The 56,260-nt window shown below is 44.7% G+C and carries 50 protein-coding genes and 2 other annotated features (1 of these 52 only partly in view); of the genes, 1 reads left to right on the top strand and 49 read right to left on the bottom strand.

Annotated elements, in window-relative coordinates:
- Positions 1 to 369 precede the first annotated feature (369 nt).
- The 24 genes from NQ117_RS21370 to NQ117_RS21255 all read right to left on the bottom strand — a co-directional run bounded on the left by NQ117_RS21370 (position 370) and on the right by NQ117_RS21255 (position 23,314).
- On the bottom strand, positions 370 to 2,178 hold the full coding sequence (locus NQ117_RS21370) for a LysM peptidoglycan-binding domain-containing protein (RefSeq protein ID WP_258280035.1): 1,809 nt from the start codon (positions 2,176 to 2,178) through the stop codon (positions 370 to 372).
- A 209-nt stretch (positions 2,179 to 2,387) separates the two neighbouring features.
- Positions 2,388 to 3,269 carry a branched-chain-amino-acid transaminase gene (gene ilvE / locus NQ117_RS21365; protein WP_258280034.1) on the bottom strand — a complete coding sequence of 294 codons (882 nt, stop codon included), beginning with the start codon at positions 3,267 to 3,269 and terminating at the stop codon, positions 2,388 to 2,390.
- A gap of 2 nt (positions 3,270 to 3,271) precedes the next feature.
- Positions 3,272 to 4,153 carry a prephenate dehydratase gene (gene pheA / locus NQ117_RS21360; protein WP_258280033.1) on the bottom strand — a complete coding sequence of 294 codons (882 nt, stop codon included), beginning with the start codon at positions 4,151 to 4,153 and terminating at the stop codon, positions 3,272 to 3,274.
- Between the two features lie 29 nt (positions 4,154 to 4,182).
- Positions 4,183 to 5,163: a homoserine kinase gene (gene thrB / locus NQ117_RS21355; RefSeq protein ID WP_258280032.1), complete on the bottom strand. Its 981-nt coding sequence runs from the start codon at positions 5,161 to 5,163 to the stop codon at positions 4,183 to 4,185.
- Between the two features lie 7 nt (positions 5,164 to 5,170).
- Positions 5,171 to 6,232: a threonine synthase gene (thrC, locus tag NQ117_RS21350; protein ID WP_258280031.1), complete on the bottom strand. Its 1,062-nt coding sequence runs from the start codon at positions 6,230 to 6,232 to the stop codon at positions 5,171 to 5,173.
- Positions 6,233 to 6,274: 42 nt separating this feature from the next.
- Complete coding sequence (locus NQ117_RS21345; protein ID WP_258280030.1) at positions 6,275 to 7,561, bottom strand: homoserine dehydrogenase; 1,287 nt, start codon at positions 7,559 to 7,561, stop codon at positions 6,275 to 6,277.
- A 45-nt stretch (positions 7,562 to 7,606) separates the two neighbouring features.
- Positions 7,607 to 8,044 carry an ACT domain-containing protein gene (locus NQ117_RS21340; protein WP_028595260.1) on the bottom strand — a complete coding sequence of 146 codons (438 nt, stop codon included), beginning with the start codon at positions 8,042 to 8,044 and terminating at the stop codon, positions 7,607 to 7,609.
- 207 nt (positions 8,045 to 8,251) lie between these two features.
- Positions 8,252 to 9,565 carry a GTPase ObgE gene (obgE, locus tag NQ117_RS21335; RefSeq protein ID WP_258280029.1) on the bottom strand — a complete coding sequence of 438 codons (1,314 nt, stop codon included), beginning with the start codon at positions 9,563 to 9,565 and terminating at the stop codon, positions 8,252 to 8,254.
- Positions 9,566 to 9,579: 14 nt separating this feature from the next.
- Positions 9,580 to 10,347: a Spo0B domain-containing protein gene (locus NQ117_RS21330; protein WP_258280028.1), complete on the bottom strand. Its 768-nt coding sequence runs from the start codon at positions 10,345 to 10,347 to the stop codon at positions 9,580 to 9,582.
- 164 nt (positions 10,348 to 10,511) lie between these two features.
- Positions 10,512 to 10,823 carry a 50S ribosomal protein L27 gene (rpmA, locus tag NQ117_RS21325; protein ID WP_028595257.1) on the bottom strand — a complete coding sequence of 104 codons (312 nt, stop codon included), beginning with the start codon at positions 10,821 to 10,823 and terminating at the stop codon, positions 10,512 to 10,514.
- Positions 10,824 to 10,828: 5 nt separating this feature from the next.
- On the bottom strand, positions 10,829 to 11,170 hold the full coding sequence (locus NQ117_RS21320; RefSeq protein ID WP_258280027.1) for a ribosomal-processing cysteine protease Prp: 342 nt from the start codon (positions 11,168 to 11,170) through the stop codon (positions 10,829 to 10,831).
- Between the two features lie 16 nt (positions 11,171 to 11,186).
- Positions 11,187 to 11,498, bottom strand: coding sequence for a 50S ribosomal protein L21 (rplU, locus tag NQ117_RS21315; RefSeq protein WP_258280026.1), 312 nt, complete (start codon positions 11,496 to 11,498; stop codon positions 11,187 to 11,189).
- 13 nt (positions 11,499 to 11,511) lie between these two features.
- Positions 11,512 to 11,589, bottom strand: a sequence feature (ribosomal protein L21 leader region).
- Between the two features lie 97 nt (positions 11,590 to 11,686).
- Positions 11,687 to 12,934 carry an Rne/Rng family ribonuclease gene (locus tag NQ117_RS21310; protein WP_258280047.1) on the bottom strand — a complete coding sequence of 416 codons (1,248 nt, stop codon included), beginning with the start codon at positions 12,932 to 12,934 and terminating at the stop codon, positions 11,687 to 11,689.
- A gap of 158 nt (positions 12,935 to 13,092) precedes the next feature.
- On the bottom strand, positions 13,093 to 13,950 hold the full coding sequence (locus NQ117_RS21305; RefSeq protein WP_258280025.1) for a M50 family metallopeptidase: 858 nt from the start codon (positions 13,948 to 13,950) through the stop codon (positions 13,093 to 13,095).
- Positions 13,943 to 14,833, bottom strand: a complete 891-nt coding sequence (locus tag NQ117_RS21300) for a M23 family metallopeptidase (protein WP_258280024.1) — start codon at positions 14,831 to 14,833, stop codon at positions 13,943 to 13,945. Before NQ117_RS21300 ends, NQ117_RS21305 begins: the two co-directional genes overlap by 8 nt.
- Positions 14,834 to 15,046: 213 nt before the next feature.
- Positions 15,047 to 16,198, bottom strand: a complete 1,152-nt coding sequence (locus tag NQ117_RS21295) for an FtsW/RodA/SpoVE family cell cycle protein (protein WP_258280023.1) — start codon at positions 16,196 to 16,198, stop codon at positions 15,047 to 15,049.
- A gap of 7 nt (positions 16,199 to 16,205) precedes the next feature.
- A complete protein-coding gene (gene minD, locus NQ117_RS21290; RefSeq protein WP_028595250.1) occupies positions 16,206 to 17,000 on the bottom strand; it encodes a septum site-determining protein MinD in 795 nt (264 codons plus the stop codon).
- Positions 17,001 to 17,004: 4 nt separating this feature from the next.
- Entirely contained in the window at positions 17,005 to 17,658 is a 654-nt protein-coding gene (minC, locus tag NQ117_RS21285; protein ID WP_258280022.1) for a septum site-determining protein MinC, read from the bottom strand.
- Between the two features lie 156 nt (positions 17,659 to 17,814).
- Positions 17,815 to 18,342 carry a rod shape-determining protein MreD gene (gene mreD, locus NQ117_RS21280; RefSeq protein WP_258280021.1) on the bottom strand — a complete coding sequence of 176 codons (528 nt, stop codon included), beginning with the start codon at positions 18,340 to 18,342 and terminating at the stop codon, positions 17,815 to 17,817.
- Positions 18,339 to 19,268 carry a rod shape-determining protein MreC gene (gene mreC / locus NQ117_RS21275; protein ID WP_258280020.1) on the bottom strand — a complete coding sequence of 310 codons (930 nt, stop codon included), beginning with the start codon at positions 19,266 to 19,268 and terminating at the stop codon, positions 18,339 to 18,341. The genes mreD and mreC overlap by 4 nt, the downstream gene beginning before the upstream one ends.
- A 62-nt stretch (positions 19,269 to 19,330) precedes the next feature.
- A complete protein-coding gene (locus NQ117_RS21270) occupies positions 19,331 to 20,365 on the bottom strand; it encodes a rod shape-determining protein (protein ID WP_258280019.1) in 1,035 nt (344 codons plus the stop codon).
- Between the two features lie 44 nt (positions 20,366 to 20,409).
- The gene (gene radC / locus NQ117_RS21265) at positions 20,410 to 21,081 is read right to left on the bottom strand and encodes a RadC family protein (RefSeq protein WP_258280046.1); all 672 of its coding nucleotides are present in this window, start codon (positions 21,079 to 21,081) and stop codon (positions 20,410 to 20,412) included.
- Positions 21,082 to 21,201: 120 nt separating this feature from the next.
- Positions 21,202 to 21,819, bottom strand: a complete 618-nt coding sequence (locus NQ117_RS21260; protein ID WP_258280018.1) for a Maf family protein — start codon at positions 21,817 to 21,819, stop codon at positions 21,202 to 21,204.
- 127 nt (positions 21,820 to 21,946) lie between these two features.
- Complete coding sequence (locus NQ117_RS21255; RefSeq protein ID WP_258280017.1) at positions 21,947 to 23,314, bottom strand: SPOR domain-containing protein; 1,368 nt, start codon at positions 23,312 to 23,314, stop codon at positions 21,947 to 21,949.
- Between the two features lie 223 nt (positions 23,315 to 23,537).
- Here NQ117_RS21255 and NQ117_RS21250 point away from each other — a divergent pair, with 223 nt between their 5' ends.
- Positions 23,538 to 23,735 (top strand): hypothetical protein, encoded by a 198-nt coding sequence (locus NQ117_RS21250; RefSeq protein WP_258280016.1) that lies wholly within the window; start codon positions 23,538 to 23,540, stop codon positions 23,733 to 23,735.
- A gap of 180 nt (positions 23,736 to 23,915) precedes the next feature.
- On the opposite strand, the gene NQ117_RS21245 is transcribed toward NQ117_RS21250, so the two are convergent.
- The 25 genes from NQ117_RS21245 to lonB all read right to left on the bottom strand — a co-directional run.
- Complete coding sequence (locus tag NQ117_RS21245) at positions 23,916 to 24,731, bottom strand: serine/threonine protein kinase (protein WP_258280015.1); 816 nt, start codon at positions 24,729 to 24,731, stop codon at positions 23,916 to 23,918.
- 124 nt (positions 24,732 to 24,855) lie between these two features.
- Positions 24,856 to 26,241, bottom strand: a complete 1,386-nt coding sequence (gene murC / locus NQ117_RS21240) for a UDP-N-acetylmuramate--L-alanine ligase (protein WP_258280014.1) — start codon at positions 26,239 to 26,241, stop codon at positions 24,856 to 24,858.
- Positions 26,242 to 26,247: 6 nt separating this feature from the next.
- Positions 26,248 to 27,624: a bifunctional folylpolyglutamate synthase/dihydrofolate synthase gene (locus tag NQ117_RS21235; protein ID WP_258280013.1), complete on the bottom strand. Its 1,377-nt coding sequence runs from the start codon at positions 27,622 to 27,624 to the stop codon at positions 26,248 to 26,250.
- 170 nt (positions 27,625 to 27,794) lie between these two features.
- A complete protein-coding gene (locus NQ117_RS21230) occupies positions 27,795 to 30,461 on the bottom strand; it encodes a valine--tRNA ligase (protein ID WP_258280012.1) in 2,667 nt (888 codons plus the stop codon).
- A gap of 105 nt (positions 30,462 to 30,566) precedes the next feature.
- Positions 30,567 to 30,914 (bottom strand) — a binding site (T-box leader).
- 457 nt (positions 30,915 to 31,371) lie between these two features.
- Positions 31,372 to 32,796 (bottom strand): LysM peptidoglycan-binding domain-containing protein, encoded by a 1,425-nt coding sequence (locus NQ117_RS21225; RefSeq protein WP_258280011.1) that lies wholly within the window; start codon positions 32,794 to 32,796, stop codon positions 31,372 to 31,374.
- Between the two features lie 145 nt (positions 32,797 to 32,941).
- On the bottom strand, positions 32,942 to 33,829 hold the full coding sequence (locus tag NQ117_RS21220; RefSeq protein ID WP_258280010.1) for an RluA family pseudouridine synthase: 888 nt from the start codon (positions 33,827 to 33,829) through the stop codon (positions 32,942 to 32,944).
- An 11-nt stretch (positions 33,830 to 33,840) separates the two neighbouring features.
- Positions 33,841 to 35,148, bottom strand: coding sequence for a glutamate-1-semialdehyde 2,1-aminomutase (gene hemL, locus NQ117_RS21215; protein WP_258280009.1), 1,308 nt, complete (start codon positions 35,146 to 35,148; stop codon positions 33,841 to 33,843).
- Between the two features lie 22 nt (positions 35,149 to 35,170).
- Positions 35,171 to 36,166, bottom strand: a complete 996-nt coding sequence (gene hemB / locus NQ117_RS21210) for a porphobilinogen synthase (RefSeq protein WP_258280008.1) — start codon at positions 36,164 to 36,166, stop codon at positions 35,171 to 35,173.
- A 156-nt stretch (positions 36,167 to 36,322) separates the two neighbouring features.
- Positions 36,323 to 37,906 carry a uroporphyrinogen-III C-methyltransferase gene (gene cobA, locus NQ117_RS21205; protein ID WP_258280007.1) on the bottom strand — a complete coding sequence of 528 codons (1,584 nt, stop codon included), beginning with the start codon at positions 37,904 to 37,906 and terminating at the stop codon, positions 36,323 to 36,325.
- A gap of 5 nt (positions 37,907 to 37,911) precedes the next feature.
- Complete coding sequence (gene hemC / locus NQ117_RS21200) at positions 37,912 to 38,841, bottom strand: hydroxymethylbilane synthase (protein WP_258280006.1); 930 nt, start codon at positions 38,839 to 38,841, stop codon at positions 37,912 to 37,914.
- A gap of 5 nt (positions 38,842 to 38,846) precedes the next feature.
- Entirely contained in the window at positions 38,847 to 39,515 is a 669-nt protein-coding gene (locus NQ117_RS21195) for a precorrin-2 dehydrogenase/sirohydrochlorin ferrochelatase family protein (protein WP_258280005.1), read from the bottom strand.
- Positions 39,516 to 39,518: 3 nt separating this feature from the next.
- Positions 39,519 to 40,346 carry a cytochrome C assembly family protein gene (locus tag NQ117_RS21190; protein ID WP_258280004.1) on the bottom strand — a complete coding sequence of 276 codons (828 nt, stop codon included), beginning with the start codon at positions 40,344 to 40,346 and terminating at the stop codon, positions 39,519 to 39,521.
- Positions 40,347 to 40,376: 30 nt separating this feature from the next.
- Positions 40,377 to 41,777, bottom strand: coding sequence for a glutamyl-tRNA reductase (gene hemA / locus NQ117_RS21185; protein WP_258280003.1), 1,401 nt, complete (start codon positions 41,775 to 41,777; stop codon positions 40,377 to 40,379).
- 152 nt (positions 41,778 to 41,929) lie between these two features.
- On the bottom strand, positions 41,930 to 42,511 hold the full coding sequence (locus NQ117_RS21180; protein ID WP_258280002.1) for a hypothetical protein: 582 nt from the start codon (positions 42,509 to 42,511) through the stop codon (positions 41,930 to 41,932).
- A 241-nt stretch (positions 42,512 to 42,752) separates the two neighbouring features.
- Complete coding sequence (locus NQ117_RS21175; RefSeq protein ID WP_258280001.1) at positions 42,753 to 46,121, bottom strand: DUF5704 domain-containing protein; 3,369 nt, start codon at positions 46,119 to 46,121, stop codon at positions 42,753 to 42,755.
- 12 nt (positions 46,122 to 46,133) lie between these two features.
- Entirely contained in the window at positions 46,134 to 47,369 is a 1,236-nt protein-coding gene (locus NQ117_RS21170) for an S-layer homology domain-containing protein (RefSeq protein ID WP_258280000.1), read from the bottom strand.
- Between the two features lie 385 nt (positions 47,370 to 47,754).
- A complete protein-coding gene (locus tag NQ117_RS21165; RefSeq protein WP_258279999.1) occupies positions 47,755 to 48,402 on the bottom strand; it encodes an amino acid ABC transporter permease in 648 nt (215 codons plus the stop codon).
- A 15-nt stretch (positions 48,403 to 48,417) separates the two neighbouring features.
- On the bottom strand, positions 48,418 to 49,059 hold the full coding sequence (locus NQ117_RS21160; protein WP_258279998.1) for an amino acid ABC transporter permease: 642 nt from the start codon (positions 49,057 to 49,059) through the stop codon (positions 48,418 to 48,420).
- Between the two features lie 45 nt (positions 49,060 to 49,104).
- Positions 49,105 to 49,923 carry a transporter substrate-binding domain-containing protein gene (locus NQ117_RS21155; RefSeq protein WP_375163104.1) on the bottom strand — a complete coding sequence of 273 codons (819 nt, stop codon included), beginning with the start codon at positions 49,921 to 49,923 and terminating at the stop codon, positions 49,105 to 49,107.
- A gap of 24 nt (positions 49,924 to 49,947) precedes the next feature.
- Positions 49,948 to 50,676, bottom strand: coding sequence for an amino acid ABC transporter ATP-binding protein (locus NQ117_RS21150; RefSeq protein WP_258279997.1), 729 nt, complete (start codon positions 50,674 to 50,676; stop codon positions 49,948 to 49,950).
- Between the two features lie 263 nt (positions 50,677 to 50,939).
- Positions 50,940 to 51,338 carry an adenosylmethionine decarboxylase gene (gene speD, locus NQ117_RS21145; protein ID WP_258279996.1) on the bottom strand — a complete coding sequence of 133 codons (399 nt, stop codon included), beginning with the start codon at positions 51,336 to 51,338 and terminating at the stop codon, positions 50,940 to 50,942.
- Positions 51,339 to 51,689: 351 nt separating this feature from the next.
- Positions 51,690 to 52,274 carry a non-ribosomal peptide synthetase module gene (locus NQ117_RS21140; RefSeq protein ID WP_258279995.1) on the bottom strand — a complete coding sequence of 195 codons (585 nt, stop codon included), beginning with the start codon at positions 52,272 to 52,274 and terminating at the stop codon, positions 51,690 to 51,692.
- Positions 52,275 to 52,445: 171 nt separating this feature from the next.
- Positions 52,446 to 53,084, bottom strand: a complete 639-nt coding sequence (gene yihA / locus NQ117_RS21135; RefSeq protein WP_258279994.1) for a ribosome biogenesis GTP-binding protein YihA/YsxC — start codon at positions 53,082 to 53,084, stop codon at positions 52,446 to 52,448.
- A 154-nt stretch (positions 53,085 to 53,238) separates the two neighbouring features.
- Complete coding sequence (gene lon / locus NQ117_RS21130) at positions 53,239 to 55,563, bottom strand: endopeptidase La (protein ID WP_258279993.1); 2,325 nt, start codon at positions 55,561 to 55,563, stop codon at positions 53,239 to 53,241.
- Between the two features lie 71 nt (positions 55,564 to 55,634).
- Positions 55,635 to 56,260 carry the 3' end of an ATP-dependent protease LonB gene (lonB, locus tag NQ117_RS21125; protein WP_258279992.1) on the bottom strand. The gene runs 1,114 nt beyond the window's last position, so 626 of the gene's 1,740 nt are visible here — the last part of the coding sequence; the start codon falls outside the window, past its right edge — the gene reads right to left on this strand; it ends in the stop codon at positions 55,635 to 55,637.

Here is a 56,260-nt window from a genome sequence, read left to right as displayed (position 1 = left end):
GCTGACGAAATTCATTGCTGAATTTCTTATATCAAACGTTTCACTCGTTGTTCAGTTTTCAAAGAACAATTTCGCTCAGATGATTAATCAATTCGATTCAATCAACTTCACTTTCGTTCGTCGCGCTTCTCAGCAGCAACTCTTATAATATATCACGTTGTTTCTTTTAAGTCAATACTTTTTTAAAAAGTTTTTTGAAGCGTCGTTTTGAACTCAGCTGCAATTCACTATCCATTAAAGCTTGTCTCAACCGCACCTCTCGGCGGCGGAATTACAATATATCATGCATGCTCTACTCTGACAACAGGAAAAATAAGCCACGATAATTCGCTTGTAGGCGATGTCGCAGCTTATTTCATACAACTTGTATTAACCGTTAATCCAAGGCATACTCTTACCCTTTTGCCTTACACTAGCCTGCGTATAAGAATCAGATTCTTTATAGCTACGCGTACTTACATTTTTACGCTGCTCTTTACTCTTCTTCTTCCCTTTGCTAGCAGAAACATCATCACTCGAATCAGACTGAACATCTTCGGGCTCCTGTGCAAATTCAGCTTCGTTTCCTGCAGCCGAATTAACCCCCCCCCACTGAGACAACCAACTGCCGTCCTGCAATGAAGTATCTACTCTATAAGGAGTTCCGCATTGATGACAAAATACACTATAGTCCACGTACGGAGAAGCTCCATAAGCACCATATGCTTGAACATCATATGGCATATTACTGTACTGTTGTGGATACGCATAAGACTCAGCATTTACAGCCTGTTCGTTTGCTTTTTTATCCCACATTTCACCTGCACCACTTGAAGAAATACTCTGATTAGCTGCAGGCGAGACAAACGATGGACTATAGTTCGCATTTGCTCCTGGTGATACAGAAGCCAGACCATAGTTCGCATTTGAATCTGGCAGTACAGACGTCGGACCATAATTCGCGTTTGCTCCTGGCAACACGGAAGCTGGGCCATAGTTCGCATTTGAATCTGGCGATACAGACGTCGGACCATAATTCGCATTTGCTCCCGGTAACACAGAAGTCGGGCCATAGTTCGCATTTTCGGAATAAAACACATTCTCACTGCCCCACATCGAATTCAATCCATCTGTGTAGGAAGCCTGATAAGGCATAAACGGCATTGAATTAACACCGTGTGATGGATATCCACAAGGATTACAATGATGAGCACCAAAAGGATGTACAGGATACGGATTACAGAAATTCGGATAAGGTGAAATGTCCGGTGTACAAAACCCTTCATATTGAGGTACGTTCGGATATACATTAGGCTGTGAAGTCGATTGTGTTCCACCAACTTCTTGAGACTGCCATTGTACATTGCTTTGAGACTGCCCTACATAGTTAGGAACAAAAGAATTCGGATATGGTTCTACATTAGGCATGTTTGCCGAAAAGTTATCGTAACTTGCCGGTAAAGGTGCGAAATTCGGCACCTCGCCTTTCAATGTAGGCTTAACAGGACTAACATTGCCTGTTGCAGGCTTAACGGATGGTGGATTCGGTAAAGGAGACGGAAGAATTAGCTGTTCTGCTTGTGGCTTATATTGTGGTTGCAACTGCGGCTTGGGTTGAGACTGGGATTGTATTGGAGGTTTAGCTTGGGCTTGTGGTTGAGATGGTAGCGACGCCGGCTGTTTCGCTTGAGGCTGCAATTTAGTCTCCGGCAGGATAGGCGGTTGTTTAGGAGGCTGTATGGGCGGCTGTACTGGTGGTTGCGGCTGTATCGGCTTTGTCAACTCAGCTTTGGACAGGGGTATGACACCGGTATTGGCTGCATTTGCGCCCCAACCTGCACTCGCACTTGGTCCACCCGACTCATTAGCAGTTAATTTAGGAATATTCACAACTTGCCCAATGAGCAGCACATTCGGATTTTTCAGTTGCGGATTCGCTGCGATCAATGCCTGAAGTGGCAAACCCCAAGCTTTCGCCAACTTCCACAGTGTGTCTCCTTCCTTGACAACATGCTTATGGACAATTTCGTAGCCTCCAGTAGAAACAGGAGTAGAAGGAACTCTAATCTTCATGCCAACTTGAACTTGATTTGGATCAGCTAATTGCGGATTAAGGGCGATTAGTTGATCCAAAGATACCCCGTATTTTTTGGAGAGAGCGTACAAAGTTTCGCCCTTTTTAATAATATGAATTTTCACGCGCGGTACCTCCTAAGGGAATCATCCTCGTAACACGGGACAATCGCCCGCGTAGTCATTTATACATCCTATGCAAGAGCTGGGCATTTGACATCATTTTTTTCATCTAACACATAATCTTCATAAAAAAACAATCCACTATACAACCAAAGAGCTTATATGACAAAAAAAAGAAGCCTTCCCCTCTTCGGAGAAAGCTTCTTAAACGATTAAGATTCGTATACTTTAACGCCATCCTGCGTTACGATTTGACGGAACTTGTCCAATAACTGCAGCGTGATTGGACCAGCTTGACCATTACCGACAATACGCCCATCGATTTCGCGCGCCGCAATAACTTCCGCAGCAGTCCCTGTGAAGAATACTTCATCAGCAACATAAACATCATGCATAGAGAACGGCTCTTCCTTCACAATAAAGCCCTGTTCCTTACAAATGTCGATTATTGCATTACGTGTAATCCCCTCTAGGGCACCCAAGTAACAAGGAGGAGTATATACCACCCCTTTTTTAATAATAAAGATGTTATCTCCCGAACCTTCTGTTACGTAGCCCTGCGCATTAAGCATGATCGCTTCGCCTACATCAGCTAGGTTTGCTTTGATCTTAACTAGAATATTGTTCAAATAGTTCAAAGATTTAATCTTCGGATTCAATGCATCCGGAATGTTGCGACGTTCTGCTACGGATACCGCGCGCAAACCATTTTTGTATGCTTCTTCTGGATAGATAGCCAGTTGTTCAACGATAATAATGACGCTCGCTTTAGGGCAACGATTCGGATCCAATCCAAGGTTGCCCGCTCCACGAGATACTACAAGACGAATATATCCGTCACGATGCCCGTTGCGGCGGATCGTTTCTACCAACACATCCTGCATTTCCTCAATCGTAAGCGGAATGTTCAGCATAATTGACTTAGCAGAGTCGTACAAACGAACTAAATGCTCATGGCATTTAAAAATATTCCCGTCATAAATACGGATACCTTCAAATATACCATCACCATATAAAAATCCATGGTCGTATACCGATACTTTTGCTTCTTCTTTAGTAACAAATTCGCCGTCTAAATAAATCCACTGCGTCATGCTTACACCTCCGAATGATGAGGCTCTTCTCGTTGACTGGTAGAATACGCATAGGTCGGATATGTACCTAAAATGCGAACTTGGCAGCCAAGCGCTTCAATCTCTGCAAAAGCAGAAGGAAGCAGCACTGAATCTAGAGCCATTTGCAAATCGATATAAAAATAATAATTTCCTAGCTGGCGCTTAGTCGGCCGCGATTCGATTCGAGACAAGTTGATTCGTCTCCAAGCGAATGCTGACAGCACCTGATGCAAGGCACCTGGAAAATCCTCTGGCAACGTCACCAAGATTGTCGTCTTATGTGTCGTCGTTTCCGCGAGTTCAATTGGTTGAGATCCCAACAGAATAAACCTTGTATAATTATTATGATGGTCCATAACCTCACTGGCAAGTACATTTAAGCCAAATGTTTGCGCCCCCAATCGAGTACCGATTGCTGCCCAGTTCTCTTCAGGATGCTCTTTTACTATCCGCACCGCCTCCGAAGTACTGCTGACATGCTCTTGCACTGCATGAGGCATATGTTTTCGTAAAAATTGCTGACACTGCGCCATCGCAACAGGATGCGACAGCACCTTATTAATAGAAGAATAATCTTTTGTGCCCTCAACGTTTCTTCCTATTAAATGTTGAATAGACGGATAGACCCATTCTGCTTGAAACGGCAAATCCACCTCATGAACGATCCAATCCAGATGCAAATTAACAGAGCCTTCAATCGTATTCTCGATTGGAATAACGGCATAATCTGCTTCTTTGTTCACGACAGCCATAAACACTTCAGAAATAAGCTTGTAATGATAGTATTGATGATGATCGCCAAGCAGATGGACTGCAGCTTCATGAGACACGGAGCCTTGCGGCAATAGAGCAATACGAGCCATACTTCACTTACTCCTTCACATTCAAGTACCTATACTTCTGCGGCTAGATCAGACCGATATACCTCAGGTATTAATCTATGAATATCATCTGCCGACCCTTCCAAGCAGACTGCACCGACTGAGCTAGGTTCTAGCAAGAACACATCTGCCTCAACACCACATTGTTGTAGCGTGTCTTTCATAAAGGTAACCAATTCATCGTTGCCTTGCAATTGATTAACAAGCGCCAATATAGTTGGACCAGCACCGCTTAAAGCAACACCGTACGCACCATATTTTCGAGATTCCTCCAATACCCGTGCCATCCCAGGCACTAACGACATGCGATATGGCTGATGAAGTCGATCCTGCATCGCATCATACAACAGTTCGAATTGGCCCGTCGATAACGCAGCAACCAACAACGAAGAATGACTCACATTATGTACTGCATCCGCCATTGATACTTGCTCTGGTAACACCCCGCGGGCAGCCTTCGTTTCCAGATGGAACTTCGGTATAGCCACAACCGTACCCAAACTGCTATGAGGCTCCAATCTCACATGCCTCGCCCGCTTTCCATCCCAGGATGCTACGACGATTCCACCGAATAAGGATGCACCAACATTATCAGGATGACGCTCCCAAGCAGATGCCATATCAAACAATTGTTGATTAGACAATGGGTAATTTAATAATGCATTAGCTGCTACGAGCGCACCTACAATCGCAGAAGCACTACTTCCAAGACCTCTTGTCAAAGGAATTTCACTATATACATCGATTGCTAACGGACAAAACTCTGCTCCCGCTTCGATAAATACCCGCTTTGCCACTTGCACGATAAGATTCGTTTCATCTGCCGGTAAACCACCTAATTCAGGACCATACATACGTACCACAGTACTCTCAGCAGGCTTCATACCAATCCAAGTATATAAGGAAAGAGCCATTCCCAATGTATCAAAACCCGGTCCTAAATTAGCCGTACTTGCAGGAACCTTTACTAGTACACCGTTTTGCTGCATCATCTGTTATTCACCCTTCTAGCTTACGAATCGCGTCCATAACCGCTTCTTCCGTATCTGGAACAACAAGCGGCTCGACAGCAGCCGTTTTAATCGCAATATTCGGATCTTTCAAGCCATTCCCTGTTAGCACGCAGACGACAGACTCCCCGCCTCGGAAATAACCTTCCTGATGCAATTTAATAACTCCAGCCAAAGAAGCAGCCGAAGCAGGCTCTGCAAATACGCCTTCTGACGCAGCAAGCATTTGATAAGCGGACAAAATCTGCTCATCCGTTACATAGTTAATCTGCCCTTCCGATTGTTGAGAAGCTTCAACCGCCGTTTTCCAACTTGCCGGATTACCGATGCGGATAGCAGTTGCAACTGTCTCAGGCTCTAAAATGGGCTCACCTTTCACAATTGCCATTGCACCTTCAGCCTCAAAACCAAGCATTTTCGGCAGCTTATCCACTTTTCCAGCCTCATAGTATTGCTTAAAGCCTTTCCAATAGGCAGAGATATTCCCCGCGTTGCCTACAGGAATCGCTAAGTAATCCGGAGCCTCTCCAAGCTGTTCACATACCTCAAAAGCAGCCGTCTTCTGGCCCTCGATGCGATAAGGGTTAACAGAGTTCACTAACGTAATAGGTTGCTTAGCCGTAATTTCACGGACAATTTCTAATGCACGATCGAAGTTCCCCTCTATCGCAATAACCTTTGCACCATATATCATCGCTTGAGCCATCTTACCGAGCGCAATATTATTATTAGGAATAAGAACGATACAATTCAAACCGCCACGTGCCGCATAAGCAGCTGCTGCCGCAGAAGTGTTACCTGTAGAGGCACACATGATCGTACGACTGCCTTCTTCCATCGCTTTAGCAACAGCCATAACCATACCACGATCTTTAAAAGAACCCGTAGGATTTAAGCCTTCATATTTAAAATACAAATTCAAGCCAAGCTGCTCTGACAGATTCTCTGCCCGAATCAATGGTGTGTTCCCCTCATGAAGTGTAATCATCGGAGTCGCTTCCCCAACCGGAAGATATGCCTTATACGTTTCCAACAGTCCCATATATCTCATCGTTCTCTCCTCCATCTCTATTCCGCACGCTGGAATGAATGATTAACCCTCTACGCGATATGCACTCTTAATTTCTTTTATAACATCCAAGCTCATAAAATGATCCAGTACTTTTCTCATATTTGCTTGGCTAGCTTCATGTGTAATTATGATAATTTCAGCATCAGGATTGTTCGGGTTCGGCTGCTGTACGACAGACTCTAAGCTCACACCGAATTCTGCAAATACTTGCGTAATTCTAGCCAATACCCCTGCACGATCATGAACATGCAATAGAATGAAGTTCTTATAATGAATCTGATCATCTGTCTTCAGTTTCTTAACACGATATGCATGGTGACCTTGCTTACCATTAACACCGATACGCAGGTTCTTTACCACAGCTACTAGGTCAGCTACAACAGAAGTCGCAGTAGGCATCTCACCTGCACCTGGACCGTAGAACATCGTTTCCCCAACAGCTTCACCATATACATACACCGCATTGAACACGCCATTAACAGAAGCAAGCGGATGTGAAGTCTTAACCATCGTAGGCTGGACAACAACACTAATCTGATCATCTTGACGCTCCGCAATACCTAGCAGCTTCATTTCGTAGCCAAGACGCTTCGCATAGGAGATATCCTCTTTAGAAATGCTTGATATGCCTTTCACTTCAACATCTTCAAGACCTACCGTCGCATGGAATCCTAGCGTAGCAAGAATTGCCATCTTACGAGCAGCATCCAGTCCTTCTACATCTGAAGTAGGATCAGATTCTGCATAGCCTAGCGCTTGCGCTTCTTTAAGCACATCTTCATACGCCACGCCCTCTTGGCTCATCTTCGTCAGGATATAATTTGTAGTTCCATTTACGATCCCCATAATCTTTTTGATACGATCCGAAGAGAATCCTTCCATTAATGTCCGGATAATTGGAATACCACCTGCTACACTCGCTTCGTAAAATACATCACAATTGTTAGCACGTGCTTGTTCTAGTATTTCTGGCCCATGAAGCGCCATCAAATCCTTATTAGCAGTTACAACATGCTTACCCTGTGCCAAAGCATCGAGAATGAGCTGTTTTGTAGGCTCAATTCCTCCCATTACTTCAACGATAACATCAATCTCCGGATCATATACAACCTCTGATGCATCTTCAGTCATAAGCGCCGGATCGATATTTAAATGACGCTGCTTATGCATATCCTTTACGAGCACTTTACGAACTTGAATGGGAGAACCAACCTGACTCATCAAATCTTCCTGATGCCCTTCTATAATTCTTACAACACCAGTTCCAACTGTTCCTAATCCTAATAAGCCTACCTGTATTGGTTTCATCTTTGTTCCTCCCCTTCTTATGTGTGCAGCTATATCCCTTGTTGCCTAACCTTGACCGATAAGAACGACTCGCTTTACCCCAGGAATATCACGAAGTGTATCCATCATCTGTCCGAAATTCTCAGCAATTAATGCTGTCTCAATTGACAATACTACGTTAGCCATACCTTGCAGTGGTATCGTCTGGTGAATGGTAAGTACATTTCCTTCAAATGTAGCAACCGAACCGAGCACTTTGGATAATATTCCTGCACGATCCTCTAAGTCCAATGAAACCGTAACAATCCGCTCACGCTCCAGCTGATTCAACGGGAAAATACCATCTTTATATTTATAAAAAGCACTACGACTCAAATCAACTCGTTCCGCTGCTTCATGTACTGTTTTCACTTCTCCAGCCGCTAGCAATTGTTTCGCCCTAACGGTTTTCACCACTGCTTCAGGCAGTATATCTTCACGAACTAAATAATATCGTTCTGCCATAACCGTCCTCCATGTAGAGACTATTGTTTAACTATAGAGGACATTATAGCGAATAAGCGCCGCAAAAACAATAGGTTCATGTCAAAAGTTGAATCTTATTATACACGATGTCCATCACATATATCTCAAAATTTTCTTACTAGAGAAAATAGTTGATAACAAAAAAGGTCGCATGACGCAATAACGTCATACGACCTTTTCTTATTATTAATAGTAGCTGCTGCCTTCAACAAATTCAAACTCGAAATCAGCGATACGTATAATAGTGCCATCTTTTGCTCCACGCTTACGAAGCGCATCATCAACACCCATTTTACGCAGCGTGTTTGCAAAACGCAAAATCGCATCATGCGTGTTCATTTGCATACGTTTCATCATGCGTTCAATCGCTTCGCTTTCCACAACAAACGTTTCATTCTCACGTCGTATTGTGAACTGCGGCTCATCACCTTTTTTATCGAAGCGATAGATTTTGCGCTCTTCAACTTGAGCAACTTCTGCCACTTCGATATCATCTGGCAACGAATCCAGTACTTGTATTGCTTTAAACATCAAATCTTGAATACCCTCTCTCGTCAGAGAAGAAATAGGCAAAATTTCGATATCTGGTCTTACTTCTGCTAATTGCGTACGGAAGGAAGCCAAGTACTCTTCTGCTTCTGGCATGTCCATTTTATTGGCAGCAACAATTTGCGGTCTTTCTGCCAACTTCTCGTTGTACAGCTTCAGCTCATCATTGATCTTAACCCAATCCTCGAATGGATCTCGGCCCTCTGTCCCCGCCATATCCACCACATGAACAATAACGCGTGTACGTTCAACGTGACGCAGGAATTCATGGCCAAGTCCGACACCCGTGTGCGCGCCTTCGATAAGACCCGGCAAATCCGCCATAACAAAGCTCTGGCCATCACCCATGTTAACCAAACCTAGATTCGGTGTAATCGTCGTAAAGTGATAAGCACCAATCTTCGGCTTAGCAGAAGTGACAACCGACAGCAATGTGGATTTACCAACACTCGGGAAACCAACGAGCCCGACATCCGCCATTACTTTTAGCTCAAGGACAACCCAACGTTCTTTTCCTTCTCCACCGTTCTCAGCAAGCTCAGGCGCAGGATTTGTCGGAGTAGCGAAGCGCGTATTACCACGACCACCACGACCACCCTTCGCAACAACAACTTGTTGTCCATGGCGGGTCAAATCTGCAATTACTTCCTGAGTATCATCATCTACAACAACAGTTCCAGGAGGAACACGTACGATCATGTGCTCTGCATTTGCACCATGCTGACTTTTATTACGCCCTTTTACTCCACGAGGAGCTTTGAAGTGCTTCTGATAGCGGAAGTCAACCAATGTCCGCAAGCCTTCATCAACACGGAAAATAACGTCGCCACCACGTCCGCCATCTCCACCTGCTGGTCCTCCATTTGGTACATACTTTTCACGACGAAACGCTACGAGACCATCCCCGCCGTCTCCACCTTTTACATATATCTTAGCTTTATCTACAAACATGAAGTTTCACCTCTCTAGTCCCTTGCCTTGCATGGTACAATCCATTCAAATATCGAAGCACCAGCTTGTAGCTCACTCGTCGGCACCTGCTCCAGCCGCACGCCATGCTCAGCTGCCAGCCTGTCAAGTTGAGTTCTCACATCGTCCGGTTGAAGCAGCTGTCCTTCATATAAGAATCGAATGCCAAGTGCATCATCTGAACGAATATCTATCATAAACTGAAGTGGAGTTGCTGCATCTGCACTCGCCTTTGGCGCCAAACGCATAACTTGAACTCCCTCTTTAATCATATCCGTTAATACTCGGCCCTCAAGCAACAACCCAACTTCGGTCAAATCGATCTGCCTCGGAAGATGTACATACACAGGCATCGCATGCCCTGATACACGGACATGAAGCAAATACAATGTCAATTCCGGTATGCCTAGTTTAGCAATGCGTCCTTCTTCGATCATTTTGCTCTTAATGCCTTCAACACATAAGCGAAGTTGCTCCGTACGATTCAATTTAACATATCCATAAAGCAATTGCAGTTCATTCATCCAATCATGCCGCTGATGATTCATTAATTCCAGCGCAGATTGATGGGCCATATGAAGAGCTCGCTCATGTTGATGCCGCTGTTCGCGAAGCAATATAATACAACCTGCCGCTAAACTTAGGATGAGTAGTATGACAGCGAATATACGCCACGGCAAATATAAAGGCCCCCATGCCAATACCACTGCGCAAATTAACGCACAGCCGCTGCACGTAAACACCCAAAGTCGGCTTCCCCTCATCGTTCACCCTCGCTTCATTCCCAAATAAATGCACACTCCCACCCCATAGTATAGCATGAGATCAGAAAGTCGTCCAAAGCGATTCCAGTCGAACAAACGCGAAAGAAGGAAATAAATGAATCAAAAAACCCTCGGCCTAAGCCGAGGGTTTCACATGACGCCTATTACACTTCCACAGCAGCTGCAACTGGTGCAACGTTAACTGGGTAGACGCTCACTTTCTTGCGGTCACGACCCCAACGTTCGAATTTAACAACGCCCTCGATCTTAGCGAAGAGCGTGTCGTCTTTACCAATACCAACGTTGTTGCCTGGATGAATCTTTGTTCCACGTTGGCGCACCAAGATGCTACCACCTGTAACAGTTTGACCATCCGCACGTTTAACACCAAGACGTTTGGAATGGGAATCACGACCATTCTTCGTGGAACCTACACCCTTCTTGGATGCGAATAACTGAAGGTTTAATTTCAACATGTTGTCTACCTCCTTTTTGAATTATTTTCTTTTATCTGAATATACGAACCGTATGAATCTTCCATCGTATTCAGACTGACAACCATCGATTCCAAGAGCAATTGAACTTGCTCCGAATGATGAGTGTCATTCAGAACCGGTACAGTACCGTTCAGGAAACCATCCTTCATCTGGCACTCCAACACAACGCCCGTCAATGCCTCAATAGCATTTACTACTCCGATCGAAACCGCAGATACACCAGCACATACAATATCTTCTCCGTGAGGAGCATAATTGGCATGTCCCTTAATGGCGAAACGCTCGATGAGCCCTTCAGAATTCCGGTAAATGGTGATGCGAATCATTCGCTACACCTCTTAATTATGCTTTGATAGCTTCGATTGTCACCTTTGTGTAAGGTTGACGGTGACCTTGCTTACGACGGTAGTTTTTCTTAGCTTTGTACTTGTACACGATAATTTTCGCGCCTTTTCCATGCTTCTCAACTTTAGCCGTAACTGCAGCACCTTCTACCAATGGAGCACCTGTTACGAGGCCACCCTCGTTAGATACTGCCAATACGCGGTCGAATGTGAAGCTTTCACCTTCAGCAGCGTCCAATTTCTCGATGTAAAGAACATCGCCTTGTTGAACTTTGTACTGCTTACCACCTGTTTCAATAATAGCGTACATTGTGTTGCACCTCCTCATGTCTCAGACTCGCCTATAATCAGGTGATGGAAAATCCACACTTAATACCTGTTCCGAGCGGTTACAGCATGTGTGCAGAATTGAATACTAGACACATACCTGATGATTTTAACACACACTCTCTCAAAAATCAACGTGTGATTCATATACAAATCCATACCAATCATGCGTCACAACTGCTGAAATTCCGGAACCCTCTTGCCTGTGCCATCACAAGTCGGGCAAGGTGTATATAAGCGGCTCATCACTTGCTCTCGCACTTTTTTACGGGTAATTTCAAGCAAACCCAGCTTTGTCCAACCAACGACTAGACATTTGGTACGATCCTTCCGTATCGTTCGCTCCAATTGCTCAAGTACACGCTTACGGTGATCGTCCGAATCCATATCAATAAAGTCAACGATAATAATGCCGCCGATATCTCTTAATCGAATCAAACGAGCAATCTCTTCTGCCGCCTCCATATTTGTATAGAATACGGTATCTTCCAGATCGCTCGTACCCGTGTATTTACCAGTATTCACGTCCACAACGGTCAAAGCCTCTGTTTGATCCCATACAAGGTATCCACCACTTTGCATCCACGTTTTCCGCTGAAACGTCTTATCTAACTGGCCTTCGATATGGAATCGACGAAAAATCGGTTCGCGGTCTTGATAGACAACTACACGTTCAACCAACTCAGCATCAAACGTGCATACGTATGACTTTATTAACTCTGCTTGCTTTCGATTATCAATTACAAGCTCATCCACATTGTGAGTGAATGCGTCCCGTATCATTCGTTCAGCCATTGATACATCTTGATGCAAAAGAGCAGGTGCGTTTACAGCAGAGGCTGCTTGCTCAACTGCTTCCCATTGCTGACGTAATATTTCTATATCTTGAGCAAGACTTTCAACCGTTTCCCCTTGCGCCACGGTTCGAATAATAATGCCTTCTTCATTTGTTCGAAGCGATTCACCAAGTTGCTTCAATCGATTACGTTCTGATTCCTGCTCAATCTTCTTCGATACACCAATATAGTCTGCTCTCGGCATAAAGACCAAGTGACGCCCCGGCAATGAATAATGTGTCGTAACACGAGCACCCTTGCCACCAAAAGGCTCTTTCATCACTTGTACAATTAATTCTTGCCCCACACGCAGCAAACTCGTTATAGGAGGCTTCTGCTTCGGCTGCTTCTCTAAATGCGGATGCAAACAATCATCGACATATAAAAAAGCGTTCTTCTTCTGCCCAATATCTACAAAAGCTGCCTGCATACCCGGAAGAACATTAACAACACGGCCTTTGTAAAAGCTCCCGACGAGCCTGACACCCGCTGCACGTTCTACTGCAAACTCTACCAGACGTCCATCTTCAAGCAATGCCATCTGAGTTGACTGTTCTCCACAGTGAACGATCATTCGTTTCATAGCTTCACCTCTACTCAAGCGCGTCACCTCTTATTGTAACATGAAGCGAGAAACGATGAATATGTCGGTTGATCACTCGATCTAAAAATATATATATTTTCATCCAAACGTACCCCTATTTTGACTATTATCTCGTAAATTTTTCTCCTAAACGGGTCTTATGAATCATCCTGCCAATGTTGAAAAAATGCGTCTATTAACTGTTGTTCTGGTATTACTCGTTGAATGCGGCCATGTTCGTCAATCACATATATCATATGATAACTATTTCTACGAAAGCGCTGCATAATATCTACGAGCCCACGCTCTGACGATGCAACTATGGGCCTGCCTATATGGGCGCTCATCTCCCATTCACGAAGTCGCTTGGCTCGATGGACAAGAAAACGAAAAAATCGATACGGAACATGCTTGCATTCCATGATGTTTGTCCACAATAAAAATAATCCAAGCACTAGTAAATTCATATTAATGGGCGATTGCTTCAACAAAGGAAATAATGCGAATAAACCAAGCATGGAGCTTCCTACAATGCCAATCCAAGCCCCTAATCGAAGTGTAAAATGATAACTAAGTCCATACGCACATAAAGCCTGCAAAATCCGACCACCATCAAGCGGTGGAATAGGCAGTAAATTAAAGCCTCCAATAATAAGGTTGGCCTCAATAAAGTAAGTGGACCAAGCCTCACTCCACCATCCCATATACTGAAACAACAGTGACAACCCGATCATAAATACATTTTGCAAAGGCCCGGCAGCTGCGACAATGATTTCCTGCCACGATGGAGACAACGCCCCATCCTCTGTCTCAGCCACCCCACCAAAAGGCAGCAGCTTCACATCTACAATAGTCCATCCGAAACATTTGGCCGCAACAACATGCCCAGCTTCATGAACCGCCACAATTACAACTAACGTTAACAATTCCAATAAATGGCCCGTAATTGCCGAAAGAGCCAGCAGCATGATCAACAACGGGTGTAGGGAATAGGTCGTCCCCTTCCACCTAATCAAAGCTCATCACTTCCGCCGGATCCACAAATCGACCCTCTTTCTTTAGCGCAAAAAATAATCCTGGAATCGTCCCCGATGAAGTCGCGTTCGGCATACGACCAATATCCTGTCCTGCCTCTACCCAATCATCCTTCTTCACGTAGCACTCTTCCAACCGTTCATAGTACGACATATATTGATTCGCGTGCTGAATAACAATTGATGACCCAGCTCGCGGATCTTCAATTACTCGTATCACTCGTCCCACAGCTGCGCTGGCTACATTCGCGCCGCCTTCCTCCGCTCTTAACTCAACACCTTGCAAACTAAGAGCAAATGGCTGTACAACATTTCCCGCCATAGGTATTTGGAACCCAAGCTTAGCTTGAGCTTCTTTAGCTGCTGGTGTGTGGTCTTTCCATATAGGTATAAACGCAGGTGAACCCCCAAATGTTGCTTCCACCCACACTGCTATTGATTGGAAATCCATATTTTCTGACATAGCTGAAGCCACATAACTCCTTGTACTGTCCAAAAAAGGAACTTTCCATTTCATAATTCCTGTCACTGCCGCACAAAGTACAATTGTACAACCAAGCTGTATAAAAAACGTCCTTATAAAGGTTGAGGTACCGTTTGTCTGCTCACTGTCTTTCCAACCATAGCGCCCTGCCCATGCTTGTTTAGCGTCTCTCCATACTTGCTCAGGGTCACGCTCATTGTACTCAACAGCTAATGCCCCTCTGTCCTGTGCAGGACTGCTGTAATTGTAATAGGATGGTTGTGCAATCACGGACGGAGGAGTAGGCTCCTTCGTATCTCCGCTCATTTTATGGCCCTGAATATCCCGAAGTGTCAGTTCCTTAATGCGCGCTTCTCGGCGGCGACGAATATCATCCTTCATCCGTATCCCTTCCCCACTCAAATTATTCATATGCTACATATGTATGACAGGCAGGATATCGATATGAACAAGCCCTTGTAACAATACAAGATTAGAAGCCATTACAATACAAAAAAACACCTCGCGGCCTAATCAGGAATCATAATGCTTCCTTAGATCAGAGCTACGAGGTGGATAAATGAATAGGACTTACGCAATCATTATGAACCAACTTTATTCATCTAGTTGGTATTTTTCTTGATGAATCCGCACGCTCAGCACTAAGCCAATACAGACCATATTCAAAATCAGCGACGTTCCGCCGTAACTAATGAACGGCAGCGTAATTCCCGTGATCGGCATTAAACCGATCATCATTCCAATGTTCTGGAAGATTTGGAACACAAACATCGAGACAATACCGATAATGATGTACGATCCCCTTAAATCATAACACTGGAATGCAATGAGAATCATACGATAGATGAGGAAGAAGTAAAGGAGTAACAGTAAGGCTCCTCCCTGAAACCCAAATTCCTCACCAATAACGACGAAAATAGCATCTGAATAGGTGAGTGGAATAAAGTTACGACTCTTCAGTTCCCCTTGTAAAAATCCATCACCGGTCAATCCGCCAGAGCCGATAGCAATCAATGCATATCTCGATTGATGGGATTCATCTTTACTCGCTGACTCTGGATTGATAAACGTATTAATACGTTCATACCAGTGATTTTGACCGAGTGTATCTTTAAAGAAACTTTCTACTTGCGGGCCAAATTGCGTAAACAAAATAACTACGATCGCGATAAGAGCACCGACAATTGCCGTTCCAACGAACATATGCCGATACTTCATGCCTCCAATCCATAGCATCCCAATAAAGATAACGATCAATATCATCGCATTCCCTAAATCAGGCTGAGCCACAATAAGGCCAAATGGAATGATCATCACACATGCAATCGGAAGTAGATCTTTAACAAATCCGAGCGGCTCTCCTTCACGTTTACCCAGCAGCTGTGCCAAAGAGAGAATCAATACAATTTTGGCTAATTCAGCTGGTTGGAATGATAATCCTCCAAATTTATACCATCCTTTAGCACCCATAGTGACATCAGCAAAAAAATAGAGACCTATGAGGAGGAGAACGGTGATAACCATCCATATAATCCAGCCCTTGAGCAGTAAGCGATAATCAAATAGGGTAACGGCAAGCATAACTACGAACCCAATAATGTAGAATACGATCGTCTTTACTTCAAAATTTGCTGGTTCAAACTTTGTTCCAACTGTGGAACTGTACACAATAAAAGGACTTATTACCGCAAAAACACCCAATATCGCAACAATCATCCAATCGATGCGCTTCAGTTTATTCAACAAAAGTCAATCATCCCATTCCAAGAAACTTCTTCATTCGGGTTAGCACGCTTTTCTTCTGATCCATCGGCATTAACGGCACCGTGTCACCGAGAATTCGACGAGCGATATTGCGATACGCCAACGACGCTTTAGAATCGGGATTCATAACCGTCGGCTCTCCCATGTTCGCTGCCTTGATGACGTGCTCATCATCAGGAACAATTCCAATGAGCTCAATATTCAATACTTGCAAAATATCTTCGATGTCAAGCATATCGCCACTCCGAACCATGTTCGGACGTATCCGGTTTACAACGAGACGCGGTGCTGATAAGCTCGCACTCTCCAACAAACCGATAATACGATCTGCATCTCTCACAGCCGCATTTTCGGGTGTCGTGACCACGATTGCACGATCTGCGCCTGCGATAGCATTTTTGAAACCTTGCTCTATGCCTGCTGGACAATCGATGATGATATATTCGAAGTCTTTCTTCAACTCCAAAATAATATCTTTGATCTGCTCAGGAGATACTGCATGTTTGTCTTTCGTTTGAGCAGCTGGCAGCATGTACAGCTCTTCAAAGCGCTTATCTTTGACAAGAGCTTGGTTCAAGCGACAACGCCCTTCAGCCACGTCACAAATATCATAAATGATCCGATTTTCAAGACCCATCACAACATCTAAATTGCGAAGACCGATATCGGTATCGACCATACATACTTTTTTCCCTAACAGCGCAAGGGCGGTGCCAAGATTGGCAGACGTCGTCGTCTTGCCAACGCCCCCTTTGCCTGATGTAACGACAATTGCCTCTCCCATGCAATTACACTCCTTTGAACATTTTGAGGTCCTGTCGAATTCGCTGAAGATTGGTGATTTTGTCAATTTGCATTTGTCCATTATCCACATAAGCGACTTCCATTTGCGTCTGCGTCACACCCCACTCATCCGGAGGGCGGCTAATGACATCAGCAATACGAAGCTGTGTAGGCGAAAATAATGATGCAGTTATAATCGCGTTATGGTCGCCTTCTGCCCCCGCATGTACAGTACCACGAAGAGCGCCGCACACGTAAATGTCCCCAGTACATATGATCATTCCCCCGGGATTCACATCGCCTAAAAATAATAGATTTCCTTGATGACGAAGAACTTGACCGGATCTAACGATGCCAGTCATCGTATGTACCTGGTAATCAGGCTGCTTTTCTACTTTGTCATCTGATTGCAAGGAGCGAATGAGCAAATTGCCCTTCATTTTCAATATGTCCAATATTTCCGACTTTTGCTCTTCTGTGATCGAGCGAGCTCCCAGCTTGACATCGACATACACAATAGGTCCATTGAAGAAATGAGGTGTATGCTCAAGCTTGTCACGCAAATCACGCAACAAGTCTATGAATTCACATTGATCGTCAAGCAGGAACACGAGACCGTCTTTTACGCCTTTAATCGTTATTAGTGACTTGGCCGTCATCGTTCGTCCCTCCCAACAAGATTCTATTTCGTGATGAACGAGAGAAGTCCTGCATGACCAAGTAAAAACCTCTGTTCGCCATCGCATATTGCGATTAGCATACTCCCGCCTATAAAGGGCTAAAGCCGTCCCAGAGCTAGTGTCCGAGACGGCTCTCTATGCTTCTTCCGAATCTTTCTTATTGTTACCCTGAATCATGTCGAACCATTTACGCAACGGTACATAAACGATAAGTGCAAATATAAGCTGCACAAACATGCTTGGAATAATATAATCCAACAATGCTTGCTGATAGGTGAAATGACTCAGGCTAAACAACGTATATATACCAAAAATAATCGTTTGATATAAGAAACTCCCTATAAGAACGACGAATAGCATCATGACCATCGTCTTATGGCGAACATTGAACACATAACCAGCCAAATAACCTAGAAACCCCATCGTAAAGGAATGCGGCCCAATTATCTGACCATAATAAACGATGTCATGCAATAACCCAAAGCCAAGTCCCATTAAGAGTGCCGTATGTCGATGAGCGTATACCCCGTGAAACAGCACCACTACAAATACGAATTGGACAGCGATACGCCCATACCAGCCATCTGGTATGAGATGCGGAACTACCGATCCCTCTATGAAGAAAAGGATTAAGAGAAATAGAATCATCCAATTTCGATTCATTGTCCATTCTCCTGACTGCTATTCCCCGTATTCGGTGGAATAACAACGAACAGTTCACGCCAATCCTGATACGTAGCTGCTGGTTCAATGGTAGCCGTATGTGTTAATCCGATATCTCCAACCTGACGTTTTATTACCTTACCGATAATAAGTCCGGCCGGGAATTTGCCGCCAAGTCCAGAAGAAACGATGACATCTCCTTCTTCCAAAGGATCATTTTCCTCAATACGGGTCATAAGAAACGTATTATTGCTATGATCATACGACTCAATCATACCGAAAGACTTATTTTCCTTGCCCTGCACGGTTACCGCAATCGCTCTGGATTTCTCATCAATATTTGTTAACAATTGTACAGATGATGAGAACTCCGAAACATGGCTAATAACACCTACAACACCTTCAACTGCTATAACAGGCATTCCCTTTTGGACACCGTTCTTGCTGCCCAAATTAATGTTCAACGATTGATTAAAAGGATCGGCAACATTGAGTCCTGTCACTTGGGCAATTCGGTATTCATAGGGACTATTTTGGGCTTTCTGATGGTCTGTGAATTTCAATAATTTTTCATAACGTTCATTATCCGCTTTGATGCGGTTAAACGTAGCTTTATCACGAACATAGTGAGCATAAGCAGTTTTCAAGCGCTCGTTCTCTTCATAGGTTTCACTTAAATTGCTCACATTTTCAAAGAAAGCAGATACAGCCGCAGTCGGTCGATAGAACAACTGCTGCACAAATGACGACGTATCATGAACGAACTTCTCCGCCCATGTAAGCTTCCCTCTATTCCCTAGGGAAAAGCCCATCAATGCAATAAATAAAATAAGTCCGAGCATCAAAATAAACAATCGCTTATTACCCAGTAGCTTAAACAGTGTTAACACCTTCTCATCGTAATGCCGTTTCGTTACCTTGTCCATGCACATAGAGGTCCGAGCCAAATAACATTTGACCCGGACCCCCACGCGGAACTAACCTCTGCTTATCGCTTAGAACGAAGTGCCGAGCTGCTGCGCGATTTGAAAAGATGAATGTTATCCAATGCACGCCCAGTACCGATAGCTACACAATCAAGCGGATTCTCTGCCACGATTACTGGCATACCAGTTTCACGAGCAAGCAACTTGTCCAAGTTGCGAAGCAACGCTCCACCACCTGTAAGTACGATGCCGCGATCCATAATATCTGCTGCAAGTTCTGGTGGACACTTCTCAAGTGTTACCTTAACTGCTTCGATAATGGAACTAACTGTATCGGAGAGTGCTTCTGTAATCTCTTCACCCGTAATAGACAACGTCTTAGGCAAACCAGTCAGCAAATCGCGTCCACGAATCTCGATGGAGTCTTTCTCTTCTGTCGGCATAGCGGAACCAATATCCATCTTCAATTGTTCAGCAGTACGTTCACCGATCATAAGATTGTATTGACGCTTAATATATTGAATGATTGCTTCATCCATCTCGTCACCAGCTACACGTACAGAACGGCTTGTCACGATACCGCCAAGGGAAATGACAGCTACTTCTGTTGTACCACCACCGATATCAACAACCATGCTGCCCGTAGGTTCCCATACTGGAAGATCTGCACCAATTGCTGCTGCAAATGGCTCTTCGATCGTGTAGGCTTCACGCGCACCAGCTTGCTTAGTTGCATCTTCAACAGCGCGTTGTTCTACAGCCGTAATACCAGATGGCACACATACCATTACGTTCGGATGGCGCGGAAACAGCGAGCGCTGCTTCTGAGCTTGACGAATAAAATATTTAATCATTGTTGCAGTTGTATCAAAATCAGCGATAACGCCGTCTTTCATCGGGCGGATCGCACGGATGTTCCCCGGTGTGCGTCCGATCATCTTCTTCGCTGATTCTCCTACTGCTTCAATCGTCTTGGAGTCAGTACGAATTGCGACAACAGATGGCTCGCGCACGACTACACCTTTTCCACGTACATATACAAGTGTATTTGCAGTTCCCAAATCAATCCCTAAGTCTTTCGTAAAACCACCAAACATGCTGTCAAATCTCCTTTATAGTTCCTTCAATCTTACCTATTATATTACATGTACCCCTGTTCCTTCAAACTTACATAGCGATTATCTCCGATGACAAGATGATCCAGCACTTCAATACCAATAAGTTCGCCCGCTTCCATTAGTCTACGGGTAATTAGAATATCCTCTTGGCTCGGTGTCGGATCGCCACTCGGATGATTATGCAAGCATATGATAGAGGCACATCCGTACTTCATAGCGGCGCGAAATACTTCGCGTGGGTGCACGAGTGACGCATCAAGCGTTCCGATAGATATCGTTTCTTGAGCAAGCACTCGGTTCTTCGTATTTAAGTATAGACACATAAAATGCTCTCGCTTATAATGCCGCATCGTCTCCATAACCATATCAGCAGCATCTTGCGGTCGTCTGATAAAAGGATCTTCCGATGTACGTGTTTGCGCCATACGACGGCCAAGTTCCAAACTAGCTCTTAGCTGAACAGCCTTCGCAGTCCCAATCCCACGTATTTGCGTAAGTTCATATACAGACATATCCCCAAGGCTTCTCAAACTTCCAGTTCGATTCAAAATGCGCTGAGCCAGCAACAACGCTGATTCATTGCGTGTACCTGTACGAAGTAAAATAGCTAATAGCTCGGCGTGACTTAGCGCCTCAGCCCCTGATCGTATCATGCGCTCTCTAGGTCGGTCTTCAAGGGGGAGGTCACGAAGCATTGGTGCTTGAGACAATTAATTTCCTCCTCCGCTCACAACATGTGTCAGCATTTCATATTTCAATTACTTTGCATCACATTATGCCAGCAGCACCTATTTGAGTGCGAACTTACTGCTACTTTAAGGCTTCTCGATGCCATACACCTTCAACATATCAGCTAGTAAAGAAATCGGCAAACCTACGACGTTGAAATAACATCCTTCAATTCGATCAACTAGAGCAGCACCTAATCCTTGAATGCCGTACGAACCAGCCTTGTCCATTGGTTCTCCTGATGCGATATACCGAGTGATCTGCTCTGAACTCAGCGGTCTCATCCATACAGCTGTCTTACGATGCCGAACTAGTTCTACACCTGTCAATGTGTCGATAATAGCAACTCCGGTGTACACTTCATGCACTTCATTCTGAAGTGCCGATAACATGCGGAATGCATCCGCTTCATTCTCAGGCTTCCCTAGAATCGTATCTCTCAAGACGACGATTGTATCCGCACCTATTACGAGGCCACGCTCACCGCGAGCACGGCGCGCTCGTGCAACAGATGATGCCTTACGCAGCGCTAACTGCTCAACCGTCTCATATGGTGCCCAATGGATATCTACTGTCTCGTCCTCATTACTCGGCTCAACCTCGACAGGCAATTGGAGCGCATGAATGAGCTCTTGCCGACGCGGAGATGTCGATGCAAGTACGAGAAGTGGATTGTCATGAGGATTGTCTAATGTGTTCTCCATTTTTTGACACCTTTCTTTATTATACGTTCTCTTCTGCCAGTTGACAAACGACCAGTCTTACACATCTTATCCTGTCTTTCAAATCCGATCAACATTCTTTTAAGTTGATCGGATTTTCTATAGTATATCAGGCTTGAAGCTGCTTAAGCCACTGTTGTTCCAGCAAAGAATATCGAATAAGCGATTGTTGAATATTCCAAAGCTGTGATGACGCAGCATACTTATTATACTCGTTGACCGCACTAATCGCTGTGTTCATGGCTTGGACCATCTTAATCCACGTCTTTTCCGCTTCAACGTTCTGACCTTTCTGAATAAGCTCACCAGCTTGCGTCCACTTCAAGTGTTCATTACGAAGCTTATCCGTAGCTGCCTTGTCGAAAGAATTAGCCTTTCCAGAAGACAGACCCGCTGCTTGAATAGCCGTTACAGACTGAGTCAACAACCAGTCTTGTACCTCATCAGAAGAGCGAATGAACTCCTCCATCTGTTTTCCATCGCCAGCAAAAACAAGCTGCTTTGTCTCTGGGCGCTCCATGCTGCTCACATACATTTGCAGTTGCTTGTTCTTCATCGCATCGCTTAACAGCATAGCTTCCTCTCGTTTGCTTGCAACAGCAGCATATACTCTATGCTGTCCTTCTCCACCAAGCTGCACATCCACCCCAGCCAAACCAAGCTCATTCAGCTCCGCAGCAGCAGCCTTTGCACCCTCTGCTTGTTTAAATACCCCGTATTGGAGCACATAAATCGACCGTGCAGGAATGTTGACCGACACTGATGTACCGCCGCTAGTCGATGCACCTTCTTTAATCTCCACAGGCGACTTAGATGATCCAGTGGCTTTATTCGAGTCAGCCGTATTAGCACTCTGCTCCTCAAGTGCTCCCATAGCAGGAATAGCCGGATTCACTTCAGGTACACGCACTTCTCCTGTAAATAAAGACAACGCAATGAAACCAAACGTTGCTCCTGTTGCAATCGCACCTGCAATGGATGCAATTAGTTTCCAAGCAGAAGCACGAGCACGATGAGGGGTATGCCAATGTTCACTAGCTAACTCTTCCCCTTGATCATCTGAGTTGGACAATGGTTGGTTTCGCTCATTTTGGCCAGACACATGTTCAGAAGTTGAGAGCGCCGAAGACCACACCCAATCTCCTTCTGTCGTAGAAGAGTGACTCGCAGGATCGAGAAGAGATGGTTCGAGCTGAATATCTATCACTTTCGTATCTTGTCCACTATCTCGAATGATGCGTTCCAACTGTTCAATCTCTCGATCTTCCTTTTTTTCATTCTCCTCTTCCACTACGACTGCCACATGAGAAGAGTTCTCCTCCTCCTTGGGAAGAGATAGCCATTCACTCCATTCCACCCCTGATTGCGAATCTTTATTATCTAAAGACTGTATAGCTTTATCCATATCAGGTTGTCCACTAGAATGATCGTTAGATTGCTCCTTAAAACGGAATGTCATCTTACTCGACCGTTCCATCCCATCCACCATCCTTCTTCAAGTCGTTGTTACTTCAAGATATATGATAGATTGATATGAAATAGAACGATTCGCACGACAATCTAGTAAAAGTAGATAGAGTTAGAGACAACAGTACAAGCTTCGTATAAAATGAAGAAACGGATTGTTCTTCATAACGTAGTATTACATAAAGTTAACGTAAAAGAATAACGATCCTACCATCTTAGAGGAGGTACTTATTGTGATTAAACAAATGATCAAACGCTTTCTTTACTCCCTAATGGGCAAGAAATCGTCTCATCGCGTGTATTACAGCAGCAGCTCTCATTACAAAAAGCGCAAGCATTACGCCCCAACTCACAGCCATAAATCTCACAAGTATGGACATAAGCACTATAAGCGCAGTTCCAAAAGCTTCAGCAGTTATTTTTCTAGTTAACAAGTAAGAATAGACTGTATAAGGTTGTGAGCCAGCGAGGAAGCTGGAATTATCTTTAAAAATCAATCTTATTTATGAGTAAGCGTTTAGCTTCTCGTATAGAAAACACCGCTAGAATGGTTTCTGGCGGTGTTTTCACATCATCCTATATATAATATGCGGATAACAACTAGAAAGTTGCTACAAAGATGATGATTTAATAGCGGCAATCGATTGTTCTATTTGTGACATGTATACCATATCATCAAAGGTTTCATTTGCTGTCAACAACATATGCATCAAAACCTTTGTCTCCGGATGCATGTCCAATTCCTCTGACCAACACCGCTCCTCTTGGTCTTCGTCGGCCTCGTATGAGGAGTAGAGTAAAAATAGAAGAAAGTGCCCAAGCGCATACCAATCACTGCTCGGATGTATACGTCTCATTCTTTGTTTAAAGTCATCCCCCTGACTATACTCAGGAGTCAACAACAGCGAGGTACGGTCTGGCTTCTCTTGACGTACTGCTTCTTCCCTCTGTTCGCTATACTGACGAGAAAGGCCAAAGTCTATTAAATAAACTTGCTCACCCTGTATCAACACATTTGGAATACGAACATCCATATGAATCAAACCTACTCGATGAACTTCTACGATGAGTGCCGCAATACGCTCAATGACTACCAGTGCCTCCAATTCAGAGAAGGAGTACTGCCCACCGTCCAGCATCTGCTCCACATTTGACCCTTCTATAAAATCCATGACAAGAAAGCTTCTCCCGTTCTCTTCCCATGTGTGAATACAATTTGGAATATTAGTATGTTGAATCAGATTCAAATGCTTAGCTTCTTTCTTCAACAACTTGGCACCAAGCTTCCCTTTACTAGGTTTGTGCTGTTTAAGGAGATATATCTTATCTGTTTCCAGATCTATTGATTTATAAGTAATGCCGTAACTACCCATACCAATACAATGCTCAATTCGATAACGACCACCTACAACATAACCATTATGCATAGGAAAGTCTCTCCAAAGTTCAATCCTATTGCGCAGCCATTGCAGCATGTTACACCTCTACGAATCATTGATGAATCAAAAAACTGCGCCACTTTCTCGTAAGAAAATGACGCAGTTATCAACTTTATGAGGACGAATTGCCTTGTTTAATATATTCAGCAAACTGAACAGCTACTCGCCAAATATCCCCTGCGCCCATCGTTAACACGATGTCACCTGGCTTAACGGATTGCTGCAAATGCTGGACCACTTCTTCCTTTGTAGGAATGTAGTGAACATTGGAATTGGATAGTTCACGGACACGCTCCGTCAGTTTCGCAGAGTTAACTCCTTCGATCTGCTTCTCACCAGCTGGAGAATAAATATCCGTGATGATAACTTCATCAGCTCCACCAAAAGCGCAGCTAAACTGATCGAACAAGAAATACGTTCGAGAATAACGTTGTGGCTGGAATACAGCAACAATACGCTTACCCGAAGCTTTCGCAGCCAACAGCGTCGCTTCAATTTCAGTAGGGTGATGAGCATAGTCATCAACAACAGTAATATCATTCACTTGACCGATTATTTGATAGCGGCGCTTCGCCCCAGTAAATTCAGTTATCGCAGCAGCAGCCTCTTCGAATGGCACGCCAGCCTGCATACATACAACGAGTGTAGCCATCGCATTCAACACATTATGTTGACCTGGCACTGATAATTCCACTCGACCTAGTACACTTTCGCCACGTTTAACCGTAAAGAACATTTGACGATCATCTGCTTCGATATCTACTGCTTGATAGTCAGCACCTTGCTCGATTCCATAAGTAACAATATGCGAACGAACAGCAGGTATCATTTCTTTAACGATAGGATCATCTGAACACAATACAGCAGCCCCGGATTCCTCTACCTGGCTCAAAAATTGAACATACGCTTGCTTCAAGCGCTCAAAATCTCCGCCATAGTTCTCTAAATGATCTGCTTCAATATTGGTTACGACCGCAATATTCGGGTAATAAGCCAAGAACGTACCGTCACTTTCATCTGCCTCAGCAACGACGTAATCACTTTCGCCTGCCTTAGCATTCGTACCCAAGTTCGTTACTTCTCCACCAATGATGAAAGTAGGGTCAACCCCGCAGCGCTCTAACACTAATGCGATCATGGAAGACGTTGTCGTCTTGCCATGAGCACCTGCAACAGCAATACCTTTTTTGGCATTCAACAAACGCGCCAACATTTCCGAGCGATGTAGAACCGGAATATTTCGTTCTTTTGCCGCTACACGTTCAACATTATCTTTTGGACAAGCTGTAGAGTATACGACCATATCTGCCTCTTGCACATAACGTTCGTCATGGCCGATATGAACCGTAGCCCCCTTTTTCTCCAACTTATCTGTAAGCTCTTGCTTGGCAACATCCGATCCGGTGACCGTGTATCCCATTTCCAGCATCACTCGAGCGATGGCACTCATGCCGTAGCCCCCAATGCCGATAAAATGGATATGCTCCATTGTCTTCAAACACACTCACCAGCCTTTTTCAGATTCTTTGTTATATAGAATGTACGAGCGTACATCTGAGATCAAATATAAAGTACCTGTTACGACAGCTAAATCATCCTTTGCTGTCATTCCTTTCAGACGGTCCAGGGCTGTATGCCAATCCGGCTCAACAATAATTTCAGGCTTGTTGCTCTCCTGCTTCAGCATCTCTTGAGCCAAATCTGCCAACGCCTCTGCGTCCTGCTTCTTACGGAAGTTAGGCTCAGTCACAATTAGCGTAGTAGCTAAAGGTAGTATATGACGCAATACATCACGATGATGCTTAGTAGAAAGCATTCCTATCATAATATGACACTTCTCGTATCGGTATGTGTCTCTCAGTGCTTGAGCAAGCGTCTCTGCTCCTTCTGGATTATGCGCCCCATCCAGCAAAATGCGAGGCTCGAGACTGACCATTTCAAGACGTCCTGGCCAAGCAGCGCCATTTAATCCATCAAGCAAAGGCTCATCGTCGATAAGGAAAGCCATATATTGACGAAGAACTTCAACAACCATAAGCGCAACAGCAGCATTTTTCAATTGATGCGCTCCATTCATCGTAATGGACACTTGATCCAAATTACGGAACGGACCCGCAAACGCGAAGGTCTGCTCATTCTCAATAGAACGTACAGACGTGTATTTAAATTGCTCATTCATTGCATAAAGTGTACTGCGGCGCTCCGCAGCAGTTTGACGAATGATAGCCAGTGCTTCTGGCTGCTCAATTGCTGTTATGACGGGTACACCAGGTTTAATAATACCTGCCTTCTCACTAGCGATCTTCTCCAACGAATCCCCGAGAATATCCATGTGATCGTGCCCAACGTTTGTAATAACCGAAACAATCGGAGTAACAATATTCGTCACATCCAAACGCCCACCAAGTCCAGTTTCCCATACAACTACGTCTGGGTAAGCAACTGTAGCATAATATACGATTGCAACCGCCGTGGACACTTCAAACATAGTCGGTGATCCTAGCGGTGTTTCAGCCATTTCTTCTACGATAGGTCGCAGCTGATTGACAATCGACACTAACGTCCCATCTGGAATATCTTCATTATTATATTTGAAACGGTTCGTGAACTTCTCAATATAAGGAGATGTGAAAGTGCCCACATCGTAACCAGCTTTAAGCAATACACTTGTCAGCAACGCACAAGTAGAACCTTTCCCGTTAGTTCCTGCCACATGAATGAACTTCAGTCTTCGTTGCGGCTGACCTAGTTGTTCCATCAAGGATTCAATGCGTTCAAGTCCTGGGCGAATCCCTACTGGGATCAAAGAATTAATCCAATCTACGGCTTGTTCCACTCGTTCAAATGGTGTAAACACTTCAGCTTCACTTGTTGCAGACATTATTCCCATCCCTTATTCATATGTCATGTGGCAGCCGAGTCCTATTTTGTAATAGAACTCGGCTGGTTATCGATTATATCGGAACGCTTAAGCTGGACTTGAATACTTTGAGTAAATTTTTGGATTAACTCCATATTCATTCCTAATAATTCGCGCCACTCTTATTGTGCTTATACTTCTTGCAGTTCTTGAATACGAGCGATAACTTTGTCACGCTTCTCACGATAGTCTTCCATTTTAGCGCGCTCTTCTTCCACAACGTTAGCAGGAGCTTTAGCCATAAATCCTTGGTTCGCAAGCTTTTTCTCCACACGCTCAACTTCTTTGTTTAGATGCTCGCGCTCTTTATTCAAACGTGCAATTTCCTGCTCAATATCAATGAGACCCGCAAGCGGCAAGTACATTTCCACTCCTGTAACGATTGCGCTCATTGATTTATCAGGTGCGTTACAATCCAATTTAACCGTTAGGTTGGAAGTTCCACAGAAACGCTCTACATATTCAAGGTTGCGCTTGATACTGTTATATGTGCGCTCATCCGCAGGCTTAACAACAAGCTCTACTTTTTTGCTCATTGGCACGTTTACTTCCGCACGGATATTACGCACCGCACGAATCATATCCATCAACAGAGCCATCTCTTGAACAGCCTCCGGCGATTCAAGTGCACTGTCGTACTTCGGCCAAGCAGCAAGCGTAACTGTCTCGCCTTCATGCGGAAGGTGCTGCCATATTTCTTCTGAAATATAAGGCATGAACGGATGAATCATGCGCATCGTCCGATCGAGTACATAAGCAAGCACGGACTGTGTCTTCTTCTTCTGAGCTGCATCTTGACCATATAGGCTAATCTTCGCAAATTCAATGTACCAATCACACAGATCATCCCAGATGAAGTTGTAGAGCAAGCGTCCTGTTTCACCGAACTCGTATGCATCAATCAGACGAGTAATCTCGCGAGAAGTCTCGTTCATACGATGCAGAATCCAGCGGTCTGCTGTTCCAAGCTCACCGCTAATATCGATGTCATCATACGTAAAGCCTTCTAAATTCATAAGCGCAAAGCGCGAAGCATTCCAAATCTTGTTCGCAAAGTTGCGAGCTTGCTCTACACGTTCCCAACGGAAACGGAGATCCTGACCAGGCGTGCTGCTCGTAGAAATCATGTAACGCATTGCATCAGCACCATAGCGCTCAATAACTTCTAGCGGGTCTACACCGTTGCCAAGTGACTTGGACATTTTGCGTCCTTCCGAATCGCGTACCAAACCATGAATAAGCACATCTTTAAATGGCGTCTGATCTGTAAATTCAAGCGCCGTAAAGATCATTCGTGCTACCCAGAAGTAAATGATATCGTATCCTGTTACAAGAACGTTCGTCGGATAGTAGCGTTTGAAGTCTTCGCTGTTCACATCAGGCCAGCCTAATGTAGAGAACGGCCACAACGCGGAACTGAACCATGTGTCCAATACATCCTCGTCCTGCTTCAACTTCGTGCTGTTGCACTTTTCACATGCATGAACTGCTTCACGCGCAACATGCATATGGTTGCAATCTTCACAGAACCAAGCCGGAATACGATGTCCCCACCACAACTGACGGGAAATACACCAGTCACGTACGTTCTCAATCCAATGCAAATAAATTTTCTCGAAGCGATCCGGGACAAAGTTAATGCCTTTGCCAGACTTCTGTGCCTCAATCGCACGCTCTGCCAACGGCTTCATCTTCACGAACCATTGTGTGGACAAGTAAGGCTCTACAACAGCACCGCTGCGCTCACTGTGACCAACTTGATGCACATGCTCTTCAATGCGAATAAGCACACCTTGCTCTTGCAAATCTTTGACGATTTGCTTGCGGCATTCGAAACGATCCAAGCTCTCGTAAGGACCTGCTTGGTCATTCATAACACCGGACTCATCCATCACGATGATTTGCGGTAAGTTATGACGAAGACCAATCTCAAAGTCATTCGGATCATGAGCTGGTGTTATTTTAACTGCACCGCTTCCGAATTCCTTATCTACATAGTCATCCGCTACGATCGGGATTTCACGATTAACAATGGGAAGCATAATCATTTTACCGATCATGTCCTTGTAACGCTCATCCTTAGGATGCACGGCTACCGCTGTATCGCCAAGCATCGTCTCTGGGCGAGTTGTTGCTACTGTAATAGAACCGCTTCCGTCCGCAAGCGGATATTTCAAATGATACAAGTTGCCTTGTACTTCTTTATATTCAACCTCGATATCCGACAACGCTGTACGCGCAGCTGGATCCCAGTTAATAATATATTTACCGCGGTAAATAAGACCTTTATCATACAACTTAACAAACACTTCACGTACCGCATCAGACAAACCTTCATCCAATGTGAAACGCTCACGGGAGTAATCCAAAGATAGGCCCATCTTCTTCCATTGGTTACGAATGTTATCCGCATAAAGATGCTTCCAATCCCATACTTTCTCTAGGAACTTCTCGCGACCAAGATCGTAACGAGATAATCCTTCTTCACGCAATTGCTGTTCTACTTTTGTCTGCGTTGCGATACCAGCATGGTCTGAACCTGGCAGCCACAATGCATCATACCCTTGCATGCGCTTTGTACGAATCAAAATATCTTGCAGCGTAAAGTCAAGCCCGTGACCGATGTGAAGCATACCGGTAACGTTCGGCGGCGGAATTACAATTGTATAAGGTTCTGCATCGGGCAGACGGCCTGCTTTAAAATAGCCGCCCTTCATCCAGTAGTCATACCATTTCTGCTCTGCTGCCTTCGGGTCATACGTTGTAGGCATAGATAGCTGTTCGTTTGCTTCAGACATACATAATCCCTCCAAATATGTGATACTGCATTGATTACTATCATAATGAATCTGACGTTTTCCAATTAACGTACAAATGGCAAGACACAAAAAAACCCTTCGCCTAAAAAGGACGAAAGGTTAACTTCCGTGGTACCACCTTCATTCCGCATAAATACATGCATCGATCATCTCATACTCTACAAGCTCTCCCCCTAAACTAAGGGCAGCCAGCATGACCCAGATCGTGCTTATGCGGCACTTCATTCGCACATAACGGCTGCTACCGTTCTATTCTAGCGCAACTTGGATTGCTACATCAGCGGTAATCCATGATCGTAGCTGTGTAACCATTGCGTTCAAATAGACAACTCCCGGGCGACTTCAACGTTAGGTTCCTTGCAGTTCTTCCACCGTAATTCACTGCTCTCTGAAAGGCTTCTGTCGTTTACTCTTCCCGCTCAATGTTTTATTTCGTTTATGTTAATGGAACGTTAGAATGTATCAAACATTTACCCTTTATTTTACTTCGACATGATAAGCGAGTCAATAGTTGTACCATAATCGCTTAACTATAGTCATATCCTGTTTTTACTCTTTCATAACATGTACTATACGGGTTGTTCAAAAACTCCCATTTTGAACACTCATTTTAAGGGGGTACTCAGTATGTTGAATATGGAGCGTTGGTGGTGTAAAGTTCGTTACTCTGTAAGAAGCTGCTTATTTCCACTCATTTGTTTACAATTTGTACGAACACTAATACTGCCGACAGGACTAGATGTATTTTTGCTTTTTAGTTTGTTTCTCATTTATGTTGGCTTTTTGCTTGATGTTTATTAAACACAAAAAAACCTCCAGTCACTTAGGGACTGGAGGTTTTTTTGTGTGTTTAATATTAAGTAGATAATCACCAGTGCTGGATAGCGATTTAGGATGGAATATAGATTACTTGGCCCTCAGTCACTATAGATTCCGGGAGTCGGTTGTACAAAGCGATCTCCCTCGCATTCAGTTGATATCGCGCTGCAATCGAATCCAATGTATCCTGCCGTTGTACGATACATAACCGAACTTTGCGGAAACTGGATTCATCAGGCAGCTGATTCAGGAACAACGACTGCCAATGTACATCATCCGATATTTTCTGAGCCAGCTGTGCTGCCTCTTCCCTCGCTTGTCGCTCTTCCACCTCGCGCTCTTTATCACGAGCTTGCTTGCTCGAATGCAGCAGCTTGCTGAAGCCTAATCCTTGCGACACTTCTCCATTCGTACTCGGACTGCTGCTTCCAATAGCTACTTTCATCTCTTTTTTCTCAGAATGAAGTTGCTCTTCTGCTTCGAGCAGATCTCGTTCTTCGAATTCATTGTCCAATTGTGGGCTCGTATGTAACTCCGGTTGCTCACTACCGCTGGACAAAATCAAGTCTTCAATCGCTGCTGGCTCAGACTCCTGTTCTCTCACAACTTCCTCTGTATATGCTGCGTCAGCAATTCCATAGTTAGCTTCCTGCTGGCCTGCTGCATGATCCTGAGTTGCTATAGAGGCACTTCCCCATGGAGACTGATCCCATGTCCATGTAGATTCTGTCCCAGTTACAGGATGCAGTTCAGATTGCTGTTCGCGCTGCTGCACAGTAGAGGCATCCGCTTGAATGCCCTCTCCCTGTCCTGACCACGACCAGTTAGCCGCCGCTTGATCATTGCTGCCATCACCTATCCATTGCGACGGGTACTGTACATGATTCTCCCCAGGCGCAACCGATTCTACATCAGGCGAAGGTGCTGAAGATACTGAATCTTGCTCGAAGGACGAGATTGCAGCAGTTCCTCCATCGTAATTATAAGAAGAAATGTCTGATGTGAGATTATTATCCTTCTGAGGAGGTTGACCATAATCTCGAAGCCATTCTGGCTCATCACTAGCTTTCCTCGTTGACTCATATTCAACTGTAAATTGTTCCTGCTGCCACGCGGGAACTTCTTGATTTTCTAGATAGATACCTTTAAGTGAAAGAACTCCTGTAATGTTCAATGATCGAGTTGAGAGCAAATCCACGTCGAAATGTTCGATATCTACATGAATTTCCTCCAAGCTGCGAACACGACTGAGCGGGAGCGTAATTTCTACAGGAATCCAATGCTCCAACGATTGATTGTGTTCATTTTCGCTTATACCGACATAGGCTCCGGATAGCAACAAGCTTCCCCTTACGGTAACCTGCTCGCCAGACGGAATAATTTGAATATGCGGAGTCAACTCCACCTCTTCGAGCTGATCAATACCAACAACCTCATCTGATAAGTGTACGCGCTCGTAAATATCAAATCTTAAACCATACGTTTCATCATACACAGTCTGCTCCTCCTTCCGCGGTTGATCCTGTCGTCCGTTCCATGTCCTGTTATGCCGCATCTGCTGCATGAGACGCTTGGCACGTACGAACAGGTCAGACTCCGTTCCCTACTTTTATCATATGGGCGGAATGGGAAGAGCATGACTATATTTTTTGACACAGTTGCACCATGTCTGATGGCATGGGAGCTTGAACTTGAATGAAGTCGCCACCAAATGGATGATTGAATCTAAGAAGTTCACCATGCAATGCTTGACGCCGGATATGCTGCACTGTACCTCCATATAAAACATCACCTGCTAGAGGATGCCCTATGTGACTCATATGAACACGAATTTGATGAGTACGCCCTGTTTCCAGCTTACAACGAACAAGACTCAGCGAATCCGTACGCCGAATCACTTCATAATGAGTTACAGCATGATCACCTTTGTCCGATACTCTGCGCCGACCGCGATGATGACGATCTTTTCCGATTGGAGCATTTATAGTCCCTTGCATAGAAGCCACCATTCCTTGAACAACCGCTGCATACTGCCTATCTATCGCCTTATGCCGCATCGCTTCATCCAAGATCGCATGAGAAAGCGCGGTTTTAGCATATAGAACAGGACCAGACGTGTCTGTATCCAATCGATGAATATGTCTTATCCTTGCATCAACACCTGTCCAGGTGTAATGGCATGCAACCGCATGCGCTAGTGTTTGTCTAGCTGCATGCTGCTCTGGTGTCGTTGGATGAACCGCCATACCCGCTGGTTTATAAGCGACTAAGCAGGCATCATCCTCATATAAAATTTCCGCTGGCTCATCAGCTGGTTCATAATCGCATCGCTCGTCAGCAAAAACACGCATACGCAAACGGTCACCAGCTACTTTTAAGCCCTCTGACTGCTTCCAAGCAGATAATAAATGTTGAGGCACACCCAAGGTGTGCCTCAACCAGTCTTCTAATTGTTGTTCTTGACGGATCAATGAACGTCCAGGCGTCATTTCCAGCCATTCACCACGTCTTGCCCAATACTGCTGCATCGATTTCTTCCTTATCGAACGATTGCTTTCAAAGCGTCATATTGCGCCTCAATCGTGTAATCTATATCTTCATCCGTATGCACAGCCGACACGAACATTCCCTCGAATTGAGAAGGAGCTACACTCACACCCCTATCAAGCAGCGCTCCGAAATAGCGATTAAACATATTCAAATCAGATTGCTTCGCTGTGTCATAGTTGATTACCGGCTGATCCGTAAAGAATGGACAAACCATAGAACCAACACGATTAATCACGACCGGCAAACCAAGTTCTTTTGCATTGCGCTCTAATCCAGCTTGCAAGCGAGCAGACTTCGTCTCTAGCTGCTCATATACGTCTGGCGTCAACAGAGACAAGGTCGTATAGCCAGCTGCCATTGCAAGTGGGTTTCCACTCAAAGTACCCGCTTGATAAATTGGACCAACTGGTGCAACTTGCTCCATCAGATCTCTACGGCCGCCGTACGCCCCAACAGGAAGTCCGCCGCCAATTACTTTACCAAAGCACGTCAAGTCTGGTGATATGCCAAAACGTCCTTGAGCGCATTGATAATGTACACGGAAGCCAGTCATCACTTCATCAAAAATAAGCAAGCTGCCAAACTGCGTCGTAATCTCGCGCAGTCCTTCCAAGAAACCTGGCTGTGGAGGAACTACACCCATATTACCTGCGATAGGTTCTACAATAATGCAAGCAATCTCTTCCCCGAACTTCTCAAAAGCAAGCTTAACGGATTCCAGATCGTTATATGGCACTGTAATGGTATTCGCTGCGATGCTTTCCGGAACACCAGGGCTGTCTGGCAACCCTAATGTCGCAACACCCGAACCTGCCTTAATTAGCAAGCTGTCAGCATGCCCATGATAGGAACCTTCAAACTTAACAATTTTGCTGCGCTTCGTCACACCGCGTGCCAATCGAATGGCACTCATCGTTGCTTCCGTTCCGGAGTTGACCATACGGACAATATCTACAGATGGAACTCGCTCGCATACCGTCTTCGCCATTAGAAGCTCCAGCTCAGTCGGTGCTCCGAAGCTCGTCCCTTTTGCAGCTGTACGCTGAATTGCCTCGATAACCTCTGGGTGAGCATGACCAAGAATAAGAGGTCCCCATGAACCTACATAATCAATAAAGGAATTTCCATCAATATCAAATACTCGGGATCCTTCGCCGCGCTCCATTACCATCGGAGTTAGTCCAACTGACTTGAATGCACGAACAGGGCTGTTTACGCCGCCCGGAATATATTGCTTCGACTGTTCAAATACTGCTCGTGATTGTTCGTCACGACGCGGCTGTACTGTAACTGTCATACGATCCACTCCCGTTGTCTTATTATTTCAACCAGCTTGCCATATCTTTAGCAAAATACGTAATGATGAGATCCGCTCCAGCACGCTTCATGCCAAGCAGCATTTCCGACACAACAGCACGCTCATCGATCCAGCCTTGCAGCGCCGCAGCCTTCACCATCGAGTATTCGCCACTTACGTTGTAAGCAACAACCGGCAGGTCATACTGCTCTTTCAATGTGCGAATAATATCCATGTAAGCAAGCGCTGGTTTCACCATCAGCATGTCAGCACCTTCTGCCACATCTGCCTCTGCCTCACGCAAAGCTTCACGTGCGTTCGCAGGGTCCATCTGATACGTCTTACGGTCTCCGAACTGCGGAGTTGAATGAGCTGCATCACGGAACGGACCGTAGAAAGCAGATGCATATTTAACCGAATAAGACATAATTGGCACATCCGTATAGCCTGCTTCATCCAAGTCCTGACGAATAGCCGTTACAAAGCCATCCATCATGTTGGAAGGAGCAATGATGTCCGCACCCGCTTCAGCTTGAGATACTGCCGTTTTCGCTAGTAAAGCCAAAGAAGCATCATTGTCAACTTCACCAACCATTTGACCATTTACTTCGTGTACATGCACCATGCCGCAATGACCATGATCCGTAAACTGACACAAACATGTGTCCGCGATAACAACAAGCTCAGGATGTCTAGCTTTCAAGCGACGAACTGCTTGTTGTACGATACCGTTGCTATCATATCCCGAACTGCCGACTTCATCTTTCTCCTGTGGTACACCGAAGACGATGACAGACTTCAAACCAAGCTCAACGATAGCATCAGCCTCTTCATCCAGCTTGTCCAATGAAAAATGATATACCCCCGGCATCGATCCAATTGGACTCTTAATGCCTTCCCCATACGTTACAAATATCGGCATGATGAAATCATCAACGGTCAATACAGTTTCACGAACAAGACTGCGAATACCTGCCGTCTTACGCAGGCGACGCAGGCGTACTGTAGGATAAGCCATTATGTGTTCCTCCTCTAGACTAGCTGTTACGTTTGTTACATATATTTAAACTCTGCCTTATCATGTCACCTTCAATGGCGACGGCTTCCGTCTCACTAAAACCAATCTGTTCACTTTCGCATAGACCAGTGCGCAGTGCGATAAAGAATAATAGCGCTATGACTTCACCGCAGTTGTTATATCGCAACGATCATTTACAAGGGAAACAATCGTATCGAACAACCCTTCAATCGTAGAGGATTCCGCCACCGCATCTACACGAATGCCAGCCTCACGTGCTGTCTCCGCAGTCACATTTCCGATACACACAATACGGGCACGGTTAACAAGTTGAACGGGGTCTTCAGCGCCCAACTGCTTCAGCAGTTGAAGCAAGTTCGTAACTATAGAAGAGCTTGTAAAAGGTACGATTTGAATACCGCCTTCTTCAAACATCTCTAAAATATGTGCATCCTCATATTGAGGCAAAATAGTCTGGTAGGTTGTCAGTTCATCAGTATGAACACCAGCTTCACGAAGCTGCTCTGCCAACCATTTTCTAGCCAGATTACCGCGTGCAAGCAGAACTTTCTCCCCTTTTTGAATATGGGGGCCCATTATATCCCACACGCCTTCTTGGCTAAACTGTTCTGCAACCAAATCAGGTACGATCCCGAAGTCAGACATCGCTTCTGCCGTTTTGGGACCTACTGCCACGATGCGCGTTTGCGCTAAGCGTCGAAAATCGGCACGGTTACGTTTCATATGCTCCATCCAGAAACGCACTCCATTTTCACTTGTAAGCACTAGCCATTGATAATCGCTCAAACGCGTCATCGTTTGCTCGATCAATTGATTGTCCTCTTCTGAATCAGGCATGACAGTTGCAATGACAGGAAGCTCATAAGGCTCCCCTCCTGCCTTTTCAATCATGCGTACGAAAGATTGAGATTGCTCACGAGTACGAGTAACGAGAATGCGCTGTCCGAATAGAGGAAGCTGCTCGACCCACGCCATTTGTTCACGCACACGCACGACATCGCCTACAACAATAATAGCTGGCGAGCTAAATCCGGTACGCGCTACTTCATCAACGACCGTTGCTAATGTCGCAACAATGGTTTCTTGCTCAGATCGAGTTCCCCAGCGAATTAAAGCAACTGGTGTATCGGCAGAACGACCGCAGCGCATAAGCTGCTCAGCAATCGTGCTAATGTTGGCAACACCCATCAGGAACAATAGTGTATCGGCCGCAGCCGACAGCTTTTCCCACTCCACACGAGCCTCCAACTTATCAGGAGTCTCATGGCCTGTGATTACACAGAAAGAGGATGCCCAGTCACGATGGGTAACAGGAATGCCTGCATAGGCTGGCACAGCTACAGCTGAGGTAACACCAGGAACCACTTCATAAGGTATATGATGTGCTTTCAATAGAGCTGCCTCTTCGGCTGCTCGACCGAATACACAAGGATCTCCACCCTTAAGTCGACATACGCTAAGCCCTTCTTGCGCCAATGTTACGAGCAGTTGATTAATCTCCGGCTGCTTCATCGCATGGCGATCTGGCAGCTTGCCAACATAAATACGACGCGCATCTTGCCTGCTCATCTGCAACAATCGTGGACTAGCCAAACGATCATATACGATAACATCCGCTTCTTGCAGGCAACGCATTCCTTTTACCGTAATTAATCCTGCATCACCAGGACCTGCACCTACTAAGTAAACTTTCCCGCTACGTTTCCCGTGCTCTCCCACAGTGATCAACCTTTCCAACGTGCCAGTATTGGTTCAGCTCCTTGTTCTAATAAACGCTCAGCAACAGCAACACCTAGCGTCTCGGCATCTGTTCCTGTCATTGTCTCGCTCAACATCATCTCTCCATCCGGTGTTCCAACAAGCCCAACCAGCGTGAGCACCCCTGCATCATCTTGAGTCGCGTAGGCTCCGATAGGAACTTGGCACCCACCATTCAACCTGCCAAGAAATGCTCGTTCAGCACGAACCGTAATCGATGTATCCTCACAATGATAATGGCGCAATAGTCGCAGCAAATCTTCATCTTCACTACGGCACTCGATAGCAAGCGCTCCTTGTCCAACAGCAGGAATACACACGTCTGTCGGCAAGTAGGCAGTGATCTTGGATTGCCACTCCATCCGATGCAGCCCAGCTGCAGCTAGCACGATCGCATCAAAACCTTCACTCTCCAACTTCTTCAATCGAGTGTCTATATTGCCTCGCAACGATTCTATGTTCAAATCAGGACGGTCCGCTTGCAACTGGCAAGAACGGCGCAAACTGCTCGTCCCCACTTTCGCCCCTTTTGGCAAGTCAGCTAAGCTTGTCCCCGCTTTCATAATAAGACAATCTCTCGGGTCCTCCCGTTTCGGCACCGCACCGATACGAAGCCCTTCAGGCAATGCATACGGCATATCTTTCATGCTATGTACAGCCATATCAATCTGATTATCTAATAACGCCTGCTCAATCTCTTTAACGAACAAGCCTTTACCGCCAACTTTGGATAACGTTACGTCGAGAATTTGGTCTCCTTTAGTAACGATTTTATGTGTCTCAAATGTATAAGGAAGCCCTTCTTCGCGACAAATACGCTCCAATGCCGCAATGACATGCCCTGTCTGTGTAAGTGCCAATGCGCTTTGTCTTGTGCCTACTCTAATTACTCTCATGTCGTTTATTCCTCCTCGCATGCAGTTAGCAGCGGAAATGTCTCATGAAACCAAGTATCCCATTCTGGAAAGGGCTGCTGCTGCTCCCAAGCTTTCCAACATACATCCCCAAAGCCTCTTAAAAGTTCATGACGAAATGTATCGTCAGCAATCGTGCGCTGTGCTGCTAGCCTTGATTCAAGTAAGCGCTCAGCAAGAATACCGAGACGATCATCAATGATGCGGTCAACTTTGTCGACAATATGCCTTGTTAAAGTGGGACTAGCTCCACCTGTCGATACATTAATCTGAATAGGACCATACCTTAGAACACCTGGGTTAGTGAAATCCGATAGCTGAGGAGCGTGAGCAACGTTAACTAAAGCGCGAGCCACTCGCGCATCCTCTGCAATTTGCAAGTTCACTTCTTCATCATCAGTTGCGGCAAATACAAGCATTGCGTCCTGCAAGTCTGTTCGCTCATAATCGCGCAGCTGTACGCAAATAGTCCCTTCTTGCAACAAACGCCGAAGTGCTGGCGTCAGCGTAGGGCTGACAACCATAACTTCGGCGCCGCTATCCAGCAACTGCTTCACCTTACGCGTCGCAACGATGCCGCCTCCAATGACGACACTACGTTTATCTTTCATGTTTAACATAATCGCATATTGCGGGTATTCAAGCGGCTGGCCCATCTGTTACACTCCCATCCAGCGATGAAATCCTGACAAGCTATTCAGTGCGTAATTCAACAGCATCGTAGCGTAACAAATAAGATTCAACAAAGCAATGTGCAGCCCAGTCATTTTACCTCTGTGACGTTTATAGAAATAAAAGCTATACAATCCGAGCGAGAATATCGTAAACCAAACTTTAATATCAAGCAGAAGTTCATGTCGTTCTCCTAACATCACGGACACGACCGCTACGGAAAGAGATAATAGAAACAAGGGTACACCTATGACAGATGCGGTTAACGACGAACGCTGCATTCGCTCCAAACTCGGCAGTCGACGAACGGCATCCGACCATTTACGAGACTTGAGCCGGTGATGGAGGAAAATATACATTCCAGCATAAATACCGCTTACCGTAAGCGCTGCAAAGCCGCATGCCGCCAAAAAGATATGCAGCGATAAAATATTCCCCATCATTTCCCATTCTACTAAAGCGGTAGAAGATGTGGGATCATTCAGCATGTTAACAATAAGCAGAGCAAAACCAATTAAATTAACGAAGAAGACGATAAATTCAATATGAAAAAATCGACTTATAACTAATGAAGCGGTAACGAGTATCCAAGAAAATAAAAACATGAACTCAAAGGTTGTAAATATAGGTACCTCTCGATGGTTAATCATTCGAATGATTAGAAATATCGTTTGCAGCACCCAAACAAATATAAGAAGCCCTGTGCCCATCCGCTTCGCTCTCCGATTAATATCAACGAAGTCAGAGAAATAAAACAGAAGGCTCAGGGCATATGTGTAAATGATCGCATCGTAAATCCAATTACTTGTAATCATTGCAGCCTGTCGCCCCCCGTCTTCCGTCGCTTACCATGTGACGGCTGCCCATGACAATCCGGACGTAACACGCTCAGGATCATCTGCCGATTCACGCTGATCCGTACGATTGCGATTCAATGACTTAGCAGAAGAAGTACTAGGCTCCTTATCCGAGTCTGACAAATTGTCTTCGAGCGCAAACAATTGGGTAAACAATTGCAATGCTTCCTCGCTCTTCTTCTGAGCAGCCAGCTCTTTGATCTGAAGGATCGGATCATGCATCATCTGATTGAGCATACTCTTCGTGAGACGACGTATGATCTTGGCTTCACGCTCAGACAATTCAGGCAGCTTATTGAACATGCTATCCAATGTCTCCTGATGAATCTTCTCTGCCTTGAATTGCAGTGAACGAATCAGTGGAGTAACACCAAGCATCTTCTGCCACTGATGGTATTGATCCATCTCAGCCACAATAAGTGATTCTATCTTCTCGCCTTCCCGCTTCCGTATCGCCATATTGCTCTGGACGATACCCTCCAAGTCATCGATGTCATACAAGAATACGTTCGGCAAGTCACCGATAGCAGGATCAAGGTCCCTAGGCACGGCTATATCGATTAAGAACAGTGGTCTTGAACGACGCTGCTTAAGCACTTTTTCAACATCAGAAGCGTTCAATACATATCCTGCAGCTCCTGTTGAACTGATTACGACATCAGCTTCCAACAGGAAGCGCTCCATATCTTGAAGTGTACCAGCAGTACCATTAAATTGCCCTGCTAACTCTTCTGCCCGCTCTCTCGTTCGGTTGGCAACCATAACGCGAGCAGCGCCGTTGCTATGCAAATGCTTCGCCGTGAGCTCACTCATTTCCCCTGCTCCAACAATTAGTACATTTTTCCCTTTGAAGGAACCATATATACGTTTGCCAAGCTCTACCGCTGCATAACTAACCGACACAACATTATCATTTATATTGGTCTCAGACTGGACGCGTTTAGCGAATGTTACCGCCTGCTTGAACAAATAATTGAAGCATGTCCCTGTTGTACCTTGCTCTTGCGCAAACAAGAATGCATGCTTAACTTGACCAAGGATTTGAGTCTCTCCTACGATCATAGAATCAAGTCCTGACGTCACACGGAACAAATGCTCCACAGCCTGGTCATCTTCATATATATATAAATAAGGCGTAAATTGCTGTCTACGTAAACCGAACCACTGCTCCATAAAGCTGCGGATGAAGTGTCCGCACATATGAAGTCGATCCACAACAACATACATCTCCATACGGTTGCACGTGGATACAACTACGCATTCCAGAACACTCTTCGTATATCTGAGCTGTTGAACAGCCTCTTGTAATTGCGACTCCGGTATCGCGAATTTCTCTCGAATTTCGACAGGCGCCGTTCGGTAGTTCATGCCGACGACAACAAGATGCATGGGGTATTCACCTGCTTTACACGTATTTAGAACATAGTTGAAATCATAATGATTATAGCATAATTCCTTCCTAACTATAGCGCTAAATATGAAGAATGTTTGAAAATGATTCCATTGTTTACGTTTCCACGACAATCTTTGCACTATACCTGCTATTCATGTCCTTTATCTGGTTGTTGTTTCGACATTTCTGTGTCTGATTCAGATGCTTCCAACAGTATTTGTGACGCTAATGTTTCCAATTCCTCCGCTTTGGATGACAGCACCTTCCCTTGCTCTGTCATAAATTGACCATAACGCTCCACAAATATAGGCATTGCTGCAGCTGCGTCAGCAATTTGTTTGCGCTCTTGCTCCTTTAATTGACGATCCCCATTAATTTGAACGACCGTGATCAAATCCACCATTTTTTCAAAAACAGCCAGTTCTGGCACACGGTCCTCTCCAACGGCTTGGCGCAACCGTTCATGCACATACTGTGCCGCGTACGCATTCGTCTTCCACTCGTTCCAACCCACAGCTGTTAAGGAAGTTTGCGCTTCCCTCATAGCCCCCTCCAGCATCTGTACATTTAAATATGCGGCTTCATAAAGCAGACGCTCAACTGCCACAGATTTTTCATTCTCATGCAGTAAATTATAAATTTGATAAGATGGCCATACGATCAGCATAAACAATAATACAACAACGATTAACGGTGAACGTCGTCCTCTGCCACGGCTTCGAACTCTCACGCCATCATCTCCTTATATGCATATATCAATGTACACGGATTAACGCATGTACACGTTCCTATATATGCACATTCTGCTATTGTATGCAGCTTCCTCAGCAGTGACAGCTAATGGACTTTTTTAATCCTAAATGTTCATGGTTGAAAATAAAAAAGAAACCGCTGGTTAGAGGTTCACCTCACCTCCAGTTCCAACAGTCTCTCCGTAGCCTTTATTTCGTTTAGTTATTCTTCATGGGACATTAATGAGTGCCCCCTACGCGATAATCGTCACGCGATGATTGTGCAGCATCGTAGAGCATCATATCGCCGTCCTTCAGCTGGAATGTGGCGCCATAAGGATCAGTGACGCTGTGAACGAAACCTTCGCGCCGCCATTGGTTGGTTAGCGGAGCATGTATGTACTGAAGATGAGGGTCATTCATACGCCCTGCACGAATCGTCTCCATGTTGAAGTTAACTACAATATAGCCATCCTTTAAAAAGAATGAAGCATCTTCCCTGAAAGAAAATTGTCGGTGCAGCGGAAACCCTTTTTGTACAACGTATACTTTCGACGGAATACCGAATTCACCATACCATTGTTGTTCAGCAGCATAGGCCCGATACGAATTAACGCCATTGGGTATTTGTGTCGGCCCATGGAATAAACGAAGCTCGCCTGGTACCTTCATATGACTGAATCCACCCGTCTTCGTGGGGCGATTAACTTGCCTTTGCCATTGCTGCATAAACACTTGCTCACTTTGTGAGAGCTGATGACGATACAACTGATAAAAGGTGCGCCCTGTCTGTTCGATTTGCAGCGGATGGAGGTTGCGTAGCCTTTCATTCAATGTAATTTCTCGCTCAATCGTATCGAATGACGAACCAATCCTTACAAAGTTCCGATCTGGTGCATGGTAATACAAATCAACATCTTGACGATGCTTGCCATCGCGACTGACGAATTCGAACGTCGGCGTAATGCGAATAGAATCGTTCGGGCCGAACATATTGCCCTTTGTCTTTAGATCGAACTTAAAATGATAGCCTGGCTTGACGGTTACATTTTTGAAGCCATCATTCGGGTGACTTCCTCGCCTGATCGGTAACGTGTAACGCGATTCATTTCCCCTTGGGTTTCCATCGATATCACGCGTTCCCACCCAATAATAGCGCCCTGTATGCTCCTTGCTCTTTTTCTGTTGACGGAAAGCAAGCTCCCAGTTCATATCCACAATATCGGTAATACGGAAATCATACACGCGTCCGATGACTTCAACAGGTACTGTATCTGTAGCTATATGGTTGTTTACTTCAAAGTTGGCGTCTTGCTGAATAAGCGTATCGGAAGGAGCATTTTCAGCAAATGATCTGAAGTGGATCGTATAGTCCCCTTCATCTACCCACACCGGCAAATAGAAGGTGGTTGCTAGATCTCTTACAGGAATGCTGATCCATGTATTCTTCGGATAAAAGGTGGATTTATCTGTACTATATACATCGAACTCAAATCTAACTTGTTTTTCTTTTATGTATTTGGCATAGTCTCGGTTACCATAGCCTAATATGTTGCGGTGCTGTCCTGATGTTGGAATATGTATTGTAAATGGTCGATCAAGAATAAACGCTCTCCTGTTGAGGTTAGGCCTCGTCTTTTGATTATGTGCGGCGTCATCCGATGCATTGGAATAGTTGACCGTAGGTGTGTGAACCGTGACAGTATTAATTCCGTTGATTGGAAACTCCTTTTCGCTGCCCCCATTCACATTTCCTGAAACAAGGTCATAATAAATAGTTCCATTACTCAGTGTATCGGTTGCATTTCTCAAACTATTGCTAATGAGCAGACCATTTTCGTAAAGTACATTTGCACCAATTGTTGTTGGAGCAGGAATACTCCCAGGCTCCGCCCCAGACTTTGATGTCCAGCTCCCCTCCATAATAGTTGAACCGTTAAAAGTTACTGTATCGTTCCGTACGTCTGACTCCCCAGTTTGGGCTTCTGCTATAGATTTCAGCATAGACTCGTCATTCGGTACAGAAGGTTTTTGGTAGCCTCCATCGAGTGTCGGTGGTGTAAACGAAATCTTCCCAGTATCTTTCGGCTTTACATGCTCCGAAGGACTAGGGCTGTGTACAGTAGACAAGGTTGGCATTGAATAGCTAGAAGGGTACAAAAATACTGTTCCACCCCTTGGTAAAGCATAATTTGTGATACTTGACCTGTTTATGCCATAAACTTCGATGTTCTTAATCTCCCAATACGAATAATCTCGTTGAAGTGTGAAAGAGTATGGTATTGTCACGGTATCAGACATTGGGATATCTGGTTGAGGTGTACATCCATTTTTAGTACAAATAGGAGACTGTTTTACTTTCCATATTAGTCCGTATGTCACGTCGACTTTGCATTGGTAACTGACCTTACCAGACATATTGGCAAATGTATGCTGGAACAGATAATTATTCGCAAAAACATTCGCGTACAATGTCTCTGATGTTGGGATCCCCTGTAAGACATCGAATCGTTCGCTCTCCCTACTGTCAGCTCTTATGACTCCAGTCGCCGCTGGAGACATGTAATTTATTTTCGGGGAAGACACTTGACTAGGAGCCCCAATAATCCAAGCGCAGCTACCACTACCTCCTCCAATTGGTATTTCGGGGTCTTTTCCACCACCTTCATCTTCATACTCAACATAAATCTTTTTATCATGATACATATAAGTATAAGAATAGAAATCTGCTTCAAAACGAGCACAGTACCACAGCTGTCTAGCGCCCGGAGCTGCCCAATCCTTATATTGTTTATCACCAATTGTATCGTATGGAAATGACTCGAAGGATTGTCCATACTTTAGCGAAAGAGAATCGCCAATTTCACTAGGATTCTTAACCCCAAAAACCGTCGTTGTCGGATCATACGTGCAAAAGCTATTATGCAATTCAACTCCAATTCCATTGGGCGCCCTAATAGATTCATAATCAGCAGTTAAATCATCAGAAACTGGGGAGACAACTTTGTTGGGTATCCAGAAATCTCCCGGAGAATTCTGTGCATCTCTTATTAGGAAGAATCCTTTCTCCAAAGGAATTTTCGACTCCAAGCGTTTATCCGTACAACCCGGAAACTTACGAAGTCTGAAGTTATCGAGAGGAACCCCTAGTCTCCCGCAATCATCACTATCATCAGAAAATTGTTCGTTCATAGCATTCCAATTATGACTCCCGCTTCTTCGATCCCAGTAATAGATTGTCCCATAATGCCCATTCCTTAATGATTGGACTTTTACTCGGGTGCCATCAAATGTTTCAGTCCCCTTAAAATTTTTCATGCCTCGTGTAAACCCTGCTACATTTCTAATTGACTTCCCGTCTTTGTCGTAAATCATCAGCGATTTAATTACTTTACCCGACGGAGCAGTAATGTCAATTGGAGCTGTATTTTTCGACTTATCTCTTGAAAAAAGTAGTCCTCCGTACTTATGATCACGAGATTCTTCTATTATTGTATATTTGACCTCTGTTCCTGAAGGAGCTGCTTGGGATTTATTTATCGGCAAGAACCCTCCTAGTAAGAGAGCTAGAAGGGAAGCAAACATCATTAAGGCGATTAATTTCCTCAAATTAATCCCCCCTTACTTTTCAAAATACGATTTTACGATCATTTCGTTTTTATATGGGGCCCCTGGTCTTCCTGGTGCCTCAATATAAATTCGAAGCATTTTGGTTTTATCAACATTGAATTTTGACTTAGAAACAATGTAAGCATCAAGAAAATTGTCCCTATGCTTCAATATTTGTGGTGAATTAGTCGTTAGTCCCGCTTCATCTTCTACAAAACCACCGAATGAAAATCTCAATCCGTTCCCATAGCGCTTTGCATCTTTAATAAATATGTCTTTCGCCCGTAGAAGAATTACATAATCATCACTAACTTCTTTAAGCTTTTTTTCAGTAGTGAACGATACCCAGCTTAACTCCTTAATAGGAGGAAGGAGTCTTCTGTTCGGGTCTTTTGGATCTGCCATGTCGATAACTATCAATTGCTGAATTTCCGCTTTATATTTGCCATCATCCGTTGTAAATGTTAACTTCTCTTTCTTCCAAGAATTAAGCCCGGCATTCGATGCCTTTGAATCATAATTTTCCGGTCGATCGAACATAGCCGCTGCAACCGTAAAAATATTCGTCTTATGCCAAAGCACCTCAGCGGCAGCAACTGCGTATTTGTCAGCAGGGAGCTTCACACCGTTCTTCACCTTAAGAATTCTTTCGATAACAGAGATCGCTTGAGCACGAGTCGTCACCCCATTAGGTGAAATCTCTCCTAGGCTTGTCCCAGAAATAATTCCACTCTTCGTTGCAAGATACATCCATTGATTCTCTTCTACCTTAGTCGTACTTCCTAGTGCCCTTACCGCAACCTTCGCCATTTCTTCACGCGTCAACGGCTTGTTCCAATCCGCATCTGCAAAATCACTCGTTACAAAAACCCCAGATGACTTGGCAGCATCTACATACTTCACATACCACGAACCACTTGATGAAGATTCAACTGGCAAATTCAATGCAGAAACCGCCATTTTCAAAAATTCCGCACGAGTCACTTTATTATTAGGTAGAAATTTTCCTGTAGGATACCCTGTTACATACCCTCTCTTAACAGCCTCATAGATTGCCCCTTCTGCCCAGTGCCCAGCTGTATCAGTGAAATTTTTAATATTGTCCGATACGGCCACTTTACCCTGTTCGGCAGCTAATCTGTTTTCGGTAGCTGAGACTGTAGCTGTTGTTGATAGACTTACTGGCAAGCTACCACCTAAAAATACAGATAGTGCCGTAATTGCAGCAAGCGATTGTTTGTTCATCATAAATAGATCCTCCTTGTAGTTGTTCGATTGATTCTCAATCTAGTTGTTTGAATATGAAAAGGGATATAGTGCGAGCGAGATGTGTATGGAAACATTGCTGTTAGAAGAGTATACCCGCATCAAGAACGTGATCTTGCATGCATCAAGTAGAATGACAGTGAAGCGATTCTGTGAAGACTGAATTAAGCAAGTGGAGAAGGAAAAATATAGGCGGTTATTACTTATATCGGCTCACCTAACCCAAGACTTAAGTCCTATATAATAAAAAAACAGCCGGACGCCCCTATATAAGGTTAACGTCCGGCTGCCTGCCGTCCACTTGTATCAATTTATTTACATTATACGCCCCAGCCCAAGATTTACAAGACAAAAATTAACAGTTCCTTTAAACACGCACCTCAATACGCTTTGCTACACTTGATATCGTAAAATTAATAATAAAATAGAACAAAGCCGCCAACAAATAAATCGGAATGACGTAGTTGAAGTTTTGCCCGCTCACCACTTTCGCGCTATGCATCAATTCCGGCAGTGAAATAATAACGGTCAGCGACGTATCCTTAATCAAGGAAATAAACTGACCTACAATAGGTGGCACCATACGCCGCAAGGCTTGCGGTAGAGTAATGAAACGCAGCGTCTGAATATAGGATAGTCCACTGGACCGTGCTGCTTCAATTTGCCCTTTATCTATCGACAGCAAGCCCGCTCGCACAATTTCCGATATCATGGCTGCTTCAAATATCGTCAGAGCTACGATTGCCGACGTAAACACGCTCATTTTAATACCAACCTCGGGCAGTGCAAAATACACAAAGAAAATGATAAGCAGCAAAGGCAAATTACGAATCGTTTCCACACATACAGTGACAATTTGAGAAAGGACAGGAATACGCGCATATCGAATAATAGCGAGCAAACAAGCTAGAATAAAGCTCAGTACAATCGCAGCTGCAGCAACTGCTATCGAGACACCTAATCCCTGCAGCAAGTACATCACATTGTCATACGAATAAGCCCCGATAAAATCCATCCTAAGCCTCCTTCCCTAACTACTTCGCGCCATTCGTCGCTCCAACGCCCGAACAGCAAAGCTAGTTGGAATAGTTAGCAACAAATAGAACAAACCAACTAACAGGTATACATTGAACGTATCAAACGTATCAGAGTTAATTTGATCACCGAAGTACATTAAATCTGCACCAGCGTATACACCTAAAATAGCGGAGTTTTTAATCAAATTCAGAAATTGATTGCCCAGCGGCGGGATTACAATCTTTATGGCTTGCGGTAGTACGATAAATCTCATCGCTTGCAAGTAGGACAGGCCCGAACACCTTGCAGCTTCGATTTGTCCTTTCGGAATAGACTGGATACCCGCACGTATCGCATCGGCAATATAAGCGGCCGTATAGATGGTGAGACCTATGCCCCCAGCAACAAAACCGCTCAATCCAAGGAAAGCCAAACCATGATAAAATATGGCTACAACAAGCAGCAAAGGGATATTGCGAATAAACTCAACGTAGGCCGTCCCTATCCACCGCAGAATCCGGATCGATGCAATCCGCATCACTGCCAGCACTGTCCCTAATACGAAGCTGCCAATTAGCGCAAACACACTAATAATTAGCGTATTTAGAAATCCCTCTACGTATCGATCCCCATGATCAATGAGCAAGGAAATCATCTTATAGTCTCCTTCCTTGGCTTCATTTAAATTAAATGGACAGTTTTACTTAGCAGGCGGCTTCTGTCCCATCCATTGTTCGTACAATTTGTCATACTCACCATTCGCCTTCATTTCCTTGATCAAATCATTAATGAGCTTTGCAAGCTGCTCATCCCCCTTGCGTACGGCTATACCGTATGGCTCATCAGTAAAGTTTCCGCCTACCATTTCAAAATTAGAGTCCTGCTGCATCATGCCTAACAAAATTGCATTATCTGTCGTTAGCGCTTCACCTTTACCAGACTTCAGCGCGGTAAAAGCCTCCTGATAATTTTCAAATTCCAGCACTTCTGCATCAGGTGCCTTTTCCTTAACATTTTTGGCTGAGGTTGAGCCTTTAACAGCGAGCACTTTCACACCTGATTTCAGATCATCGATGGAACTTACCGAGCTGCCTTTTTTCACAAGCAAAGATTGTCCCGCTTCAAAATACACATCCGTAAAATCCACCTGCTGCTTGCGCTCCTCTGTAATGGTCATCGTCGCAACAATCGCATCGATATCTCCGTTTTTCAGCATTGGGATTCTTGTCTTCGACGTTACTTCCTTCAACTCCAGCTTCTTCTCATCACCTAGCAACTTCTTCGCGACTGCCTTTGCAATATCCACATCAAATCCACGTACTTCACCAGTACCCGGATCTTTCAATCCAAATAAATTCGTATCGAACTTCACACCAATGACGAGCTTATCACGCTCCTTAGCTGTCTCTATGGCTGACTTGTTCGTGCTTCCCCCACTACATGCTGTAAGGAACAGCAATAATCCGACACAAGCAACCATCATTAAACATTTCCCTTTGGATGTAGACTTCTTATTCATACAATCCCCCCTGATTCATTTCGATTAATGATGCAGCAAACGACTAAGAAACACACGTGCACGCTCTTCTTTCGGATGAACAAAAAAATCGACTGCTGCTGCTTCCTCCACAATTTGGCCCTGATCCATAAATACAATCCGATCCGCAACCTCACGGGCAAATCCCATCTCATGGGAAACGATTACCATCGTCATGCCTTCTTTTGCAAGCGATCTCATAACATCCAGCACTTCACCAATCATTTCAGGATCCAAGGCAGAGGTCGGCTCATCAAACAACATAATGCCTGGATTCATTGCCAGACCTCGAGCGATGGCTACTCGCTGCTGCTGCCCACCAGACAATTGAGCAGGATACGCCTCTGCCTTATCCGCGATACCCACTCTCTCCAAATAAGCAAGGGCCCTTTTCTTTGCCTCATGCTCCGGCAAACCGAGCACACGAACCGGCGCCAGTGTGATGTTGTCAATTACCTTCATATGCGGGTACAAATTAAAATGCTGAAACACAATACCAATATGTTTACGGAAATGATTAAGCGGGAGTTTGCTGTCGTGGACTTGGTAACCGTTAACGATTAGATTACCTGATGAAATTTCTTCTAGGCGATTGATACAACGGAGTAGTGTACTCTTGCCTGAACCAGAAGGTCCAATCACAACAACCACCTCTCCCGTCTCAATGTGGAGATTAATATCTTTTAAAACATGAAAGGAACCATAGTGTTTATTCACCTGCTCAAAGCCGATCAATAAGATTCACCTGCCTTCACACAAGATATAGACACGAAGCACTACTACTATTTGTATGGACGTGTCCCTAATTTATTAACCAAATCTTATGTAACAACACAGGAAATACACCCTATTAACAAAAAAAGCTATCCTACCGTCACTGCGAACGAGCGACGAAAGCACAGCCTGCAAATAAAAAATCCACCGGGAAAATCCCGATGGATGGATATACTTAGCTAGTTATACGTTTAATCACATATTAAACATTCATTTATACCGTATTATACAAGTTCCTTCACTTGCATATCCGGTGTCACTACTTCAAGTTCACCAAGTCCACGAATAATTTTCTTCGCGAACGTCTTTTCCGGCTTAAGCACGGATACCAGGTAATCAATTGCGAGTTGCGGATCAACCGTCTCCCCACATGTGTAACAATCAATAGCAGCAAATCCACGCTCTGGGTAAGTGTGGATGGAAAGATGACTTTCCGACAACAAGACGAGCACTGTTGCTCCTTGTGGTTCAAATTGCTTGGATTGTACGGACAGTACCGTAGCCCCGCAAGCTTCAGCAGCTTCTACCAGCTGAGATTGGAGGTAATCAGCATTGTTGAGTAAATCAAAGTCTACCCCCCATGTGTCAACAGCAACGTGTCTTCCGAAAGTTGAATATTCCATCTTTCGTTTCCCCCTTCCTAGGAATAAAATGTTTTTTGAAACAATTTTCATCCGCTAGGACCTACGTCATTCACTTCCCGAGGGAATGCATCTCTCGCAACATACAATGTCCTGAGTGAATCCTGGTTCCTATATATGTTTTCAACGAGATTAAAAATAACATCTTGCGAACATTATTGCAAGCCCTTTTTTCAAGAAATTCCAAACTTCTTTTTTTCCGAACAATTTTTCATCGGATTTACACTATTATTCGGATGCCATTAAGCTGTATTCGTATTATAAACAAGAAAGACCGCCTCTATGTAGAGGCGGCTATTATGAGCATCGTATATGTGTATGATTCCGTATTGCTTACGCTTCTAATACAAACAATTGATGTGATAATGCATGCAACTGCTGATCAATGGATGCAACCTGATCACTTAATTCACGGTTACGCGCATCCAACAGCTCGTTGATCTGTTCACGTATAACAGCAATTTGCTGTTCCACAATATCTTGGCCATACATCATCTGCAAGTCGCGAGCAAAGTCCTTCTGTTCGTATACGATCCGAGCTTGCTCACCCTGTTGCTCTACAATTTGGCAAACCTTACCCTCAGTATATACATACTGCATTGTAAAGCCTGCAAAAATGCGGTTAACAACCGCCTCACCACGAAACTCCATTACAAGCTTATGCATGATCTGGGTTAACTTCGGGCGAAGTAAGCGACAAGACGTTACACAGACATACCGATTGCCTTGCTTCTCGAACAGGAACGTAATCGCATCACCTTGACCATCCTCAAGAACAACTTCTTGATTCCCATTGTCCATTACTTTAACACGCCAAGCTAACGTTTGGCCTGGTAATGAACTTAAAAATAAGGTTAATTGCGGCTCTGTCATCTGCATACGGGCTTTCACATATTCTGTGGCTAATCGCCTAGCCATACTTTATCTCCTCAATTCCTGAACCTTTGCTTACATTAACATTATACTACAGAGCAAAGTGTTTTTCCTCTTAGCGAGTCATTATTTTATTGAGGATTTTAGAAAAATCAGCTGGAAAACGGCATTCCACTGCAATAACAGCATTGTTTCTTGTTTTCTAGCCGTTTCAACCTATGTTTCCGATGAATTATTACCTTCTTCTAAATCTGCATCCATTTCTGGAAACGCCTCTTGAGTAATAATGTCCCACAGTTCTTCTCTTCCCATACCTGTCTCAGAAGAGAACATCACAATTGGCGTATTGGGCTTTATGCCAAGCGTAGTCTTTACCTGCTTCAAATGCTTTGGCCATTGGCTGCGCGGCAGCTTGTCCGCTTTCGTCGCTACAATACATACAGGCAGATCAAAATGAGTCAACCAATCATACATCATAACATCGTCTTTTGAAGGCGCATGACGGAGGTCAATGACTTGCATAATAAGCTTTAACGGCTCTCGATTCTGAATGTAAGCTTCAATCATACGCCCCCAAGCAGCACGTTGTGTTTTTGATACTTTAGCAAAGCCATAGCCAGGTACATCGACAAAATAAAGTTCATTATCTGTATGAATACGATAATAGTTCAATTGCTGTGTTTTACCTGGCTGCGAACTTGTACGAGCCAGATTTTTTCGCATAATAAGGCGGTTAATTAATGAGGATTTCCCTACATTTGAGCGCCCTGCCAGCGCGATTTCAGGTAGCCCGTCCTCTGGATACTGATCTGGACCTACCGCACTAATAATAAATTCTGCATTTTTAATTTTCATGTTGCTACACCATCCTTCATCAATACTACATACGCAATAACGGACGCCTAATATCGGCGCCCGCTTCATTCGTCACCACTATATATTACCTTCTATCCTACACATGCTGATTAAGGGAAATAAAAACCTCGTCGCTTACACGACTTCAGCACCTTTATTGCTCAAGCAATGCATGCTCAAGCACTTCATCCATATGACGGACGGGGACAAACACCAACTCTTGGCGAATGCTTTCAGGGATATCATCCAAGTCACGCACATTGTCGTGAGGGAAAAGTACTTTTTGAATGCCAGCTCGATGTGCAGCCAAGGACTTCTCTTTCAAGCCACCAATCGGAAGCACACGACCTCGTAAAGTAATCTCTCCTGTCATAGCAACATCCTTCGAGACATACCGCTTTGTCAAAGCTGAAACAAGTGCCGTAGCCATAGCAATCCCTGCAGACGGTCCATCCTTCGGAATAGCACCTTCTGGTACATGAATGTGTATATCCAATTTCTCATGGAATGAAGGCTCCAACTGCCATACATCGGCTTTAGAACGGATGTAGCTAAATGCCGCTTGAGCAGATTCCTTCATAACATCACCCAGCTTACCAGTCAGCAGCAGCTTGCCTGTTCCCGGAACGACTGTCACCTCGATAGTCAGCGTATCACCACCAACTTCTGTCCACGCAAGCCCCGTAACGATACCAACCTGATGTTCTGTTTCAGATTGACCATATCTGTACCGAGGCACCCCTAAAAACTCCTCTACATCAGAAGCAGTAATTCGAACCGTCTCTTCCGACTTGGAAACAATAATCTTAGCCGCCTTACGGCAAAGCGCAGCTAGACGCTGTTCTAACTGACGCACACCCGCTTCTCGCGTATATTCGCGAATGAGACGACGGATAACATCATCATCCAGTTGCAAGTGCTCTTCTTTAAGGCCATGATCGCGCATTTGCTTCTCGAATAGATGACGCTTCGCTATCTCCAGCTTCTCTAATTCCGTATAACCGGACAGCGGTATGTATTCCATACGATCAAGCAACGGACGGGGTATGTTATGAACTGCATTGGCGGTCGTCACGAACATAACTTGGGATAAGTCCACAGGCAACTCAATGAAATGATCGCTAAACGTATTGTTTTGCTCTGGATCGAGTACTTCCAACATGGCTGCCGAAGGATCCCCTCGCATGTCAGAACCCATCTTATCAATCTCATCCAAGAGCACAACTGGATTCATCGACCCCGCTGTTTTCAGCGCCTGAATAATACGCCCTGGCATCGCTCCTACATACGTTCGGCGATGACCACGAATCTCAGCTTCATCCCTTACACCACCAAGTGATATCCGTACAAACTTACGACCAAGCGACTTCGCAATGGACCGCGCCAAAGACGTTTTCCCGACACCTGGTGGTCCAACCATACACAATATCGGACCTTTTAATTGTTTAACGAGCTGCTGTACTGCAAGATACTCCAGTACCCGCTCCTTTGGTTTTTCAAGACCATAATGGTCCGCTTCCAATATAGACTCGGCTTTGTGCAAGTCCATATCATCCTCGGTGCGAGTTCCCCATGGAATTTGCATAACCCAGTCAATGTAGTTGCGAACAACAGCACCTTCAGCTGAACTAGGAGGAATCTTCTCTAGCCGATCGATTTCCTTAGCGAGCTTCTCAAGCACTTTTTCCGGTGCCTCTAGCGACTTAAGCTGCTCACGAAGCTCCTCCACTTCGCCTACACGACCCTCTTTGTCGCCTAGCTCCTTCTGGATAGCTTTCATCTGCTCGCGCAAGTAATATTCCTTCTGCGTCTTCTCAATCCGCTTCTTCACCTGCGAATGAATTTTCCGCTCCAGCTCAAGTACTTCACTTTCATTTTCCAACAACTCAAGCAGCGCTTCCAGCCGATCTCTGACATTGGAAAGCTCAAGCAAGTATTGCTTATCTTTGAGCTTAAGCGGCAAGTGACTCGCCACCATATCGGCAAACCTTCCAGGTTCCGTAATATCTGTAACTGCCGCTAACATCTCCGCCGTTACTTTTTTGGATAAAGATACATAGCTTTCGAACTTAGACAGAACCGAACGTCGGAATGCCTCTGTCTCATGCTCCGCTCCCGAGTGCTCTTCGATGAGATTCACTCTAACTTCATAGAATTCATCATTAGGTACATATTCAATAATTTCCGCCCTCGTCATGCCTTCAACAAGTACCCGAATCGTATTGTTAGGCAAACGAAGCATTTGACGAACTGTAGCTACAGTCCCCACCGGATAAATATCGTCTTGCGCAGGATCCTCTACGCTTACTTCGGATTGGGAGCACAAGAGCAGCATCTGGTCTTCAAGCATCGCTTGCTCGAGCGCTTTAACGGACTTATCACGCCCGACATCCAGATGAAGCACCATGCTTGGATAGACTAGTAGTCCTCGTAGAGGCAAAAGTGGAAGCTTTCGAACTTGTGCAAGTTTCGGCTCCATCGCATTAGCACCCCCATGATTGTCGTGTTAGATGTATATCCATTGTAACTTATCGAGCCCCAAAACACCAATTAGCACGTTGTAGAAGGGGGATTATCGCCATGTCCACCATCTGTTGGTTCTGCATGAAATAATGGTACGGCTGAGCCTCCAGAACGTTCAAATGACTTCGGCAATTGGAGCGGATCATCCTGCATCTGAGCAGCGAATGTGTGCTTAATTACTTCTTCAAAATATTCAACAGGGATAACTTGCAATCCGTTTAAATCATTAAATATCTCCTGCCAATTTTCCTTGGGGATAATTACACGAGATGCACCAGCTTGAAATGCCGCTTCTACTTTGGCAAGCACACCACCTACTGGTTTTACCCTGCCATGAACACCAATCTCTCCAGTCATTGCCAAACGATGATCAATAGACCATCCATTAATAGCAGAAGCAATTGCCACACCCATAGCTATCCCTGCAGACGGACCATCTACCGGCGATCCCCCGGGAAAGTTAATGTGCAGATCGTAATTTTTCGTCTCATAGCCACATGCTCGCAGTACCGTCAGCACATTCTCAATAGAGCCTTTCGCCATACTTTTACGACGCAGCGTACGAGCCCCACCACCATTTAACTCCTCTTCTTCAACAACACCCGTAATCGTATATTTGCCATGTCCATTTTTAACCCGAATAGCAGATACTT

This window comes from Paenibacillus sp. SC116 (assembly GCF_024733555.1).
Taxonomy (GTDB): domain Bacteria; phylum Bacillota; class Bacilli; order Paenibacillales; family Paenibacillaceae; genus Paenibacillus_B.
Note: the sequence above shows the minus strand (reverse complement) of the source record. Positions and strands in the feature narration are given on the sequence as shown.

Coding starts and splice junctions, on each gene's coding strand:
- ilvE (WP_258280034.1), bottom strand. CDS start 3,269: ATGACGCAGTGGATTTATTTAGACGGCGAATTTGTTACTAAAGAAGAA.
- pheA (WP_258280033.1), bottom strand. CDS start 4,153: ATGGCTCGTATTGCTCTATTGCCGCAAGGCTCCGTGTCTCATGAAGCT.
- thrB (WP_258280032.1), bottom strand. CDS start 5,163: ATGATGCAGCAAAACGGTGTACTAGTAAAGGTTCCTGCAAGTACGGCT.
- thrC (WP_258280031.1), bottom strand. CDS start 6,232: ATGAGATATATGGGACTGTTGGAAACGTATAAGGCATATCTTCCGGTT.
- NQ117_RS21345 (WP_258280030.1), bottom strand. CDS start 7,561: ATGAAACCAATACAGGTAGGCTTATTAGGATTAGGAACAGTTGGAACT.
- NQ117_RS21340 (WP_028595260.1), bottom strand. CDS start 8,044: ATGGCAGAACGATATTATTTAGTTCGTGAAGATATACTGCCTGAAGCA.
- obgE (WP_258280029.1), bottom strand. CDS start 9,565: ATGTTTGTAGATAAAGCTAAGATATATGTAAAAGGTGGAGACGGCGGG.
- NQ117_RS21330 (WP_258280028.1), bottom strand. CDS start 10,347: ATGAGGGGAAGCCGACTTTGGGTGTTTACGTGCAGCGGCTGTGCGTTA.
- rpmA (WP_028595257.1), bottom strand. CDS start 10,823: ATGTTGAAATTAAACCTTCAGTTATTCGCATCCAAGAAGGGTGTAGGT.
- NQ117_RS21320 (WP_258280027.1), bottom strand. CDS start 11,170: ATGATTCGCATCACCATTTACCGGAATTCTGAAGGGCTCATCGAGCGT.
- rplU (WP_258280026.1), bottom strand. CDS start 11,498: ATGTACGCTATTATTGAAACAGGTGGTAAGCAGTACAAAGTTCAACAA.
- NQ117_RS21310 (WP_258280047.1), bottom strand. CDS start 12,934: ATGAAACGAATGATCGTTCACTGTGGAGAACAGTCAACTCAGATGGCA.
- NQ117_RS21300 (WP_258280024.1), bottom strand. CDS start 14,833: ATGAAGGATGATATTCGTCGCCGCCGAGAAGCGCGCATTAAGGAACTG.
- minD (WP_028595250.1), bottom strand. CDS start 17,000: ATGGGAGAGGCAATTGTCGTTACATCAGGCAAAGGGGGCGTTGGCAAG.
- minC (WP_258280022.1), bottom strand. CDS start 17,658: ATGACGGCCAAGTCACTAATAACGATTAAAGGCGTAAAAGACGGTCTC.
- mreD (WP_258280021.1), bottom strand. CDS start 18,342: ATGAATCGAAATTGGATGATTCTATTTCTCTTAATCCTTTTCTTCATA.
- mreC (WP_258280020.1), bottom strand. CDS start 19,268: ATGGACAAGGTAACGAAACGGCATTACGATGAGAAGGTGTTAACACTG.
- NQ117_RS21270 (WP_258280019.1), bottom strand. CDS start 20,365: ATGTTTGGTGGTTTTACGAAAGACTTAGGGATTGATTTGGGAACTGCA.
- radC (WP_258280046.1), bottom strand. CDS start 21,081: ATGCTTCGTGACCTCCCCCTTGAAGACCGACCTAGAGAGCGCATGATA.
- NQ117_RS21260 (WP_258280018.1), bottom strand. CDS start 21,819: ATGGAGAACACATTAGACAATCCTCATGACAATCCACTTCTCGTACTT.
- NQ117_RS21255 (WP_258280017.1), bottom strand. CDS start 23,314: ATGGAACGGTCGAGTAAGATGACATTCCGTTTTAAGGAGCAATCTAAC.
- NQ117_RS21245 (WP_258280015.1), bottom strand. CDS start 24,731: ATGCATAATGGTTATGTTGTAGGTGGTCGTTATCGAATTGAGCATTGT.
- NQ117_RS21235 (WP_258280013.1), bottom strand. CDS start 27,624: ATGTCTGCAACAAGTGAAGCTGAAGTGTTTACACCATTTGAACGAGTG.
- NQ117_RS21230 (WP_258280012.1), bottom strand. CDS start 30,461: ATGTCTGAAGCAAACGAACAGCTATCTATGCCTACAACGTATGACCCG.
- NQ117_RS21220 (WP_258280010.1), bottom strand. CDS start 33,829: ATGCAGCAGTATTGGGCAAGACGTGGTGAATGGCTGGAAATGACGCCT.
- hemL (WP_258280009.1), bottom strand. CDS start 35,148: ATGACAGTTACAGTACAGCCGCGTCGTGACGAACAATCACGAGCAGTA.
- hemB (WP_258280008.1), bottom strand. CDS start 36,166: ATGGCTTATCCTACAGTACGCCTGCGTCGCCTGCGTAAGACGGCAGGT.
- hemC (WP_258280006.1), bottom strand. CDS start 38,841: ATGAGAGTAATTAGAGTAGGCACAAGACAAAGCGCATTGGCACTTACA.
- NQ117_RS21195 (WP_258280005.1), bottom strand. CDS start 39,515: ATGGGCCAGCCGCTTGAATACCCGCAATATGCGATTATGTTAAACATG.
- NQ117_RS21190 (WP_258280004.1), bottom strand. CDS start 40,346: ATGATTACAAGTAATTGGATTTACGATGCGATCATTTACACATATGCC.
- hemA (WP_258280003.1), bottom strand. CDS start 41,777: ATGCATCTTGTTGTCGTCGGCATGAACTACCGAACGGCGCCTGTCGAA.
- NQ117_RS21170 (WP_258280000.1), bottom strand. CDS start 47,369: ATGATGAACAAACAATCGCTTGCTGCAATTACGGCACTATCTGTATTT.
- NQ117_RS21165 (WP_258279999.1), bottom strand. CDS start 48,402: ATGGATTTTATCGGGGCTTATTCGTATGACAATGTGATGTACTTGCTG.
- NQ117_RS21160 (WP_258279998.1), bottom strand. CDS start 49,059: ATGATTTCCTTGCTCATTGATCATGGGGATCGATACGTAGAGGGATTT.
- NQ117_RS21155 (WP_375163104.1), bottom strand. CDS start 49,923: ATGAATAAGAAGTCTACATCCAAAGGGAAATGTTTAATGATGGTTGCT.
- speD (WP_258279996.1), bottom strand. CDS start 51,338: ATGGAATATTCAACTTTCGGAAGACACGTTGCTGTTGACACATGGGGG.
- NQ117_RS21140 (WP_258279995.1), bottom strand. CDS start 52,274: ATGGCTAGGCGATTAGCCACAGAATATGTGAAAGCCCGTATGCAGATG.
- yihA (WP_258279994.1), bottom strand. CDS start 53,084: ATGAAAATTAAAAATGCAGAATTTATTATTAGTGCGGTAGGTCCAGAT.
- lon (WP_258279993.1), bottom strand. CDS start 55,563: ATGGAGCCGAAACTTGCACAAGTTCGAAAGCTTCCACTTTTGCCTCTA.